Raw genomic sequence first — 57,671 nt, forward strand, 5'->3', positions numbered from 1 at the left:
ACTCCTGTAACTCTTGAGTTGGGTGGTAAGAGCCCTGCTATTGTACATAGTGATGCAGATCTGAAGCTGGTGGCCCAACGTATTGTTCGCGGTAAATTCCTGAATGCAGGGCAAACATGCGTTGCTCCGGATTATTTGCTTGTGCATGAACAAGTTCATGATGAACTGATCGATATGATTGGCGCAGAGATCAAAGATAAATTTGGGGATGATGTGTTAAAGAACGCTGATTTCCCGCATATTGTTAACGCGCGTAACTTTGATCGGTTGTCGAAATTCCTCACAGATGGCAAAACGCTGATTGGTGGACGTTCTGTACGTGAGCAGTTGCTCATTGAGCCGACTGTACTTGGAGATGTGAACTGGGAATCAGCTGTCATGCAAGAAGAGATCTTCGGTCCGATTCTTCCTGTATTTACGTACAGTGACCTGAATCCTATGCTGGATGAGATTGTTCGCCGGCCAAAACCATTGGCGCTATATCTCTTCACACAGGATGAGCAACTGCAGAATCAGGTTCTGAATCAAGTATCTTTCGGTGGGGGATGTATTAATGACACACTTTCTCATATGACTTCACACTATCTTCCGTTTGGTGGTGTAGGAGAGAGCGGCATGGGCTCATATCACGGACAACAGAGCTTTGATGTGTTCTCGCATCACAAGAGTGTTCTGAAACGCAGTAAATAATTAGCCCCTAAAATAACATAAACATGAAAAAAGAGGTTGTCCTGTTCATCAGGACAACCTCTTTCGTATTTCATTACATCTAGTTTTGTTACTCAAGTTAAATATTAATGAATATCTCGGAAAAGGCCAATGACTTTACCCAGAATACTAACATGTTTCAAACGTAAAGGTTCGAAGGTCGCATTCTCCGGTTGAAGGCGAATATGATCTTTCTCTTTATAGAACGTTTTCACTGTAGCTTCATCGTCTTCAGTCATTGCAACGACGATATCACCGTTATCAGCAGTTTGCTGTTGACGGACAATAACATAATCTCCATTAACGATTCCAGCTTCCACCATACTATCTCCCACTACTGAAAGCATAAACACTTTCTGTTCGCCTACATAATGTGTAGGAAGAGGGAAGTAGTCTTCAATATTCTCGGTTGCAGTGATTGGAACCCCGGCTGTAACCTTACCAACGACAGGAATACGTGCAACGCTATGAGCAAATTGATGAGAATGCTCAGATTCTTCCTGGCTCAAAAGCTCAATGGCTCTTGGCTTGGTAGGGTCGCGTCGGATCAAACCTTTTTTCTCCAAACGATCCAAATGTCCATGTACTGTTGAGCTGGAAGCCAGTCCAACCGCTTCACCAATTTCCCGTACGGAAGGAGGATACCCCTTCAACCGGACTTCATTTCGTATAAACTCCAGAATAGCCTGTTGCCTGCTGGATATCTTCGACATACCGTATCAACCCCATTTTAGTAACGTTTGGGAAAATTATAACATAGAACCTCCGTTCGTACAAACATAAGTTCTAAATAAAATAGCATTAAATCAGTGTTTTTTAACTTATAGAACAGAAATTGTCCAAAAGTCAGAGCATAATACTGCAAATGTTTTGCAAAAGTACTTGAAATAAGATATTGCTCCTTCTAAAAAAGAAGCGAACAATTGTTCTAAAAATCTATTGAACAAAACAAGTGTTCGTGTTATATTGATTTCAACAGATAGGAACAAACGTTTGGAGGCGGGTATTTAATGAGATATTCTACTTATCAAAGCATTTATGAACCAATGAATTCGGAACTGGTGAAGTCTAACATAGGGAACTACAAGAAGGTTTTAGCGCGTTTCAAGATTTCTTCATGGATGTTAAAGGTAGCCATTACCTCTATGATTATATTTATTGGATGCAGCACCGTTTTAACTGTATTTGCCGGCAATGAGAATGATGTTCTGCCTGGAGGAAAGATAGCTGTTTCACAAGGGGAAACATTATGGAGTATTTCTTTGGAACATAAACCTACGAATATGGATACACGTATTTATATAGAAGCAATTAAGAAAGTGAATCAACTTCATACAACTTCCATCCAAGTGGGACAAGTACTAGCTCTACCGCAATTTGCAGAATAAAATGCACATCAATGAGTGTTAGCGCGTGTCAGCTTGACAAGCAGCCTTTATAATGGCAAAGTTAATATGACTTTGTATTTTTGGAGGGGACAAGCTTGGATATAGATAGTCTGGTAGCACGCATTAACGAATTGGCTCGTAAGCAAAAGTCCACTGGATTGTCGGAGGAAGAACTTGCTGAACGTGCCGAGCTAAGAGAGATTTATTTGAGCAATATCCGCAGTAATTTCAGACAACAACTGGATACCATTGAGATTGTTGATGATGAGAATGACAAAGGCCACCAAGGCAAACTCAAACACTAACGAAACCTAATGATATCATTATGATATTTAGGTTTCTTCCTGTTATTTTGAGTGTGCAATTTATAGGGGGAAATGTTGGTTTACAGTTATGTAAGCCGATACAAAGACACATAAGGGGGATTCTCATGTCGCGTTCGTTCGAGAGAACGGTTAAGAAAAATTCCAAGCAGTTAAATCAGCAACGCAAAAAAAGTGGTCAACCAATCACAGGTACACCAGGTGAAGAAGTCTTTAAGGGACGCAGCTTGTTGTTTCCAATATTTTTGATCGGTCTCGCCTTTTTGTATCTGTTTATGAGCACATTCCTTGTGCAAGCTCCAATGACAACTTGGGACTGGGTGACCATGCTGCTTTACGTATTTTTGGCAGTCATCTTCATGCTTCGCCGTCCATACATCAAGATTAGCAGTAATCGGATTATAACGACGAAGGGTAATCGTGAACGTTCAATCGGGGTTGACGATATCGTCAAATTCAGAATTGAACCAGGTACAGTTGTTATCGAACATAACAGTCGCGGGAAAAGATGGGTGTTTACCAAGTTATTGAACCGTTACGATACAGATGCGATTGCAGAACGTTTGCTGAAATTTGCAAAAGCACACCAGATCACCGTGGAAACCGTCGAAAAGTAATTATTGCATAAAGGGGTAGATGATCGGAATGGCGTTAAAAGCGATTTTGTTCGACCTAGATGATACTTTATTATGGGATGAGCGTAGTGTTCGAGAAGCTTTTCATGAGACTTGTCTAATCGCAGCGCAAGAGACTGGGGTCAAACCAGAAGAACTTGAAGAAGCTGTTCGTAATGAGGCACGTGGACTGTATGAATCATATGAGACCTTTCCTTTTACCAGAATGATTGGAATCAATCCGTTTGAAGGCCTTTGGGCTAACTTTACTGGTGGGGATCAACCTGAGTTCCGTCAGTTGGAACAGCTTGCTCCAGTTTACCGTAAAGAATCCTGGCGTCGTGGCTTGTTGAAGTTGGGTATAGATCGGGAAGATCTTGCTGAACAACTGGCCGCACAGTTTGGAGTAGAACGGAGATCCAGACCTCATGTATACGAAGAAACGATGGATACCTTGCGTCAGTTACAAGGCAAGTACAAACTGTTGTTGTTAACCAACGGTTGTCCTGCTTTGCAACAAGAGAAGTTGGATGGTGTACCTGAATTGACTCCTTTCTTTGATGAGATTATTATCTCGGGTAACTTCGGAAAAGGAAAACCAGATCCGTCGATATTTGAACATGCTTTGAGCAAACTGGGTGTTAAACCCGAAGAGAGCATGATGGTTGGAGACAAGTTAACGACTGATATTCGTGGTGCTTTATCATCTGGCATCCAATCCGTATGGATTAACCGTGAGCATAAGACCAACAATGAAACGTATGCGCCAGACCATGAAATAACACATTTATCGGAATTAAATCAGCTTATTGCTAATTTCTAAGCAGATCAGCTATAACATCTTTCCTCAGCACCCTGAAACATTGGAATCTTCAATGAACGATGATGTCGTTCTTGAAGTTACCAATGTTTTTTTATTTGAGCTTGTTTGACTAAATTACCTTGTTAAATGAGATCTCCATTTTTTTTGCTAAAAGTTATTGAAATTAGGGGGAAGCTGGATTAGAATATAACTAACATACTAGTATGACTAGTATTTAGATTGTCCTAAAGCAATTTCTTTTTGACTTACTTCATTAAATGGAAGCAGGGAGTTATTGCTTATTATTTTCGATTGATTGTAAGCGCTTAATATTTTAGAGTATCTTCTTCCGATTTGGAAATCACACCACTTAGTAAGTGCTAATTAATGATGTGAAGCACCTTGGATTGTGTGATCCTACATAATACACCAAATTGATATCGCTTACATTTAGCAATTATCTATTTGGTAGTGGGGGTGAAGTTAAAGGAGTTGTTGTCTTTTACCAGAGGAGAAACGATGGGAATTGTACATGAATTACTCTTACTTATCAAGTCCTGGATCGGAGTGAAAACACATGGAGTCGGAAACCGCTAAAACAACGTTAACCATGACATCTTTACGTAAAGAGAGCAGATTACGAACGGCAGCAACTTTGTTCCGCAAAGACTGGCAGCTGTATTCACTATTAATCCTTCCCATCATCTATCTCCTTATTTTTAAATATGGGCCGATGATTGGTAATGTGATTGCGTTCAGACGTTTTGTTCCCGGGGGAAGTATATTTGGAGAAACGTGGGTTGGATTAAGGTACTTCAAAATGTTCATTGAGGACCCTACCTTCTGGAGAGTATTCGGTAATACGCTGATGTTGGGCGGACTTGCATTGCTCTTTACATTCCCGGTTCCAATCATTTTTGCCTTGATGCTTAACGAAGTGAAGAGTAAACGATTCAAAAAGTTTGTACAGACCGCGTCTTATCTGCCTCATTTTCTGTCCATCGTTATCGTTGCGGGTATGATCCTGCAGCTGACAGCAGTGAATGGTTCCATTAATGGACTGGTGGCTTTCTTCACCGGAGACAATATTCCTTTTATGCAGCGGGCTGAGTGGTTCAGAACAATCTATATCACTTCTGAGGTATGGCAGGGTATGGGTTGGGGAGCGATTCTGTATCTGGCTGCACTGACAACCATTGATGATTCTTTGTATGAAGCTGCGCGTATCGATGGTGCCAATCGGTGGAAGCAAACGATTCATGTAACGTTACCAGGGATCTTGCCAACGATTGTGACGTTATTGATTTTGAACATGGGTAATTTCCTGGCTGTTGGATTTGAAAAAATCTTACTCTTGTACAATCCGCTTATCTACGAGACATCTGATGTGATCTCCACTTACCTGTATCGGGTTGGACTGGAATCCAGTAACTTCAGTTATGCTACCGCAATTGGCTTGTTCGAATCGCTGATCGGTCTGATTCTGGTGTTCTCCGTAAATGCCATTTCACGCAGACTGACACAAAGAAGCTTATGGTAAAGGAGGAGCACCATGCAGGAATCCAGATCTTACAAGGTATTTAAAGTATTCAATGTCATCTTTCTGCTGTTCGTGGTATTTATAACGCTCTATCCATTCTTAAATGTCGTGGCTCAATCCTTCAGTAGTGAGTCCTATATTAATTCGGGTAAGGTTAGTTTGTTCCCAAGAGGATTCAATGTGGAGACATACAAGACCATCTCACGTGACAGCATGTTCTGGACCAATTATAAAAATACGATTATCTACACTGTAGTAGGCACGTTAATCTCCATGTTTATGACGACTATTTTCGCATATGCCCTGTCCAAAAAGAGGTTGATGGGTCGCAAGTTTCTGACGATGTTCGCCGTATTCACCATGTTCTTCAGTGGTGGATTGATTCCAAACTATGTCTTGATTAATTCCCTTGGGTTCAACAACACCATGTGGGCACTTGTTGTTCCTGGCGCAATTAGCATATACAACATGCTGATCATGAAGTCATTTTTTGAAAATATGCCTGAAGAACTGGAGGAAGCTGCCTCCATTGACGGTTTGAACACCTACGGGATCTTGTTACGCATTATATTACCGCTTAGTAAAGCCGTTATGGCAACCATGGTGCTGTTCTACGCAGTAGGTCATTGGAATTCGTGGTTCCCAGCATTTCTGTATTTGGACAAAAAAGAACTGTTCCCGGTCACCATTTATTTGCGCAATATGATTGCAGGAGCGACAAGCGGGGCGTCTGCCGGTGCAACCTCAGCTGATAACCTGACACAGATTGCTGCCAATATTAAGTCAGTAACGATGGTATTAACCATCTTGCCGATACTCACCATCTATCCATTTGTCCAAAGATACTTTGTAACCGGTATCATGTTAGGGTCTGTTAAACAGTAATGCGCAGCAGCTATATAAATTGAACTTAAGATGATTTACACGGAACACTCCGGTGATAAAGGCGAGCGCTTCGCTTTTTATTGATTAAAAAGTTTTAAGGCAAGGTCAACCTAAACCAAATTCAGGGGGATAACCTAAATGAATCAAAAGCCACGTAAGTTTGTTGGTAAAATGTTGTTGGCATCAATGATGACCGTTGTTCTGGCAGCATGTAGTAGCGGTACCGGAGCTGGAGGTGACGTCACAGAAGTTCAAACCAAGGCAGCGATGGAGACGTACAATGTAGGGGATACATTCAAGGCAACCGAGCCATTTAATCTCTCCATACTATATAGTGATCAACCTAGTTATCCATATAAAAAAGACTGGTTACTTTTTGATAAAATTACCGAACTGACGGGTGTTACGCTTGAGCCAACGATTGTACCCATGAGTGATTACCCTCAGAAGAGATCACTGTTGATTAGCTCGGGTGATGCACCACTGGTTATTCCGAAAACATACCCTGGTGAAGAGTCTGCATTTGTCTCCTCCGGTGCGATCTTACCGATTAGCGATTATATTGATTTGATGCCAAACTTCAAGGATAAAGTGGAAAAATGGGGATTGGAAGATGAACTTGAAGGACTTCGACAGGAAGATGGGAAGTACTATGTACTCCCGGGTCTGCATGAAGAAGTATGGCCAGATTACACACTACTCGTAAGAACGGATGTTTTTGAAGAAAATAACATCGCGATTCCGACCACATGGGACGAATTGTATGATGCAGCGAAGAAACTGAAAGAGATTTACCCGGATTCCATTCCGTTTTCGGACCGATTCCAATTCAATAGTACGTTGAACATCGCTGCTACTGGCTTTGGTACCAAGGCTGGATGGGGTTTTGGTAACGGTTTGACGTATAAGGAAGATCAGGATGAATTTGTGTACACGGCTACTACGCCGGAGTATAAGGAAATGCTAACGTACTTTAACAAGTTGGTATCCGAAGGATTGCTGGACAAAGAAAGTTTCACACAGGATGATGATCAGGCTGTACAGAAATTTGTATCCGGCAAATCATTCATGATTAATGGTAATTCCCAAACGGTGGTGCTGCACCGAAATGATATGAACAAAACGCTGGGAGAAGGTAAATACTCTGTTGCGAAGATTACAGTTCCTGGTGGGCCAAAAGGGCAATTAATGTCTGGCTCCAGACTTGAAAACGGTGTCATGATATCCGGAAAAATTCAAAAAAGCGAAAACTTCAAAGCCATTATGCAATTTGTGGATTGGTTATACTACAGTGATGAGGGTCAAGAGTTTGCCAAATGGGGCGTTGAAGGCGAAACATTTACCAAAGAGGGCGGAAAACGTAAATTGGTAGAAGATGTGAACTACAATGGCTTGAATCCTAAAGGCACGAAGGATCTGCGTATTGATTTTGGTTTCTCTGGTGGAGTATTTGCCTACGGGGGTACCACAGATCTGCTGCAATCGATGTTTAGTGAAGAAGAGTTGAAATTCCAACAAGACATGAAGGATACCAAGGAAGTGATCCCGGCAGAACCACCAATTCCTTACTCTTCAGAGGACCGTGAACGGGTGACACTTCTGAGTACACCACTGAAAGACTATTCGGATCAAAATACACTTAAATTTATCTTGGGTGAGCGGGACTTGTCTGAATTCGATACATTTGCCAAAGAGCTGGAGAGTCAAGGATTATCTAATTATCTGAAGCTGGCAAATGATACGTACAAAGCCTACAAAGAAAACAAGCAATAATATAGTTGATGTTGGCCAGATTACCGTTTCACACCGATATATAAGTGGAACGGTAATTTGTGCTAAGATGAATGAATACGGCTGATAGAAAGAGGTCTAGGCACATGTCACTTAATCAAAAAATTAGAGGCTCGACCCGGGCATATTCATATAACCTGTTAAAAGAACGAATTCTTCATCTGGAACTTAAGCCGGGTACCAAGATTTCAGAGAAAGAGATTGCAGATGAACTGCAGGTGAGCAGAACACCCGTGAGAGAAGCATTCATGAAGCTTGCTGAAGAAGAACTGCTGGACATTATTCCCCAGAGTGGGACGATCGTCTCTCATATTAATCTGGAGCATGTGGAAGAAGGCAGGTTTATGCGGGAGAAGATGGAGAAGGAAATTGTGACTTTGGCTTGTGTTTCTTTTCCTGAAGAGTACAGATTTCGACTGGAAACCAACATTGCAATGCAGGAAGTATGTATAGGAAAAAACAATTTCTATCGACTTTTTGAACTGGATGAAGAGTTTCATCAGATTTTGTTCCAGGGCACGGGTAAGCTGAGAACATGGAAAATGTTGCAACAACTGAATATTCCGTTTAATCGGTTGCGTTTATTACGTCTAGCGGAGGACTCCAACCTGGAGGTCATTATTTCCCAGCACAAAGAGATTTATCGTCTTATCACAGAGCGTCAGACCGAGCAAGCTGTTCAGGTGATGGAAGCTCATCTTAGACTAGTTGTTATTGAACAGGAATCAATAAAGGCGAAATACCCGCATTATTTTATATAATGCACCGATGTTGTATACTACTCTCCATATGCATATGCTTAAACCCCTGTTCAATTGAACAGGGGTTTTGGTTAAGCAAGTTGTAACACGAGAGTGTTAGGCTTGTTTGATAAAAGTAGGATCAGGGTATGGATCTGCAATCCAGCCATCTTTTTCGATGAACAGACGTACAGCAATAATTTGTTTGTTCTCCATTAAAGTGAAGAAGTGCGGTGTATTCTCAGGTACAGAGATAACGTCTCCAGGAGACAGTTCTACATTAAAGTAGCCCACATCATCTGTAGCTTTGATAACAAAAATTCCTTTACCAGCGACAATTGCACGAATCTCATCTTCAGCGTGGGTGTGGATCTCTTCGAACTTGGCCAGCTTTTCTTCGATATCTGGTGTTTGTTCGGACAGCGTGATGACATCCCAGATCTGGTACCCGCGACGTGCAGCCAAATCTCTGATTTCATAATCGTAAGTTTCCAAAACCTCGGTTTTCTGTTCATCAGTTAATCCAAAGTTATTTTGCAGATCAGTGTTCAGTTTGGATGCGTCCCACTTCTCATATAATACTTCGTATTTGTTCAAGAAATTTCGAACATTTTCGTCACCAGTGATGCGTTCGTTCGTATTTCGGATAACAATTTCAGCCATGTTCTTTCCCTCTTTTCCACTTGGTTTAATTGAATTATATCGGATTGCTCTGTTTTTGTCGATTCTCAAATTCCGTTCATATTCGTGCAAACCCGCCATCTTTCGGGACCAAACCCGATCTTTCACATTAAGTTAGTTTCTGTTAAACTAAGATTTAACGTTTTGCGGGGGTGAAGATATTGGATAAGATTAGTCTACACGATGCATTAAAACAACGAATATTAATCCTCGACGGAGCAATGGGGACCATGATTCAACAAGTTGATCTGACTGGCGAAGATTTTGGCGGCGAAGATTTGGATGGATGTAATGAAATGTTAGTGCTCACTCGTCCAGAGCTGATCCAGCGCATTCATGAAGAATATCTGGAGGCGGGCGCCGATTTAATTGAAACCAATACATTTGGTGCGACATCCGTTGTGCTTGCTGAGTACGATATTCAGGATCGGGCACGCGAGATCAATCTGGAAGCAGCCAGAATTGCGAAAGCTGCGGTTGATCGTTTCTCTACACCTGAATCTCCACGTTATGTGGTAGGAGCGATGGGACCAACAACCAAAACACTGTCTGTAACTGGGGGAGTAACGTTCCAGGAACTTATCGACAGTTATTTGGAGCAAGCGCTTGCTTTAATAGAGGGAGGCGTTGATGCGCTACTACTCGAAACCTCACAGGATACCCTCAATGTAAAAGCAGGCAGCATTGGAATTCAACAGGCCTTCGAACAGAGTGGCGTTACACTGCCCCTGATGATATCAGGAACGATAGAACCGATGGGAACGACCCTTGCAGGTCAGAACATCGAATCCTTTTATATATCCTTAGAACACCTTAACCCAATTTCGGTAGGACTAAACTGTGCTACGGGTCCGGAGTTCATGCGTGATCACATTCGCTCACTTTCCGCTATGGCATCGGTTGCCGTTAGTTGTTACCCGAACGCGGGTCTTCCAGATGAGAATGGTAATTACCATGAGTCACCAGACTCGCTTGCTCAGAAGATTGGTGCTTTTGCCGAACAGGGCTGGTTGAATATTGCTGGTGGATGTTGTGGGACAACCCCTGCACATATTCGGGCGATGCGCGATACACTTGCCCAGTACCCCCCAAGAGAAATGAACGGAACACATCCACCGGCATTGTCTGGTATAGAACCAATCTATATTGAACAGGACAATCGTCCATACATGGTTGGTGAGCGTACGAATGTGCTGGGATCACGGAGATTCAAACGACTCATTGTAGAAGGCAAATATGAAGAAGCTTCGGAAATTGCACGTGCTCAAGTGAAAAATGGAGCGCACATTGTTGACGTGTGTGTACAAGATCCGGACCGTGAAGAGTCTGAAGACATGGTGAAGTTCCTTGAACTGGTTGTGAAAAAAGTTAAGGTTCCTCTCATGATTGATACGACAGATGCTTCAGTAATTGACCTGGCTCTCCAGTACTCGCAAGGTAAAGCGATAATTAACTCCATTAACCTTGAGGATGGCGAAGAGAAATTTGAGCTGATTACGCCGTTACTTCATAAATATGGTGGTGCGGTTGTTGTCGGAACGATTGACGAACGGGGTCAGGCGATTAGTCGGGAAGACAAGCTTGACGTAGCCAAGCGCTCTTACGATTTGCTAGTGAACAAATATGGACTCAAACCAGAAGACCTGATTTTTGATACGTTGGTGTTCCCGGTAGGTACGGGAGATGAACAGTACATCGGTTCAGCCAAAGAAACTATTGAAGGTATAAGAGTGATTAAGGAAGCGATGCCAGAATGTCATACGATCCTCGGGATCAGTAACATTTCATTTGGGCTGCCTGAAGCAGGTCGTGAAGTGCTTAACTCTGTATTTTTGTATGAATGTACCAAAGCAGGTCTCGACTATGCGATCGTGAATACAGAGAAACTGGAGCGTTATGCGTCCATTCCGGAAGAAGAACGCAGACTCTCGGAAGAGCTTTTATATAACACGAATGATGACACATTGGCGGCGTTTGTAGCGGCGTTCCGTAACAAAAAGGTTGAGAAGAAGGAAAAAATCTCGAACCTCTCATTAGAAGAGCGTCTCGCTTCATATGTTGTGGAAGGAAGCAAAGAAGGATTGCTGCCAGATCTCGAACAGTCACTTGCCAAATATACAGCACTTCAAGTGATTAATGGTCCACTGATGCGGGGGATGGAGGAAGTAGGTCGTCTCTTTAACAACAATGAGTTGATTGTAGCTGAGGTGTTGCAGAGTGCGGAGGTTATGAAGGCTTCTGTAGCATATCTGGAGCAATTCATGGAGAAGAACGAAACTTCGGTTAAAGGCAAGATTATTCTGGCCACGGTTAAGGGCGATGTGCATGACATCGGGAAGAACCTGGTTGAAATCATCCTGTCCAATAACGGTTACCGGATCATTAATTTGGGTATAAAAGTACCACCAGAACGTATCATTGAGGCATACCGAGAAGAAAAAGTCGATGCAATCGGCCTCTCGGGTCTATTGGTAAAATCAGCGCAACAGATGATTCTTACCGCTCAGGATTTGCGAACAGCAGGTATTGATGTGCCTATTATGGTTGGCGGAGCGGCGCTAACACGTAAATTCACCAAAAATCGTATCCGTCCTGAATATAACGGAATGGTTGTATATGCTAAAGATGCGATGAACGGTCTGGATTTGGCGAACAAATTGATGAATCCCGTTTCACGTGAAGCGATGCAACTGGAGATGGAAGCTGAGAAAGAAGCTGATGCTTCAGGTGATGTAGCTGTTCAGGCGCTTCCAGAGCTTACTCGGGTAGAACGTTCGGATATTGCTGTAGATAATCCGGTTCTTGTCCCGCCTGATCTGGAGCGGCATACGATGCGTAACTATCCTTTGTCACATATCCTGCCCTACGTGAACATGCAGATGTTGCTTGGACATCATCTGGGGTTGCGCGGTTCAGTAGAACAACTGCTTGCTTCAGGTGATAAGAAGGCTACCGACCTGAAAGCAGTCGTGGATGATATCATGCAAGAGGCTGTTCGTGACGGGATTATTCAGGCGCATGCCATGTATCGTTTCTTCCCGGCTCAGTCCAGTGGTAACAGCGTCATTATCTATGATCCAAAGGACACCAGTAATATTTTGCATACATTTACGTTCCCACGTCAAAAAGTCGAGCCGTTCCTATGCCTGTCCGACTTCCTGAAGCCTGTTGATTCCGGTCAAATGGATTACGTTGGTTTCATGGTTGTTACTGCGGGACACGGCGTGCGTGAACTATCCACTGCGTGGAAAGATCAAGGGGATTATCTTCGCTCGCATGCTTTGCAATCCGTAGCGCTCGAAGTAGCAGAGGGATTAGCGGAGCGTGTGCATCATATGATGAGAGATATCTGGGGATTCCCTGATTCTGCCCAGATGACCATGAAACAACGTCACGGTGCACGCTATCAGGGGATCAGGGTATCCTTTGGATATCCGGCTTGTCCGGATCTGGAAGACCAAGGGCCGTTGTTCAAGTTGCTGCAGCCTGAGGATATCGGTGTGGAATTGACGGAAGGTTTCATGATGGAACCTGAAGCTTCCGTATCAGCGATGGTATTCAGCCATCCGCAAGCTAAGTATTTTAATGTAGAGAAGGCATAAATTCAGTAGAGTGTCAGGCAAAGCCCTCCGCATTGTCGGAGGTTTTTTGCTGGCAACAGAAAGAGGTGCGATCCAGAATGGAACTATATTTCCTGGGAACTAATGCTGGTGTACCTACGCTTCAACGGAATGTAACTTCCATTGGGCTACGCATGTTGGATGAGCGCAGAGCTTTGTGGTTGTTTGACTGCGGGGAAGGAACGCAGCACCAGATTTTAAGTTCTCCGCTTAAACTAAGCAAATTGGAGAAAATATTCATTACTCACCTGCATGGTGATCATGTATTTGGACTTCCAGGACTGCTTTCGAGCAGAGCCTATCAAGGTGGCACCACACCATTAACCGTATATGGTCCGCCAGGTACGGAACGAATGATCAGTACAACAATGGAGCTGAGCCAATCCCGGGTTAACTATGATCTGAATATCGTGGAACATACGGGCGGCGTCCTGTTCGAGGATGACAGTTTTATTGTGGAAGCTGCTTTGCTTGAGCATCGGATTGACAGTTATGGATACCGGATCACGGAAAAAGATCGTCCAGGAAGCCTGGACCCAGCCAAACTGGCGGAATATGGTCTGAAACCAGGCCCATTGTTCGGCCGGCTGAAACGTGGAGAAACCATTACACTGGATAACGGTGATTCGCTTCGTCCAGAAGATGTATTAGGAGCGCCAAAACGTGGTATGGTAATCACCATATTGGGTGATACACGTCCATGTGACAACGTACAGCCACTTTCCGTCAATGCAGATGTACTTGTGCATGAAGCTACATTCATGCATGATTTGGCCGATACAGCGCATGAGTACTATCATAGTACTTCTAAACAAGCGGCAGAAGCGGCTAGAGCAGCCAATGTAGGGCAACTAATCATGACTCACTTCAGTTCACGCTATAAGGATGAGGATCAACTTCAGCCACTTTTGGAAGAGGCGCAGTCCGTATTCCCGAATACCAGACTTGCAAACGAACACCAGCTCATTCCTGTCGTGCATCGCAAGCAAGAATCTTAACCTTGATTCCGAACCAGTGCACGGCTAAACACGTCATATAAAGATCCGGGTAATTGCACGGGACTGAGGGAGAGGAACTCCCGCGGTCCCTTTTGCAATCTGGTCAGAAAGCGTGTAGGATGGGCAATATGAAGAGGGAAATGATTCAAATTATTTTCCGGGAAAGCGCAGGAAATGACAAGCTTGTACAGAAGACGCGCGAGTTAAACCGTCGATGTTCGATTCGGTTCGACTTGTTGCGTGCATATGTTAGCAAGCCATTATTTTTTGCCTGAATACATAGGTTCGCGGTCAAGTTCGAGGTAAATGATTAAGGACATGAAACGTTAATGGAATGAAGAAAGGAAGTGCTATGTGTGATTAAGGCCTATCTGATTGACTTGGATGGTACGCTCTATCATGGCAGACATCGTATCGAAGGAGCAGATCAGCTTATTCGAACACTGCAAGAGCTAGGAAAGCCGTATTTATTCGTAACAAATAATTCTTCCCGTACACCACAAGATGTGGCAGATCATCTGAACGGGATGGGCATACCTGCCGACGCGTCTCAAGTATGTACTTCTGCTGTGGCGGCTGCTGAATATGTTGCTGAAGAGTCCCCGGGTGCAAAAGTGGCATGTATTGGAGAAGCAGGACTGCAGGAAGCCATAGAAAAAGCAGGACTACAGCTGACGGAAGATGCACCAGATTACGTGATACAGGGGATTGATCGTGAATTTTCCTATCATAAACTGACCAAGGCGCTAAGGTGGATTAATGCGGGATCAAAATTCATCATGACCAACCCGGATCTGCAGCTTCCTTCCGATGATGGACTGACACCTGGGGCGGGGACTATTGGAGCAGCAATTGAAGCCGCGACCGGAGTTCATCCTACCGTTATAGGCAAACCATCGAGTGTTATAATGAAGTCAGCCATTAGCCGGCTAAACCTGGCGTCTCATGAAGTGGCAGTGATCGGAGATAATATGCGAACCGATATTGCAGCTGGAGTGGCAGCAGGGTGTGAGACGCTGTTGGTACTTACCGGTGTGACAACACGGGATAATATGGATGGACACATTCAAGCAGCGAAGGCTCGACCTGATCATGTGTTTGAAGATTTGCATAAATTGATGGAGTGGCTGTCGCAAGAGGCAGACCAAGCTTCCAAAAAGGGGTAATGTACGATGCCGGAACTACCGGAAATGGAAAATTACCGGACCTTGCTGTCCGAGAAAATACTTGATCTACCGATTACAGGTGTTGTAATTAACCGCGATAAAACGATAAATACGGAGCCTGATCTGTTTATCAATGAACTTACAGGTAATCGCATCATATTTGTTGAGCGCCGAGCGAAGCATCTGATTTTCCACTTGGCTAATGGCAAACGTCTGGTGCTGCACCTCATGTTGGGCGGTATGATTTTCTGGGGCACGGAAGAGGAACGCCCTGATCGTTCCACACAAGTGGAAATCCAGTTTGGCGATCACATTTTGTTCTTCATTGGACTGCGCTTGGGTTATATACATCTGCTTACTTCGAAAGAAACCGAAGAGGCGATGTCTGATCTTGGACCTGAACCTTTGGATCGACGGATGAATGTGGAACGTTTTGCTTCCTTGTTGAAAGGTCGCCGGGGTACGCTCAAGACAACATTGGTAAACCAGCATATTATTGCGGGGATCGGCAATTGTTATTCGGATGAGATTGCTTTTGCTGCTGGTCTGAGACCAAGCTCCAAAACGCAGAACATCGCGACCTCACCTGAGCTGACGGAGCGCTTGTTCCATTCGATGCAGTCCGTGTTGCGCGAAGCAGCTTCTGAGGGCGGTTATATGGAAATGCCGCTGATGCAAGGGGATACGAAGACAGGAAGCTTTGACGAGCAATGTCGCGTATACGATCGGGAAGGCGAGACTTGTCCGCGCTGCGGGGGAACGATTGAACGAGTGGAAATTACGGGCAAGAAGGCGTTCTTCTGTCCGAAATGCCAGCATGAGGCCTAACACCGGTATCGGGGCACATGTCAGCACTAGAGGTGGATTTCTTCAGGCAGCCAAGAGAGCACATGCGATGGGGGCAACGGCGTTTCAGTATTTTCCGAAGAACCCGCGTAGTCTTGGTCTGAAAAGTCTGGATCTCAAGGATACTGAGCAGTGCAGGGATTGGTGTGAACAGCAGGGACTGGCTTCGATTGCACATTCACCCTATCCCACGAATCCGGCGTTGGGCATGACCCGTGGAGAGGCGGGGTTTCATGCTACAATAGCTTCTATTCGCAATGATCTTGAAATTTCGAATGCTTGCGGTTCTGTTGGGACGGTGGTCCATTTTGGACATATCAAAACAAACGATCCGCTGGAGGGTTATCAGAACCTCATTCATTGTCTGGATACCGCCTTGGAGAATTGGAATGGACATTCGAAGGTGCTGATTGAAAATCAGGCAGGTGATCATGGCCCGATGGGCACGACAATGGAAGAAATGATACAGATTCGCAAATTGAGTCGATATCCGGAGCATATTGCTTTTTGTTTTGACACATGCCATGCTTTTGCTTCAGGTTTGTGGTCGTCAGGCAACGAAGCGGCGATGCTTGATAAGGGCAGGATGCTCGGGTATTGGGATAATGTTGCTGCTGTCCATTTTAATGATTCCAAATATGCGTCTGGTTTGTGTAAGGATAGACATGCGAGGATCGGACAGGGATATATCGGAAATGAATCAATGAAAGCCTTGTTAAAGGCGCCTGAGTTCCGAAAAGCGGTTGTTGTGCTCGAGACAGAAACGGGCGAAGATGGAACGCACCGTGAAGATATAGCGCTCATGCGTTCCTGGTTATAATGGGGAGAGGAGCGATTGTATGCATGTTTTTTTGGATGACTATCGGGCATGTCCGAAAGGATTTGTTCTGGCAACGAATGCAGAAGAGTGCCTGATGCTGCTAAGAGAAGGTGACGTGGACATTTTGTCTCTGGATTATGAGCTTGGTCCAGATTCGCCCAATGGCGGTGAGGTCGCGGCATCTATTGTACGAGAAGGTTTATTTCCGCGCGAGATCTATTTGCATACGTCCAGTATGTTTGGGAAACGCCAGATGTACGAGATGTTATATAGCAATAAACCGGATTCGGTAACCATTCATAATGGACCAATGACGGGTGAGGTCATGCTGCGTGTTGCCGCGGGAGAAGAAAGTTAATGAAGCCAATTACATCCAAAATGTTAATGCGCAGTGTATGGGAGGGCATGCCACAGGCTGTATTTATATATACCCCTTTATGTGGGACATGTACGGCAGCACGGCGTATGTTAGAGGTTGTTGAGCACATGCTGCCAGAAGGTATTTTATCCGAAATGAACATTCATGACATTCCTGAACTTGTACAACAATTTAAAATTTCAAGCGTTCCAGCAGTGATGCTTTTTGATGGCCAGTTAGATGTTCCAAAAATGGTTTATCGGATGAGCTCTGTGGAGCATTTGCTCTCGGAGATCCGGAAGGCGGTGCTGAAATGAGTATAATCTCGATGGAACATGTCTCACTTAGACGAGAAGAGAATCAAATCTTGGATAACGTGCATTTGCGCATTGAACAAGGCGAACATTGGGTTATTCTGGGCCGGAATGGTTCTGGCAAAACAACGTTACTGGAAATGATGAATGGATATATGTTTCCAAGCCAGGGACGCATTGAAGTACTCGGTAATCTGTATGGACAATGTGACGTCAGGGAAGTTCGTAAGGAAATCGGTTATATCAGCCAAACGTTGATTGAGAAACTCACACCCAGAGATCCGGTATGGGAGGTCGTCGCTACAGGAGCTTATGCTTTTTTGCGTTTTTATCAGACAATTCCTGATGAAGTAAAAGCAAAGGCAATGAGTTTGCTGGATGACATGGGTTTTGCCAATCTGGCTAACAACCCGCTTGGAACATTATCCCAAGGGGAGCGCAAAAAAGTCATGCTTGCTCGTTCATTAATGGCTGAGCCTAAATTGCTGATTATGGACGAGCCTTGTGCCGGGCTAGACTTATATGAACGTGAGAAAATGCTGGCTGAGATTGATCGTCTGCGCCAGCGTAACATTACAGTTGTATATGTAACACATCATGTTGAAGAGATCGTACCTTTATTTACACATGTGGCTTTGATCCGCGATGGACGTATTGCGGCGGCTGGCCCCAAACATGAAGTTTTGACACAAGATACAATTAAGCATACGTACGATGTTCCGGTCGATATCCAGTGGGATAATGGTCGTCCGTGGATACGCGTACGTTCTGGAGGGTAACACAATTTGAGTACACAATCGTCTTGGGAAGAAGGCAACTTCTCCCGTTTTATCTGCACAGCCAATCATGGCTTTGCCCCTTATGCTCAGGAAGAGTTGCGCCGTACGTTTGGTGCGGTGAAGAGCACGGTACTCGTACCAGGAGAAATACTGCTTGCGGGTCTGCCTGTAGCGGAGGAAGAAGTTGCAGATAAGCTGTGGGCAGAGTATCCAACGTTTTTACGTCATATTCAACCTGTTCAGTTTCAGGAGAATACAGAAGATTCGGAGCAGTCTATTGAGAAATTGGTTGCATTTGTGTTGAATCATAAGGAATTGAACGGTGCCTCTGTCGTGCTACAGGTACGGAAGACAGAAGGGGCCTTTTGGCAAGAAAATGCAGCCTCATTGAAGCAACTGCTGACTGAAAAGCTGGATGAGCTAGGCTGTGAATGGGTTGTACGTGATGCTGAATATGTCATTTCTGTATTTGCAACGAATGATATGTTGTATGCTGGCATATCCAGACCTGAACAGAACCTGTCAGACTGGAGCGGGGGGGCCGTACGTTTTCAAAAAGAAGATGGGCAGATCTCGCGTGCTAAGTTCAAATTGCTTGAAGCCGAGCAAACGTTTGGCATTGACTTTACTTCATTTCATAAAGCACTTGATATCGGGGCTGCACCAGGTGGATGGACCTCGTTCCTGCTTGAACGCGGGCTTGAAGTAACGGCGGTAGATCCGGCGAAGATGGATGCAACGCTGCTGGCATCACCCAAACTGACTTTCTTGAAAAAGAATGCAGGGGATGTGCGCTTCCGTGAAGGAGAATTCGACCTGCTCGTATGTGATATGAGTTGGAGTCCGAAGCTGATGAGCCGACTTGTATCGGATCTTCTATATAGCCTGCAACCCGGAGGAACAGCGATTGTTACCGTGAAGTTATTGCATAAAAAACCGTTGGCAATGATTAAAGATGTCATCGATACGTTTGAGCGTTCGCGTATGCAAATTCAACGTTCCAAGCAGCTGTTTCACAACCGGGAAGAGATTACACTTTATATGGTCAAATATTAAGAGATCTAGCCTTGATTAAAGCAGCTGAAGGTATTATGGAATTGATTCGATTAAGCTCATTAAATTTTGTGCTTTACAATCTATTCCTGCCTGTACTATAATGATACCAATATTAACCATAACAAACCTGAGGGAAAGCATCCCGAAGTGAACGAAACCGGATATCCGGTCTGTTCTTCTTCGGTGAAGCTTTCCCTTTTTTGTTGTGTATTGAAGGAGGAATTGATATGAGACATCCGGCCAGGCTGGAACGCGGAAGCCTGCTGGGAGGTAGATATCGTATCGTATCCATTCTGGGAACAGGCGGAATGAGCCATGTATACGAGGCGGAGGATCTGAAGTTGCCGGGCAAGATATGGGCAATTAAAGAAAGCGTAACGATTATGCCATATGAAGGCAGTATGGAGACGGAGGCCGCTCTCCTGACATCACTTCGCCATCCAAGATTACCGCAAATTGTTGATTTTTTTGTCCCAGATGAAGATGGGTACACATACTTGGTGATGGAATACATCGAAGGGTTAACGCTCAGTGAGTATTTCAAGCAGTGCCGCGGGAAGATCCCGATGGAGCAGTTAACGGAGCTGATGCTTCAATTGCTCGATGTGTTGAGTTATCTGCATAATCTGAATCCACCTGTCATCTATAGGGATCTGAAACCATCAAACATCATGATCACGCCGGAACATGAAGTAAGATTAATTGATTTTGGCATCGCCAGAAGTTACAAACGGCAAAGTGCTGAAGATACCGTTAAGTTGGGAACCGCTGGTTTTGCCGCTCCAGAACAATATGGCTCGGGTCAGACCGATGCGCGTTCAGATCTATATGGACTCGGAGCATTGCTACTGTATCTTATGACAAGTGGTGCGTATACGGAATGGATTCAGGGTGTGGAAAGCTCTATCCGGAGTGATGTTCCGCGGACATACATCCCTGTGGCGAGAAGACTGTTAAGATATAATGCCGAAGAGCGATTCCAATCTGCCGATGAGGTGCGGAAGGAACTGCTCCGAATACCCGGCGGAACAACGCCTGGTGGAGATACAACGATGACCTTGAATGGGGGAACAAGAGTTATTGCCCTGACTGGTGCTTCATCTGGTGTAGGGGTTACCCACACGGCTATAGCTATCAGTCATTATCTCGAAAGGCAAAACTTCAAAGTAGCTGTGATTGAAATGTCACCTCGCTCTCAATCCTTTGCAAGAATCCAACAAATCGCTCATGCGGGTAAACCGGTGCCAGCAGGCAGACAGTTTGCAGTGGATGGTGTGCATTATTGGAAACAATCCGGGCGAGCGGATATTTTGTCTTTGCTTGGGGGGAGTTATCAGTTCATCGTGATGGATCTCGGTAGTGGCCAGGACCAGAACCGGCTGGAAGAATTCCTGCGTGCAGATCTGCCTATTGTTATAGGCTCCGGTGCCGAATGGAGACAGGCGGAGATTGGTGCTTTTGTTCGATCACATCATCGGTATCCACGAGAGAAATGGATATATTGTTTGCCCCTTGCAGCAAGTGAAGCAGTTCAGCGCATTCGTAAAGCTCTGGATACATCGAGTGTATATGGGCTACCGTTACATATTGATCCTTTTGACAAGGACGCACAGATGGATAAAGTGTTTTCTCATATTTTAACGCATATGATGGCACAGCAGCCCAAGAAACGTTCATTCTTTTCAAGAAGGAAAGTACATGATTAGAAGATTACGAAAGGAGAGCCTCTTTTGTCTAAATTAAGGAAACAAAGCCGTCAACTGATCTATGCGGGACTTATCGGAGCAGGAGCTGTAGGGTTGGTGTTCGGAGGATATGTTATTTACAATGTCAAAACGATGGGGGATGTCAGGTCAGCTGTAGAAGCCCGTTATTTATCGGCATATGAGGAAAAGGAAGCTGAATTAAAGCAACAATGGGATTCGGGAGCACAAGGGTGGGTTACGATTCGGGATATTGAAGCAGGTGAACCGATATTACCGGAGGATCTGAAGCTCATTGCTGTTCCGGATGCACAAGCACCGCGAAATCTCTGGTCCAGTACCAAGCAGATGGAAGGCCAAGTGGCCAAAATAGAGTTGAAAAAAGGAACAGCCATTACCACCGAGATGGTCTATGAGGATACACCGGCACCGCCCGATTTAAGAAATCGTGAGCTGCAAGTTGTATTACTGCCGTCGTCACTTGTTAAGGGAGATATTATTGATGTTCGTATCCAATTCCCTACCGGACAAGACTATGTCCTCTTATCGAAGAAAAAAGTGGAACGACTCAATGCAGCTACCTTATGGATTACGATGACGGAGGAAGAGATTCTGTCACTCTCAAGTGCAATTGTAGATGCCTATTTACATAAAGCTTCAATCTATGCCTTAACCTATGTAGAACCACAGTTTCAGACACCTGCAATCGCGACGTATCCTGCCAATTCAGAAGTGTTAAAACTGCTGGAGAGTGATCCGAATATTGTTCGACGAGCCGAACAGGAACTATCCAGACAGGTGCGAAGTTCGCTTGAAAGTTCACTGGCCGCCTCCATGACAGCACCGTCAAAAGGGGTTGAACAGGATGTGGCACAATCCTCAGTTACCTATAACAGTCGTCCATCATCAAATAATCCGGCAACGTCGGATGGAGTGATGTGGAATGATGGTTCAGGAAACGGAGCAGGAGCTAATTCTGGAAGCGTAAATGATCCTGCTGATGCCTCACAAACAGAACAACAGAGCTTGCTAACGGGTGGAGAATAGAGCGAAATCCGAGGTTTACTTTAGAATAATTCAGATAACAGGGAGTTTAAGAAAAAGAAAGGAGTTGTAACATCTATGCATACATGGATCTTTGCGGGTTTGTGTGAGAAGAATGATCTGATGTTATATCTTTGCAAGATATTGGCTTCGACAGGCAACAAGGTCCTACTCGTAGATGGAACCTTACAACAGAAGTATGGGTACGGTGTAGGTGACAGTCAGCAGTCTTTGCGAATTACGGAATTTGAAGGATTTGATATCGCTTGTCATTTTGTTACTTCAGCAGCAGTAGAGAATCATCTTGAAGTAAATGGCGAGCGATTGGATAGTTATGACTATGTGTTATATGACATGGAGACCTCACATTTTGCTTCACGTAATCTCTGGCTAACCGCTGATGTAAGAGTCTGGGTGAGTGATTATGAGCGTTACAATCTGGAACGTGGCAAGGGCTGGTTGAAGCGGTTGCTTGAAGAACAGTCATTGCCTGGTGAGCTGTCATTTCAGCGGCTCTTAATTAACGGGGTTGACTGCAAGCTTGAAGCTCGTTATCTATGGGCGTACCTGGAGGGCAGTCCGTTTGTGTGGACAGGAGAATCCTTAGTGCTTCCTTGGGATGAGTTAACAGCTGCGGTTAAGCTTGAGAATGAGCATCATCGCCGAGTTCATCTTGGACCTTTGTCACGAAATTACAAAAAATCATTGTGTCGCGTGGTCGAGCAGTTAACAGGTTGGGAAAGTGTTCGCAGTCGCCGTGCGATGAAAGAAGCAGAGAGGATGAGAGCATGAGCACCATTACCTTTTGGAGCCCTTTTGCAGGAACAGGTTGCACTTCGAGCACATTAATTAGTGCTTATGCGATGGCACTTCACTATAGGACAAGAGTGTTACTTGTTAATGCAGGCCTTGCCGGAACTGGCACAGAAGCTGCTCTACCATCCAAAGATACGGATTCAGCGGATTTTATGTTCTCCTTCGAAGAGGGTGGCTGGGATGCGATTGAACGGCTGCATTCGAGTGGCAGTCTGAATAAGCACAATCTCAGGGATTATACCAAGCCACTTCTGAAGGAAAGACTTGATTTCCTAACCGGAAGAATTGATGAGATGGAACGTTCCCCGCAGGAACATGGTGAGACAGTGAAAAGGCTGCTAAATGTAGCTAACGAGTATTATGATCTGGTTCTTCTGGATGCGGATCATGCTGGTGTTGATTCACAGCTCAAGCTGCAACAGGCGGACTATGTTGTAATTAATCTCGATCAAAATATGCGAAATCTGGAGTTGTTCTTTGAAGAGATCCTGCCAGAACGAATGAACAATAAGAATATACATGTTGTCATTAACAAATACGATTTGCATTCCCGTGCAACGCTTTCCAATATTCGGCGCCAGTTCAGATATAAAGGCACGATATCTGCGATACCGTACACAACCGGATACCTGGATGCAATGAATCGGCGAGATGTCGCTAGATACTTGCAGTTGGAAAGTTTGACTGAGGATAAGGATATTCGTAAAGGGAGTTTTGCTGCAAGCATGAGCGAACTCGCTCGCCTGATTATGGACGGTGCAGGTATGCGCACAGTTCTGAAGAGGCTGGAAAGGGGAGCCTGAACCTCCAATGCTCTGGAATACCATATGGATAAGTTTGATTTTGATTCTGTGCATGACTTATATCTGGTTCAAGTATAGAACGTTTCTTCGTGAAAAGAATGCTCGTGTTCCTGAACAGGAATCATTCACGATTGACATGTTGATTGAGAAGGTGAAGAACTCACTTCATGAGCTTAGTCATAGTCAGCTCGCGGATGCAGGTCTGCATGAAGAAGAATATCGTCGAAGAATCAATCAGCGTGCCGAAATGAGAAAAGCACTAAAGGGCTGTGTCTCAGGCAGTATCAGCGACAAAACGTATGTCAAAAATCTGATAGGGGATCTGCTGACCCGAAGCATAGGACTGAACAAATCAAATGTAGATGAAGTTATTTTGTTTGCAGAACAAGATTTGTTGACGATCCAGGACCGATTCGAAATTGTCTTTTATCTGTACCGACAACAATTCGGTGTGGATGCACTCTCCCGAATGATTGATACCTACGATCTTGGCAGACTGAGAATGGAGGAAGGTACGGAGGACGGAGGGAGTTATTATATCTCTGAGGAGGATATTCAGTATGTTTTCGAGTGCGAATATCGAGAGCTTGGATTCAGAGAAAAGACGGATATCATCGTGCAACGTATCTACCAGCATTATAAAGGATTCTCGGTTGTTGATGAGATAAGGGACCAACGTATTGACGGCGTTAGTGGTGGTGTTAGCGGTATGCTTGATGCTGTTCATAATATGGGACTTCGAAAACCGACATCATGGAATGATTTGCTGGATCAGGGACTGGAGGATGATACACACGTAGAACCGCTTAGCGGCATGGAAAGTGTCTGGATTTTCTATAAAGGTAAGTCCATTCATCTATCCTTTCTGTCATTCGGCAGTATTCGTGAACTGAAAAGGGTATGCCAGAATATATACAAATACAATTATCCCGGACAGTTGTCGGAAGCAAGTGGATACAAGGTGAACGAGATGAAAGACGGCTCCCGTGTCGTTGTTGTTAGACCTCCTTTTGCAGAATCGTGGGCGTTCTTCGTCCGGAAGTTCGATATTCCGAATGCTTCACTTGAACAGTTGATTACGGGTAACAACGCAGATCTGCCAATTATATTGCTTCAATACCTGATGAAAGGAAGCCGGATCACAGCTGTAACCGGGGCCCAAGGTTCTGGTAAAACAACGTTGCTTATGGCTATGGTCAAACACATCTATGCATCGTACACCCTTCGGGTGCAGGAGATGGCGTTTGAACTTCAATTAAGACGGATCTATAGCCGACGTAATATTTTGAGTTTCCGAGAGACTGAACACATTTCAGGTCAACAAGGGCTTGATTTGCAGAAAAAAACGGATGGTACCGTCAATATACTCGGTGAGGTTGCGAGTGATGAGGTGGCCGCATGGATGATTCAAATGTCTCAGGTTGCCAGTCTGTTCACCCTGTTTACCCACCATGCCAAAACGTTTCGTGATCTGGTCTTCTCCCTCCGAAATTCCTTGCTCAAGACAGGTATGTTCCAGCATGAGCATATTGCTGAGGAGCAGGTTGTGAGTGTAATCAACTTCGATGTTCATATGAAGAAAGATGCTGAGGGACGAAGATATATCGAACGAATTACGGAGTGTCTTCCTCGTGCGAATCAAGGTGATAGCGTGGAAGAGAGGGCAGGGTTTACATTTCATAATGTTGTGGAGTACAGAGATGGAGCGTATGTTGCTACAGCTCCAATCTCCTCTGGAAGCATGGTGGATATGCGAGACCAGATGACATTACAGGATGCCGAGAAATTTGAACAGTTTATGAAGCAACACTGGGGTGATCAGCATGACAATTAAATGGATTCTGCTCCTCGTATTAAGTATTTGTGCAGGGGGTTTGCTGATTACACTTCTGGTTTTAAGTATGTTACGTCACAGAGGAGGTGGTTCAACAAGTCAATCCGGCGTAATTTTTGCTCCTGGCGGGAAGGGATTCAAAGGACTGGGATCAATCTTGTTGCAGTCTTACCGCCTTGGAATGAAAGTACCACTGCTATCAGCTTATATTCTGCAGGTGCAGAAACGTATTTCATTCCGCCATGTTGGGGATGAGCCTTCACTTCGCAGGCTGACGATGACAGTAGTTCTCATTATCCTGGGAGGCTATGGAGGCATAAGTGTCATTCTGTTTCTTCTGCAGCCGGGTATCGCTTTTGTAATACTTTCCGTACTCTGTGCTGTGGTGCTAAATAGCTTGGTATTGGATATGTGCCTCAGTCGTATGGAAAAAAGGTTGCTGGTGCAGATGTTGGATCTCTTTGCAGATGTAAGGCATCGGTATCATCAGCATGGCATGGTTGAGGAAGCGCTCTATGAAGCCGCTGAAGCAGGTACAGGAGAAGCAGCAGAACAGGTAAGACTGATCTACGAAGCTCTAACTTCTCCAGATCCGAATGAAGCACTTGAGCGTTATTATGAAGTGGCTCCCAACCGTTTTCTCAAAGGATTCGCCGGCGTTTCCTACATGGTTATGGAGTTTGGGGATAAGGACAGAGCACAAGGCTCTATTTATCTTAAAGGACTGGGTAACCTAACTCAGGAGATTCATCTGGAGATTTTGCGGCGTGATAAATTGGATTACCTGCTCAAGGGACTTAATATCATCGCGCTCGCTCCGGTATTGTTCACCGCTCCGATCGAACGCTGGGCCAGAGTCAGTTTCCCAACGATGGATGAATTTTATCGCAGCAAAATTGGTTTTGTTACCAAAATATCAATCTATGTCATCATTATCCTTGCTTATTTGCTTCTGCAAAGGCTCCAGCAATACGATGAGACCCGTTACCGATCAGGGCATAAACATTCATGGTTGGATCAGTTTCTGTACAGGCAGACCTTCATACGGAAATTGGCGATGTTGTTTGCGTCGAAACCTGGCAGTGCACAGTACAGTCAAACGATACGGCTCATGAGGGAGAGCAGCTCAGAGTTGAAATACGAATGGCTTGCCATTCGTCGAGTGATGTTATTCGCAGGTTGTTTGGTCCTTACAATGGTGTGCATCTTGCTGTTGCACCAGGTTGAACGTAGCCACATCTTGTATGATCCAATCCGCGATGATCGAATGTTTGGTGCAATGGCTGAAGCGGATCTCAGGAAAGCTGAGGAAAAAACAGCGTTGGATCAATCCGTGCTGGAAAGTGTAGAAATGAACCGAGGAGCTACATACGAAGAAGTCTCCAAAGCGTTACAGCAGTTATCTCCAGTTCAGTTAGACCATGATACCCAGAATGAGACCATCACGCGCATTATGCAGAAACTTGAGGTATATAACAAACAATATGTACGCTGGTGGGAAATGATTATAGCCATTCTCATGGGTGCAGCGGGGTACTACATGCCCGTATGGCTCATGTTATTTCAGCGGAAAATGCGAAGGTTGGATATGCGACATGAAATCTATCAATTCCAGACAGTGATTTCCATTTTACGTGAGATGGACCGGATGTCAGTCGAGGAGATATTGGAGTGGCTTAATCGATTTGCCGTCATTTTCAAGCGCCCGCTGCAAAAATGTTTGTTGCATTTTGAACATGGACCAGAGCTTGCACTTGAACAATTAAAGGAAGAGGCGGGCTTGCCCGAGTTCCAGCGACTGGTTGATAAATTACAGCTTGCCCTTGGCAAAATCTCAATACGTGAAGCCTTCGATGATCTCGAGAGCATGATGGCATTTTATTTTGAACAACGCAAGCAGGAGTACAGCAAAATGATTGATGTCAAAGCATCATGGGGGAGAACCATCGGATTTACACCTATGTACGCCCTTATCTTTTTGTATCTGGTTATTCCATTGGTCGGTATGAGCTTCTTACAGATGAACATTTATTATGAGCAAATTCAGAAACTGTAGCACAATTCATCTGTGTGACAGTCTGAAATAGTTTAATAACTTATAACTTGGGAGGATTTATCATGAACAATGCATCAAGTGCTTTAAAGGTGGCAGCAGGGATATTCTTAACAATCGCTTTGATCACAATTGTAGTTCTGTTGTTTATTTCGGCTCAGGAGGCAACCAAGACGGCCCAGAACAATTTTGCTGATATCCAAACCGAGTTGTCTCAGGCCGCATTTACGGTGTATGACGGAACAACCATCAGTGGATCTCAGGTAACCAACGCACTACGTAAATATGCGGACAAGGACCAGTTCGGTATTCAAGTTATTACAGGTAAAAATAAAGCGGGTCAATGGTACGGCAATCAATTAAACATTTCACAGGATCTCAATAATGCGGACTACGGCTCGGTTATTGCACCCGACGATAAAGTGGGGATTATTAACCAGACCATGAGTGAAAAAGAAAATCAATATGTCAATCCAAGTGGTAAATTCAAAGCCATTATCGTAAAAGACCGTTCGAACGTGGTAAGAGGGCTGATCTTCCAGCAATCCTGACAGGAGTTGGTTTAACATGTCAAGGAATACACAGCATCTCATGTTGTTTTGTACGGCGGTTGTCCTGTTTGTGACAGCCTGCCTGTACGGGCAACAGAATGTTAAGATTTTATCAGCGGCCTTGAACGACAGAGTACAGACAACAGCAGGCATGGAAGGTCGGCTGACAACAACACTGCATACCACCAATCTGTATCAGTATAGTGGAGCGGGAGTGTTGCATACCGTTAGACAGATGACAGGCACAGGCATTCCTGTGGAGGTAGATGGAACTTCGTATGTGATCGATCCACTTGTCAGCAAAACAGCGACGATTCCTGTCCAGCTCGATGCCACCTACAGACCAGAGTTTATACGAAATGAAACTGGAGAACTGCTCAAGATTGTTTTTTGGAAGGAGGCGAGTGTGAATTGATTAATGCCGCATCCAAGCTGCTTGCCGTATTGCTCGCAGTCCTTCTGCTCTATGTGTACCCAGCTGCTGAAACAGCCGATCGGCAGGATGATATAGCACGTATGACGGCTGTTCAGAATGTAACACGTTTTGTTGATGCTGTCCGAACGAAAGGGTATATTTCACCTCGAATGTTGGCTGATTTTGAGGAGCAACTGGCCCAGACGGGCAATGTGTATGATGTGTCGATGGAACATTTACATAAGAAATATGTACCTCACTATATAGACCCGATGGACAATAACAGTTTTAATGGGACCTATGAAGTGGTGCAGGATGGATATTATGCAGCTCAGATTCGAGAAAGACTATTCCCATCCTCAGGTGTGATACCGGTTGATGATCCTGGCCGAAGATATACGTTGACGACAGGGGATTTTTTCACCGTGACGCTCCAAAATACAAATCGTACACCTTCCATGCTCATTCGTGAATGGTTGAGTGGCACGGTTCAGGCTTCAGCAGTATTTGTAACATACGGAGGTATGGTCCTCAATGAAGATTACTGAGCTTTCCATTGTATTCGTGCTGATCTTTTTCCCGCTCTTCTGGATCATCTCACTCCATACGCAAGATGCCGAGGAGGCTCAATATCTTGGCCAACGATACAGATCTGCACTTCAAACTGCAGTCATGGATGCAGGTGCAGTGATGCATCAAAATGAGAAGCAAAATGATGAAGCAGGTTATGATTCAACCAAGTTTGTTAAAGCGGACAAAGAGCTTGCCTTGTTGACATTTACGCAGACGATGGCTTTGAATATGGGGATTCAGAATGATCCTGCAGCTATTCGAAACATGTTTAATTACATTCCTGCCGTGGTTATTCTGGATTATGATGGCTATTATATGTTGTCCACAGAAACAGAGTTGACAGGTAACCGTGAAGATTCTTTAAGGCAAGTGTGGGGTCCCAAGAAACCTTATACATATTCAGATTCTAATGGTAACAGTATTAACTTTACACTGGACGACTACGTATATGCCTTTGACGCAAGCGCAGGGAAATGGATTGAGGGATTCCAAAAAGAACTGGCCTCAAGCACACAGATTCCTTTACTTCAGAATACCAGCGTATTTGAGCAAGTTAGACAAAGCCGGATTGTGACTGCTGTACAGGATGATCTGGCTGATGTGATTAACCGCCATAATGAGTTTGCCAGAAAGAACGGTATTTCCTATACGTTTACGATGCCCCTGATTGCGCAGGAAGATTGGTACAACTCCATTAACGATACAGGGATTATGGCCTTTATCCAAGGTATAGGTGTGGGTGACCAAAAGATCAACAATTATGCGATCGGTGGAGGCAGACTTGTGAAGAAAACGGCCATCGTAGGTGGGGTAGATCCTTTAACGGGTATCAAGTACTATTACCCCTCCACATGTGGTAATGGTTACCGTGCTGAAGAGGTGTTTACAGACGCAAGACAAGCAGCTGCACAAGGCTATTTTGAATATAAATGCTCTAATCGTTAGGGTAGCCTGTATGATAAAATCATGTAAGAGGTTCCTGAACTGTTTACATTACTTTCAGAAAAGACGGGACCTGTGCTAGAATAGGGTTTCGGAACAATAACAAAAGTAATGTCTAATAGATAGGAGCAACCTCATCTTATGAGTTTATTGTCAGTAGAGAACGTAAGTCACAATTTTGGAGATCGCACGTTATTTAAAAATGTATCGTTTCGTTTACTTGCCGGAGAGCGCGTAGGACTTGTTGGTGCCAATGGTGTGGGTAAATCCACATTAATGAACATCCTTACCGGTAAATTGCTTAAAGATAGTGGAAAAGTGGAATGGACACCTAAGGTCCGTTATGGATATCTGGATCAGCACACAAAGCTTACCCCAGGCAAAACCATTCGTGACGTTCTTAAAGATGCATTCCTTCCGTTGCTTGAATTAGAAAAAGAAATGATGAATATAACGGACCAGATGGCAGATGCAGATCCAGATAAGCTGGAGCAGTTGCTGGAAGAGATGGGCGATATTCAGGAACAACTGGAACAGGGCGACTTTTATCTGATTGACGTAAAAGTGGAAGAGATGGCCAATGGACTTGGTTTGTCCGCAATTGGTCTGGATCGGGATGTCGCAGCTCTAAGTGGTGGACAACGTACCAAGGTGCTTCTGGCCAAGCTTCTGCTTGAGAAACCTACAGCCCTTTTGCTGGATGAGCCGACCAACTATCTGGATGTAGAACACATTGAATGGTTGTCACGTTACCTGAAGGACTACCCTCATGCGTTTCTTTTAATCTCCCATGACACGGAATTCATGAATGAAGTCGTAAATGTCATTTATCATTTGGAATTTGCCAAATTAACGCGATATGCAGCGAACTATAACAAGTTCCTCGAGATGGCTGATATGAATAAAGCCCAGCATATTGATGCATACGAGAAACAGCAAGAGTACATCAAGAAACAGGAAGATTTCATTCAGCGTAACAAGGCACGTGCTTCAACTTCTGGTCGAGCGAAGAGCCGGGAGAAGCAACTGGACAGAATTGAACGAATTGATCGTCCAGATGAAGCGGCCAAACCAACGTTCAAATTCAAGGATGCCCGCGCGAGCAGCAAAACGGTCTTTGAGGGCATTGATTTTGAAATTGGATATACGTATCCTTTGCTGCCTAAAATGACAATGACAATTGAACGTGGTGAAAAAATTGCCATCGTAGGTTGTAATGGTGTGGGTAAATCAACACTGCTGAAGACGATCTTGGGAAGAATATCTCCACTCAGTGGAAAAACCTTTTTGGGAGATTATCTCGAAACGGCATATTTTGAGCAGGAAGTTCGTGCTGGGAATATCACGCCGATTGAGGATGTCTGGAATGAGTTTTCACATTTGACCCAAAATGAAGTCCGGGGTCATCTCGCTCGCTGCGGTTTGAAAAATGAGCATATTACCCGTCCGCTTAACATGCTGAGTGGTGGAGAGCAAGCCAAGGTTCGTTTATGCAAACTCTTGATGCGTGAAAGCAACTGGATTTTATTCGATGAGCCGACAAACCATCTGGATGTCACAGCGAAAGCGGAGTTGCAGCGTGCTTTGCAAGAATTCAAGGGAACGGTGTTGCTGGTATCTCATGAACCTGATTTCTACGAGGGTTGGGTTACGAAAACATGGAATGTTGAAGAATGGTCTGAGAAAAACTAGACAATTCAAGCAACGTTTAACAGAAATGACGGTGACAAAAAAATCCGTCTATGGTAACATAGGCTACAACTTCATATGAACACTAGGGGGGCCGCACGATGCGGCTGAGATGGAAGAATGCGATTCCGGACCCTTTGCACCTGATCTGGATCATACCAGCGTAGGGAAGTGGCGAGCGCGTTTCAGTGAATGACGTGAGCAAACGGCAATTCGAAAGAATTCAACCGTCTTGCTTAGTAAATTGAAACATGCAGTTGCGTGTATAACGTTATGGCTATAAGGTCTATAGCTTTATTGCACGAAATGAACTGTATGTATCAGTCAGTCATCTGGTCCTATAATTAATACGCAGCCACTCCCCTACGGGAGTGGCTTTTTTGTGTTTTCATAGCATTCACGCATGGAAGGAGATGAAAAGTACGGTAATTTCTCATGAACGTGTACACGGATCATTTGAACTGCATGTTGTATCTACGGGTGTCGGGAATCAAGCATCTTTTGTAAAAGCTGCAAAGGACGTTTGGCCATGGGTGGACTACATCCATATACGAGAGAAACAACTCTCGTGGCAACAAAAGATCGGTTGGGCTGAAAGTCTGCGTGGTGTTGGCGTTCCGTCTTGTCGCATCGTTATCAATGGTTCAGAACTGCCACCACAGAATGACATCTATGGCGGTGTACATTGGGGGCAAGAGGCTATACGTAACTACAACCCTGCTGTTATAAGCAATGTCCAGCGACTTCGTCTGGGTGTATCTGTTCATTCAATCGATGAGGCAAAAATCGCTGAAGAACGGGGAGCCGATTACCTTTTCTTCGGGCATGTCTACTCAACCAACAGTAAGCCTGATCTTGAACCAAGAGGATTATATGCTCTGGCTGAAGTGTGCTCTGGTGTCTCCATTCCTGTCATGGCGATTGGGGGCATCGAACCGGGAAACATTCACGCTATTCGCTCTGCAGGCTCACAGGGAGTCGCTGTGATTTCGAATGTATGGGCGAGCGATTCCCCGGATCGGGCCGCTGAATCATTAAGGCAGGCTATCGTTGCTACAGAAAGTTTGAGCCGCTGAATCAAGGAGATGAGAGGATGAAAAAGATCATTACTGATAGACCGGATAAGATTTATGCAGAAACGATTATTGTAGGCGGAGGCGTTGTTGGATGTGCCATTGCGTATGAGCTTGCTTCCCGTGGACAGGATGTGCTGTTACTGGAGCGTTCGGCGATTGCAGGAGGGACTTCTTGCGCAGCGGCTGGGATGCTGGCAGCAGACAGTGAGGATTTTGCTCATCCTTTGATGGCTAAGCTCGCCAGGCAGAGTAGACAGTTACTTATCGAGCAACAGGTGCTAATGGCTACACTCAGTGAGGTAGAGACTGGTCTGCAACGCCAGGGATTCCTAACTCCTTTTTGTTCATACAGTGAATTAAGTAGTTATAAGGACAATCGGAAGTCTGCGTTGTCTGCTTCTGCTGATGAGGTGTGGTGGGACCGTTCCGTTGTGCAACAGGAGGCATCATGGCTTAACAGAGATACGTACGGAGCCTACTACAGACCTTACGAGAGTGAGATTCTTCCAGTCCATCTAACGAAGGCATATGCTGAATCCGCTCAAGCATTGGGAGCACGGGTTATGGAGGACATACAGAATATACGTGTGCAAGCAAACGAACACGGCGTGCAGGGGATCACCACATCGATCGGTGAGATGAGATGCAAACATGTCATTATAGCGGCTGGATTACAGAGTGAAGAGTTGATGAGACATGTGAATCTGAGCTTGCCTGTGTGGTCGGTAAAAGGTGAAATAGCCGCTGTTCAGTTCTCGGATGAACATGCAGGGTACAGACCTGACAGAACGGTGTATGCAGAGGATATCTATATTGTTCCCAAAGCCAATGGAGAGGTTTGGCTTGGGGCAACCAGTCTGCCAGGCAGAACGGATTTGACCGTTTCTGTACAGGGTGTTCAGAAGCTGCTAACAGCGGCTACCCACTGGGTGCCTGGGATGAAGGAAGCACAATTTATACGAGCGTGGGCAGGCGTAAGACCGGCAACTCCCGATGGACTGCCTTATATAGGTGCTTGCAAGAGTATACCCGGGTTGTTCGCCGCCTTTGGACATTACCGCAACGGTATCTTGCTTAGTGCGATAACAGGCAGGCTTATCGCTGAGTTGCTCGCTGGCAAAAGCTCAGAAGAACTCGGAATTGAGGCGCTGAGCCCTGAGCGATTGAACAGAAAGGGAGTGGTGCAGTGAATATCATCGTTAATGGTCAACGGATGGAGATTGAAGACAGATTGAATCGTGTGGATAAATTACTCCAATCTTTTGATTTGCAAGTCAAGACTGTAGTTGTAGAGCTGAACAAGCATATTTTAACCCGTGAGTATCATGAAACGACGGCATTAAGAGAAGGCGATCGAATCGAGATTGTACATTTTGTAGGAGGCGGTTGATGATGTTGAACATTGGTAAATATACGTTTGAGTCCAGATTGTTGCTCGGAACAGGCAAGTTTTCGGATCTGGAAGTGCAAAGTCAGGCTGTGGAAGCATCTGAAACGGAAGTTTTGACCTTTGCTGTTCGTCGTCTGAATCTGGAGGAGCGTAATCAGAAGCATTTCCTGGATACGTTGGATCTGGACAAATACACTCTTCTTCCGAATACGGCTGGAGCTTCCAATGCGGAAGAGGCGGTGCGAATTGCCGAGCTTGCGCGGGCTTCAGGACTTTGTGATATGATAAAAGTCGAAGTCATCGGAGATGGAATGACGTTACTCCCAGATCCGATTGAAACGTACAAGGCTTGCGAAATTTTGCTTGAAAAGGGCTTCACGGTATTGCCTTATATTTCGGATGATGTCATTCTGGCCAAAAGGCTACAATTGCTTGGCGTACATGCTGTAATGCCTGGCGCTTCTCCCATCGGAGCTGGCAGAGGCATCATCAATCCCTACAACCTTGAGATCATCATTGAGCAGGCCGTTGTACCTGTGATTGTGGATGCAGGGTTGCGCTCCCCAAAAGATGCTGCTTATGCGATGGAACTTGGTGCAGATGGCGTATTGTTAAATACAGCCGTATCGGGATCAGGGGATCCAGTGAGCATGGCTAAAGCGATGCGATTGGGGGTAGAAGCAGGTAGATTGGCATATGAGGCAGGCATGATTCCCGTAAAGCGTTATGCAGCAGCCAGTAGTCCGGTGGAAGGAATGGTTCATACATGACAGATCAATTAACATCCTCAGAACAGGCCGATCGTTATTCCAGACAGGAACGGTACGCGCCACTTGGCAAGGAAGGCCAGGCCAGATTAAAGGGCAGCAGAGTTTTAATTGTAGGCGCTGGCGCACTCGGAACAGGAATTGCAGAAACGTTAGTTCGTTCAGGAGTCGGACACTTAACGATTGTAGATCGTGATTATGTGGAGTGGAGTAACCTGCAGCGGCAGCAATTATATGTAGAACAGGACGCGCTTGAGCGGATACCGAAGGCAATGGCGGCGGAAAAACGTTTATCTGCCATTAATTCCACGGTTCATGTGGAAGGGAAAGTGTTGGACGTCAGAGTAGATGAGTTGGAAGAACTCGTTCAGCATACAGACTTGATCATGGATGCAACGGATAACTTTGATACCCGACTACTTATTAATGATATGGCACAGAAACACCGTATTCCCTGGATTTATGGTGGATGCGTAGGTAGTTACGGTATTACCTATACATTTATGCCTGGAGATACGCCATGTTTAAATTGTTTGCTGGGTGAAGTCCCTCTGGGTGGAGATACTTGTGATACGTCTGGCATCATACCTCAAGCCGTACAGATGGTAACGGCGAATCAGACCGCAGAAGCGATGAAGTTGCTTAGCGGCAATGCAAATGCATTGAGACGTAAGTTATTGTCATTTGACGTGTGGAGGAACGAATACATATCCATCAATGTGGATGGTGCGAAAAAGCAAGACTGCCCTTCCTGCAGCGATACGGCAACGTATCCATATCTTTCTGCGTCCAATCTGGAAAAAACCGATGTGTTATGTGGCAGGGATACCGTTCAGATCCGGCCTGCACGGCGTATGAATCTGGATCTTCAACATACGGCGGATCGTCTGGATAGACTTCAAGAAGGAAAAGTGGAATCCAATCCGTTTCTGGTTTCTTTTACAACAGGAGTCTATAGAATGGTCATTTTCCAAGATGGACGTGTCCTCGTACACGGAACAAAAGACACAGCTGAAGCACGTACGCTCGTCCATCGCTACTTTGGTTAAAGCAAGAAAGAAGCAAAGTCTGTTCCCTTGAGGGAATGGACTTTTTCATTTTACGGCATGCTATCTGTACCAACCATTGCTGCGAGCAGTGGGGATAGAGACAGGCCGGGTGAAAAAGAGTGAAAACAGCCATTTTGCTGATTGGAGCAAGAGAGCAGGTCAGCCTTATTCAGGATGTTTTATGTAGCGAAGGGTATGAGGTGCACCGAATGGAGTGGTCCGAACTAAACCAATCCGTCGAGCCTTCGTTGTTGCATATTAACCTGATCATCCTGGTAGACCGGGAAGAGGGGACGAAACATTGTGGCCAGGATCAGAAATTAGAATTAAAACGATGGTTAGATAAAGGTCAGGTTATACCTCTACTGGTTATTACTTCAAATGCATCTCCTCAGTTCATCGTGGAATGGCTGGATTACGGAGCTAATGACGTGATGGAGGAACCGATCCACATGACCGTGATGCTTGCCAGAATACGAAACTTGTTGCGTGTTTTTGCGAATGCAACACCAGAGGGCGAAGAAGTAATTGTAGTTCATGATCTTAAAGTGAATTTGCGTTCAAGACGGGTAAATCGTGCGGGTGAATACCTGACATTAACGCCAAAAGAGTACGAATTGCTGGAATTCCTGGCCCTGCATGTGAATGAAGCATGTACCCGGAGTGATATTTTACGGGAAGTATGGGGATATGAATATGCGATGGATACCAACGTTGTGGATGTGTATATCAAACATCTGAGGGTTAAGGTGGATAAGGGAAGAAGTGTGAAACTGATTCATACTGTGCGTGGGATCGGTTATATGTTGCATGATAGAAATTAGATTATGAAGTTAGTTCCATGAATCACCAGTTTAAAGTGTGGCAAAAAGAGGGTAAAAAAAAGACCGGATAGTAACCTCCGGTCCTTACTGATTAGCTATGATGTGATTCTAGAGTACACGACGAGCTTTAACATACGTTCTCTTCCAAGTACCAGAGTCCAGATCAGAGAGGGTTACGCCTGGAGATCCGTACGTATGCAGAATCTTACCATTTCCCGCATAAACGCCTACGTGAGTGACATTGGAACCGGTAGAACGGCTACCGCTGGAGAAGAATACCAGGTCGCCGACACGCAGATTAGCTTTGGACACAGCTGTGCCTTCTTTGGATTGTTTCACGGAAGTGCGCGGCAAGTCTACACCATACTTTTTGAAAATATATTTCATAAAAGAAGAGCAGTCAAAAACTTTGGTTGTTGAGGTTGAAGCACCAAATTTATATGGAGTTCCAGTAAATTGTTTACCATAGTTAACAATCTGTTGACCTGTGGATACAGAAGCAGTTGCTGCCTGTGCAACAGGTGCGTTAGTCATTAATACAGCTCCAAAACCTAGTGTAGCGCACAACCCGACGGTTACGGCCTTTTGGACAAAGATGTTTGTTTTCATATTAGTTAGTACCTCCAAAATTCGTTTTCGTTAAGTTGCTAGAGCGAGTATAACAGCTTTGTAACAGCCTAGAAATTGGATAGGGAAGTGTAATCTCTTGCGCCGCAATGGTTTGGGTATGTTTATTAAAATATGATTAAAAATGTCAAAAAATTAATCGTTGACGGATGAAGAATAATGATGAAACAACAAAGACCCTTGAATATCAAGGGTCTTTGTTATGTGTGAACCTATTTTCTTCATTGAATCACTGGTTACAAAAACGTAATAAATAACTACAAAGCATACGAGTAGATTCAATCTTTGCTCTGAATAATCAGTAATAAGCCGCTATCGATAGTGACTGTACCGGAGGAGCCTAAGAGCTGGTTGCTTACACCCAAGGATTGTCCCATGCGTATGGTGGCTTGATCTAGCGGATACATAAAACCATCTAGAGTTATTCCTGTAACTTCATGAGTCAAGGGGAGCAGAGAAACATATTTATAGTCACGGTGCTCAACCACAGCTTTAGATGTGGTCAGTGTCATGTAGTTGTGCTTGTCCTGAATGGCACAGGAGATATGATGCTGCATCGCGCGAACCATGATATGTACATTGGCGAGTGTGTGATCCATACGTGTACCTGTAGCACCTAACATTAAGATGTGAGAAGGTTCGTAATCTAGCGCTGTCTCAAAAGCCATTTCTGTATCAGTAAGATCCTTATGAACAGGGTCACATGTAATGAAACGAATGCTATTGTTGCTTACAATGATACGTTCCTCTTCATTAATGGAGTCGAAGTCTCCTACTGCAATGTGTGGCTGAATGCCGTGTTCAATTAAAAATAATGCACCGCGATCGGCCGCGATGATCATATCATCTTCTCGTATTTCCTGAAGTAATTCTACAGATAGGTTTCCGCCTGTAAAAATAACAATCCGTTTCACCGTCATTTTATTTCATCCTTCCTAATTCAGAGAAAAATAGTTCATGGTTCAAATCTAATGTTGGAACCTGTACAAATATATTCACCAAACCAGTATAATCCACAAAATGTGGTTGCACAATTTAAGTGCTCGCGGATACAATGGGTAGAGCGACATGGAGATGACTTGAAAAGTGAGGTTTGAACAGGTTGGACTTACACATTTTTGAAGTATTCAGCATTATAGGCACTATCGCATTTGCAATGTCCGGTGCCTTCGTGGCAATGGAAGAGGAGTATGACATTCTGGGTGTACTAGTGCTTGGACTTGTCACGGCATTCGGAGGCGGGATTATCCGGAATGTACTTATAGGTATACCTGTAACGACACTGTGGAGTCAGGGATCACTTATTATGTTAGCCTTAGTATCTGTAGCGATTGCGTTTATATTACCTCTCAAGTGGATTAGTCACTGGAAGCGAACAGAGGCGTTGTTTGATGCAATCGGACTCGCAGCATTTGCAATTCAAGGGGCGCTATACGCGGCGAACATGGGACATCCCATTAGCGCAGTTATCGTTGCAGCAGTAATGACCGGTATTGGTGGAGGCGTTATTCGTGATGTGCTTGCTGGACGTAAACCGCTTGTATTACGTGACGAAATCTATGCTGTATGGGCAATGACAGCCGGTTTTGTTATAGGTATGGGTTGGTTAACAACGAATGCTGGATTATTATTTTGTTTCGCGGCGGTTGTGTTCTTCCGGATGTGTTCTGTACATTATAAATGGAAACTGCCACGTCGTTCGTTGGTGCCATCTGAGACCGGAAACGTCAGTCCTCAGCCGGAGAGTATTGTGCCACAGCCAACATCGTCGGTACTTCAAGGTACGTTAAGCAAGGGGGATTAATATGATTAATGTGTTGTTTGTATGTCTGGGTAATATATGTAGATCACCAATGGCTGAAGCTGTTTTGCGTCACAAAGTCCTGGAGAAGGGGCTTGAACATCAGATTCGTGTGGACTCAGCAGGTACAGGGGACTGGCATGTTGGTAAACCTCCGCATGAAGGGACGCGAAAATTGCTTGATTCGTACCAGATTTCTTATGCCAACATGGCAGCAAGACAGTTCGCCAGCGAAGACTTTACTCAATTTGATTACATTGTGTGTATGGATAATTCCAATGCAGATAATGTGCGCAACGTTCCAGGCGGAGCTGAGGCGGACATCATCAAGTTCATGGACATGCTTCCCGAGGAAAAACTCAGAGAAGTACCTGACCCATATTACACAGGCAATTTTGAAGAGGTGTACGAGCTGGTTAACGTAGGCTGCGATGTTCTGTTGAGTAAGATTGAAGCGGAACATTCCTTGCCTAAAAAGTAAACGAAATTCATGCTTAATTTGTAATTCGACAAAGAAGCAGGATCAGAGCACATAAAGCAAGCAGGATATCCTGCTTCTTTTTCAGGTTACAATTGTAAGCGGTGTCATTAAAATGAAAAACAACAGCGGCATTTCAGCCGCCTGTTAAAGTGGTCCTTTTATCTTTCCTGGAGAAAATAAAGTAATGCTTCGGGCAACTCCTTCTGCCAAAAACCCCATTGGTGTTTTCCGTCTTTCTCCTGGTAGGAGACGAGGGCACCACGTTTTTCCAGCAATTCTCGAGTATCCCGGTTTAATTGAACAAAATCATACGTACCCGTGTCTGCCTCAAAATCAGTCTCCTGCAAACCAACGATCATCCAGATCGAGAGCCAAGACAGATCTTCAGCTGCGGCATAGATTTCCTGTGAAGCAGAGTAGAAGGCGCCAGACATGCTGATCACACGTGTGAACAGATCCGGATATAACAGAGCGAGATGAAGCGAAACACTGCCACCGAGCGAGTCTCCGGCAAGAATGCGTTCCTGCGGAGATGGACGCACAGGATATTTCTCTTCTATATAGGGAATAATCTCTTCAGCGAAGCAAGCGGTATATGTCTTGAACCGATCTCCAAATGGAGCATATTCCTTCGTTCTCACAGACACATCGACCTGAACCCCTACAATAATGAAAGGTTCGGCTCCTTCGTCCAGAATAATTTGGTTAGCTGTTGTAGCAATTCGTCCGAAATTAAAAAATTCTTCGCCATCCTGACAATAAACGACAGGGTAGCTAAGCAATTCGTTATAGCCCGGAGGAAGGTAAATACGGAGCGTTCGCTTCTCTCCGAGATAGCGACTTTCAATCTCTTCCTTCACAATCGTGCGTTTCAAATAGCGGGAATCCGTCATAAAACGTCACCTTTCTCGGTTAATTTTTTGCATTCGACCGCGCAATACGGTAAGATTACCCTTGTGCGGGGTTAGGTCAAACACGCAATCATGTATTATGCTGTTATACCAATATTAAGCCCCTGTTATACATACAATCCGGCAGGAAACATAAAAAAATTACGGATTTCTTTGACGTATGGAGTGAAACAGGTGTATAATAATATTATAACAGCGGAACTTGATATTCAAATTTTTTGTTGAGGTGAAGAAAAAAATGAGCAAGGTTCCTTATGAAGTGTATACAGAGGATGTAGAAGCTCTGTCCGTGCTGTCTCCTGACGGCGAAATTGTTAACAAAGACATGATGCCTACACTTTCCGATGATCAATTAAAAGAAATTATGTACCGCATGGTATTTACTCGTACTTGGGATGACCGTGCAGTAAACCTGGGCCGTCAAGGTCGTCTTGGTTTCTATGCTCCAGTATCTGGTCAAGAAGCGACAATGGTTGGTAGTGAATTTGCAATTGAAAAAGAAGACTTTGTATGTCCTGGCTATCGTGACATTCCGCAACTCGTATGGCATGGACTTCCTCTTTATCAAGCATTCTTGTACTCCCGTGGACACCAACATGGTGGACAAATTCCAGATGGCGTTAATGTCTTGATGCCACAAATCATCATTGGTGCACAAATTCTGCATGCAATGGGTATCGCTATGGGTTACAAATTGAAGAAACAAAAACAAGTTGTTATCACGTACACAGGTGATGGCGGTTCTTCTGAAGGTGACTTCTATGAAGGTCTGAACTACGCTGGTGTATACAAACTGCCTGTTATCTTCTTTGTACAAAACAATGGTTATGCCATCACTACTCCTTTTGCTAAGCAAACAGCAGCTCTGTCCATCGCTCACAAAGCGGTAGCAGCAGGTATCAAAGGTGTTAAAGTTGACGGTATGGACATCTTCGCTGTTATCAAAGCTGTTCAGGAAGCTGCTGAGCGCGGACGTAATGGAGAAGGCGCAACATTGATCGAAGCAGTAACATACCGTTTCCGTCCTCACTCCCTTTCGGATGATGCTTCCAAGTATCGTACAAAAGAAGAAGAGGCAGAATGGTCTGCTAAAGATCCTATCGCACGTTTCGCTAAATATCTGGAGAAAAAAGGTCTTTGGACTGAAGAAGATACAGCACGTGTGAAAGAAGAAGCAAAAGCTAAAGTAAATGAAGAGATCAAAAAAGCGGAAAAAACCGAGAAAATGACGATTTCAGGCTTGATCGACAGCATGTTCGAACAAACGCCTAAGCACTTGGAAGAGCAAAAAGCTGATTTCCAATAAGTTTTTTCCGATAAAGCATAAACATCCGCGACTTTAATGTCCCGGTATACATGTACGAATTCAAATGTGAACTGTCAATGTTTAAGGAGGAAATGAAGCAAATGGCACAAATGAACATGAAAGAAGCAATCCGTGATGCGCTTCGCGTGGAGTTGAAACGTGATCCTAACGTTCTGCTTTTCGGTGAAGACGTAGGTAATGTAGGCGGCGTTTTCCGTGTAACGGAAGGTCTGCAAAAAGAGTTTGGCGAAGAGCGTGTATTTGATACACCATTGGCTGAGTCCGCTATTGGTGGTCTAGCTGTAGGTCTGGGTGTACAAGGCTTCCGTCCGGTTGCTGAGATCCAATTCGTTGGTTTTATCTTCGAAGCCCTTGACCAAATGGTAGTGCAAGCTGCTCGTATGCGTTTCCGCTCCGGTGGAAAATACAATTCTCCAATCGTATTCCGTACACCATTCGGTGGCGGCGTAAAAGCGGCAGAATTGCATACAGATTCCCTGGAAGGTCTGCTCACGCAAACACCAGGTATCAAAGTCGTTGTTCCTTCTAACCCTTACGATGCAAAAGGTCTGATGATCGCTTCTATTCGCGATAACGACCCTGTATTCTTCATGGAGCACTTGAACTTGTACCATGCTTTCCGTGCAGAAGTGCCTGAAGAAGATTACGTTGTTGAGTTGGGCAAAGCGAACGTTGTTCGTGAAGGTTCCGATGTAACGATCATTACTTACGGTATGATGGTTCACACTTCTGTGAAAGCAGCAGAAGAACTCGAAAAACAAGGAATCAAAGTTGAAGTTATCGACCTTCGTACGGTTAGCCCGATCGACATCGATACCATCGTTGCTTCCATTAAGAAAACAAACCGTGCAATTGTTGTACAGGAAGCTCAAAAGAGCGCAGGTGTTGCAGCTGAAGTCATTGCCCAAATCAATGAAAAAGCAATCCTGCACTTGGAAGCACCGGTTCTGCGTGTAGCTGGTCCGGATACTGTATATCCTTTTGCACAAATCGAAGATTCTTGGCTGCCTAACCCAGCACGTATCGTTGCTGCGGTTAATAAAGTCGTAAATTTCTAATTTAATCATCTGACATGCCGCAAGGCGCAGTATGGTGATTCACACCGCAGCGCAAGCTGCACTGTAAACAGCCATTAGCCCCTTGAGTAACAGTTATTTGCATTAGCAGTAACAGTTGTTTCTTGGAGTTAAGGGTTGTTTTCAGGATTGAGCACATAATCAAGGAGGTTTTTCAGTTGGCTAAATTTGAATATAAATTCCCTGAATTGGGCGAAGGCCTACACGAAGGCGAAATCATCAAGATGCACATCAAAGTCGGTGACAAAGTAACTGACGATGACATCATCATGGAAGTACAGAATGACAAAGCGGTTGTAGAAGTACCTTGTCCGGTTAACGGAACAGTTACAGAAGTATTCGCTAAAGACGGTCAAGTCTGCCACGTTGGTGAAGTTGTAGCGATCATCGATGCAGAAGGCGAACTTCCTGAGCAAGACGACGCTCCTGCTGGCGATCAAGGCGAGCAAGAGAAAGATGCAGCTCAAGGCGGAGCTGACACAAGCGGTTCTTCTGCAGCAGCTTCCAGCACGGATGCAGCTAAAGAAGGCGGCAATAACAGCGTTCCGGCAGTACCTGCCAAAGACGTTCTGGCAACACCAAGCGTGCGCAAATTTGCTCGCGAACAAGGTGTAGACATCGCTCAAGTTAACGGCACTGGCAACAACGGTAAAGTAACCAAAGAAGACGTAGAATCCTTCAAAAACGGTGGCGGTTCTTCCGCAGCGGCATCTTCCGAAGCTCCGGCTCAAGAAGAGAAAAAATCTGCAGCACCAGCAGCAGCTGATCAATACCTTGAAGAAGAGCGCGTACCATTCAAAGGTATCCGTAAAGCGATCTCTAATGCAATGGTTAAATCGGCTTACACAGCACCTCACGTTACAATCATGGACGAAGTGGACGTAACTGAATTGGTTGCTTTCCGTACTCGCATGAAACCAATTGCAGAGAAAAAAGGAACAAAAGTTACTTATCTGCCATTCATCGTTAAAGCACTGGTTGCGGCTTCCCGCCAATTCCCGGCTCTGAACGCTATGATTGATGAAGAAGCTAACGAAATTGTTTACAAAAAATACTACAACATCGGTATCGCTACAGATACAGACAACGGCTTGATCGTTCCTGTTATCAAAGATGCTGATCGTAAATCCATCTGGATGATTGCTGATTCTATCCGTGATCTGGCTGCTCGTGGTCGTGAGGGCAAATTGAGCGCGAATGAAATGAGAGGAAGCACAATCTCCATCAGTAACATCGGGTCTGCTGGCGGTATGTTCTTCACTCCAATCATCAACTTCCCTGAAGTTGCTATTCTTGGAACAGGACGCATCAGCGAAAAAGCAGTGATTAAAAATGGCGAAGTAGTTGCAGCACCTGTAATGGCTCTTTCCCTGAGCTTTGACCACCGTATCATCGATGGCGCAACAGCACAAAACTTTATGAATTACATTAAACAGCTGCTCGCTAACCCTGAGCTGCTTGTTATGGAGGTGTAAGATATGGTAGTAGGCGATGCTTCTCTCAATATCGACACATTAGTAATTGGTGCGGGTCCTGGCGGCTATGTAGCTGCCATCCGCGCTGCTCAACTGGGCCAAAGCGTATTGATCGTAGACAAATCCGAACTGGGCGGTGTTTGTTTGAACCGTGGATGTATTCCATCCAAAGCCCTGATTTCTGCTGCGCATCAATATGAGTCTGCACTTCACGGTGAAGCTTTTGGTATCTCTGCTGAGAACGTAAAAGTGGACTTCAGCAAAACTCAAGAGTTCAAAAACGGCGTTGTTAAGAAAATGACTGGCGGCGTAGCTGGTTTGCTCAAAGGCAACAAAGTTGAAGTTTTCAACGGTGAGTGCATGTTCATCAACGAAAACGAAGCTCGTGTATTCAATGACCACGAGTCTCCACGTTATAAATTTAAAAATGCAATTATTGCAACAGGTTCCCGTCCAATCGAACTGAAACCTTTCCCGTTTGGCGGACGCATTCTGTCTTCGACAGAAGCTCTGAACTTGCCTGAAGTACCAAAAAGCATGATCGTTATCGGTGGCGGATATATCGGTGCTGAGCTTGGTCAAATGTACTCCAAATTCGGTGCGAAAGTAACAATCATCGAAGGTTTGGATACAGTACTGCCAGGTTTCGATAAAGACATGACTAGCCTCGTGGCTAAAAACATGAAGAAAACAGGCATCGAAATCGTAACGGGTGCAAAAGCTGAAAGTGCTGAGCAAACGGATAAAGATGTAACTGTTAAGTACTCTGTAAATGGTGAGTCCAAAGAAGTAACTGCAGATTACCTGCTGGTAACTGTTGGACGTCGTCCAAACACAGATGGAGAACTGGGTCTCGATATGATTGGTGTTGACGTTGACGAGCGTGGATTTGTCAAAGTTGACCACCAAGGTCGTACCAGCATTCCTCACATCTTTGCTATCGGTGACATCGTATCTGGCTTGGCTCTGGCACACAAAGCTTCTTATGAAGGTAAAGTGGCTGCTGAAGCAATCGCAGGACAACCATCTGTAGTTGACTACAAATGTATGCCAGCTGTTGTGTTCACAGATCCAGAATGTTCCAGCGTAGGTTACACTGAAAAAGAAGCTAAAGAAAAAGGTTACAAAGTAAAAGCTGGTAAATTCCCTTATGCGGGTAATGGCCGTGCTGTATCTTTGAACCACGCTGAAGGCTTCGTGAAAATCGTAGCTGACGAAGAAAGCGGCCTTGTATTGGGTTGCCAAATCGTAGGTCTTGAAGCTTCCAACTTGATTGCTGAGCTTGGTTTGGCAATTGAAATGGGCGCTACTTTGGAAGATCTGGCTCTCACTATTCACGCTCACCCAACTTTGGGCGAAATCGTGATGGAAGCTGCGGAATTGGTTATGGGTCACCCGATCCACATCATCTCCCGTTAAGATCATCTAAGCTTCGGATCCGTCCGGCATTATACGTATATCGGAAGAGACGAATGACGCTAACGCGTTATTCGTCTCTTTTTTCTGAGCAAGAGCCGAGAAATTTAAGATACTCGTGTATGTGATATGATGAAAATTTACATGCTCATAAGTTTCAGTGAATTGATTTTATCCAACAACTCAATTGTGGTACACTGTAGTAATGATCAGTTATGATGTGGCTCCTAGCCAATCACGGTCTATATATTTAGTTAAACTAACCTTTTACACGAGAACGTAGAGGACAGAAAAAACCTGAAGAAGCGGAGCTAAAAGCTTTCTGAAGGAAAGCTGCATCGGAAGCATACGCTTCGCCTTTATCCCCGGATTTTACCTTTGGAAAAGGAAATCAAAAAAATCTGGGGATAACAGCGATCGGAAGGTTGTTCTGTCATCGGAGTGGTAAGTGTAAATATTCTTTAGTGAGGGGATATCAACATGAAAAACTATCTCGATTTATTGCAGGATATTCTGAACAACGGCGTGCATAAAGGAGACCGTACAGGAACAGGAACACAATCTGTATTTGGCAGACAACTCCGTTATGATCTCTCCGAAGGATTTCCGCTGGTAACAACCAAGCGAATTCATCTCAAATCGGTTATTCATGAACTGTTGTGGTTTTTGAGTGGCGATACCAATATATCTTATTTGAAAGAAAACGGTGTGAAGATCTGGGACGATTGGGCGGACGAAAATGGGGATCTCGGTCCGGTATACGGCTCGCAGTGGCGCACATGGGAAGCACCAAACGGAGACAAAATTGATCAGATCGCCGCAGTCATTGATTCGATCAAAAATAATCCGGATTCACGTCGTCACCTTGTCAGCGCATGGAATGTGGCTGAGATCAATAATATGAAGCTTCCACCTTGTCATTTTGCGTTTCAGTTTTACGTTGCAGAGGGTAAATTATCATGTATGCTTACGATGCGTTCCGTGGATACGTTCCTCGGATTGCCGTTTAACATCGCGAGTTATGCGCTCTTGACTCATATGATCGCCCAGCAATGTGATCTTGAGGTAGGTGATTTCATCTGGTCTGGAGGGGATGTTCACATCTACTCTAACCATGTTGATCAGGTTAAAACTCAGCTGGAGCGTGAACCTTATGCTTTACCTAAGCTGGTAATCAAACGTAAGCCGGATTCTATTTTTGATTATAAGTTTGAAGATTTTGAGTTTGAGAACTATCAGCATCATCCGGGCATTAAAGCTCCAATTGCAGTTTAATTACGTGTTCAATCTCGATAAGAGACTTGGATTGAAGGAGTGTATTACCCTTGAGTATTGAATTGGTATGGGCAATGGGGGAGAACGGTGTGATCGGATTAAATAATTCGATTCCATGGCGTTTACCCAAGGATATGGCCTTTTTCAAACAACGTACGCTGAACAAAACAATTATCATGGGACGTAATACGTGGGAATCTTTTGGCGGTAGTCCGCTTCCTCAGCGTCGTAATATCGTAGTGACAAGAGATCTGAACTACAAGGTGGAACAGGCTGAAATCGTACATACGATTGAAGAGGGTCTGAGTGTAACCAAAGGTGAGGAACTGTGCGTAATTGGGGGTTCCCAAGTGTATCGTGAGTTCCTGCCACTTGCAGATCGTCTTGTAGTGACCAAAATTCATAAGAATTTTGAGGGAGATACATTTTTCCCTGAAGTGGATTGGTCCGAATGGGAACTGATTGAACAGATTGAAGGCGAACAGGATGAAAAAAATGTTTATGCGTATACATTCGAATTTTACGAACGTAAACGGTAAATGTGGCATAAGAAATTCCTGACTTCGGTCGTATTTGTATGATTAGAGGGCGCTGATTACGAAATATTCGTGAACAGCGTCTTTTCTTTATAAAAAAATGAGTCACTTGTTTAAATTGGAATACATATAACATTAATATAACATGAGTAATTGGTATTTATGTATATTATACATACGGCCAAGCAGCAAACAGTAAAAAAGTGTAAAAGTTTTGGGGTTTTAACGTTGTGAAGCCCTAAAACAGGTCTGATATTCGGAATTGAGAACGATTTATAGCAAAATATGTTGAATTTGATGACAAATTATCTGACATTTACTTAACGTTTCGACCTTTTGTTTCTTTAACACACACCAGATTTCGCAGTTCAAAACCACATTTAACACCAAAATAAGGGTATTGACCATGGGTAGACTTGAAAGATATGATGTATAAAATACAAATAATTATGCGGATAATCCATTTAATATTCAGCACAGTAAATGCTACTATAATTGAAATATCTTCGAGAAGATTTTGTGATACAATATACAAAAACTCAAGTAATGAGTAATCCATTTCATATAGAACCATGCACATGAAGGGATTAAGACAAGAACGGATGGGGGAAAACGTAAGATGTCTACACCTACTGGATTTATGGAATACAAACGTCAACTGCCAACAGATCGTGAGCCAGCGGAGCGGATTAAGGATTGGGAAGAGTTTCATAAACACATGGCTGAAGAAGAGCTCAGAACACAAGGTGCACGATGCATGGATTGTGGTACCCCGTATTGCCATACAGGTATAGATATGATTGGCGGCACGTCAGGTTGCCCCGTGCATAACCTGATTCCAGAATGGAATAATCTTGTATATCGCGGACTGTGGAGAGAAGCACTTGAGCGCCTTCACAAAACGAATAATTTCCCAGAGTTTACAGGTCGCGTCTGTCCAGCTCCTTGCGAAGGATCATGTACAGTTGGCTTAATTGGTCAGCCTGTAACCATCAAAACGATTGAAGAAGCAATTATTGAAAAAGGTTTCGAAGAAGGATGGGTGGTTCCCCAACCTCCTGAAAAACGTACGGGTAAACGTGTAGCTGTGGTAGGCTCAGGTCCAGCGGGATTAGCTACTGCGGCTCAGTTGAATAAAGCAGGACACTCGGTAACCGTATATGAGCGTTCGGACCGTGTCGGCGGATTGCTGATGTACGGTATCCCAACGATGAAATTGGATAAAAACGTAGTTCAACGTCGTGTTGATCTGCTCGAAGCAGAAGGCATTCAATTCATTACGAACACCGAGATTGGTAAAGATATTGCAGCACAACAACTGGTGGATGAATATGACGCTGTTGTATTGTGCGGTGGTGCAACGAAGCCGCGTGAATTCAATATTGAAGGCAGCGACTTGAAAGGCGTTCATTACGCAATGGATTTCCTGAATGGCAGTATTAAGAGTTATCTGGACTCCAACTTGGAAGATGGTCAATATCTGTCCGCTAAAGATAAAGATATTATCGTCATTGGTGGCGGTGATACAGGATCTGACTGTGTGGCTACATCGCTGCGCCATGGTTGTCGTACGATCACTCAATTCGGTACGCATACACAAGCGCCTATGGAACGTGATCGCATTAACAATCCTTGGCCGCAATTCCCGAACGTATACACACTTGATTATGCACAAGAGGAAGCCAAAGCGTTGTTTGGTCAAGATCCGCGTGAGTTCTCCATCATGACAACGAAATTTGTCGGAGACGATGAGGGGAACCTCAAAGAATTGCATACAGTACAGATCGAGCGTATTGTGGATGAGACTGGTCGCAAGATTTATCAGCCGATTCCAGGTACAGAGCGTGTATTCCCGGCTCAGATGGCCATGATTGCCATTGGTTTTGATGGACCGGAACAAACGTTGGTAGAGCAACTGGGACTTGCAACAGATCGTCGCACAAACGTTAAGGCACGTTACGGCAAATACAACACCAATGTGGATAAAGTATTTGCAGCAGGTGACATGCGTCGTGGTCAAAGTTTGGTTGTATGGGCAATTAATGAAGGCCGTGAGGCTGCACGTGAAGTGGACAAATACTTGATGGGTGCTTCGGTTCTGGTGTAAAAGTATAGAACAAGTTATCAATGACAACCTTCGCGATCAGCGAGGGTTGTTTGCTGTTATTTTAACCAATTTGACTACATATTTCATGTAAGTGTGAGCAATATCATTGCTTTTTAAGTGATAAAGATTTATTATTATATTATAATGATTATAAATAAGGATTAACTGAAACCATGAATCCGTACGATAAAAGTAAATTTCAATGAATATAAATCGGAGGTGCGACCTGCTATGGCAAGTAACCGGGACAAGTCCATTTCAGAACAGATCTTTCACATTAAAAATCAATTGGTTGAAAAAGGATATAAGTTAACACAACAACGGGAAGTTACTGTACGTGTATTGCTTGAACATGAAAAGGACCATTTTAGCGCAGAGGAAGTATTTCTCCTGGTTAAGGAGCAGTTCCCTGAGATTGGATTAGCTACCGTATACCGCACTCTCGAACTGCTGAGTGACCTTCAGGTCGTTGAAAAGATTAACTTTGGTGACGGCGCTGCGCGCTTTGATCTGCGAAGTACAGACGGTTCCCATCACCACCATCATTTGATCTGTACAGAATGTGGTAAAGTAGAAGAGATTATGGAAGATGGTCTGCTTCGTTTGGAACAACAAATCGAGCGTCAGTATGGCTTTGCTGTTACGGATCATCGTCTGGATTTCCAAGGTGTATGCAAAGAGTGCAGACAAAAGCATGTATTAAAGGAACAAGCAGCAGGATAATTCATTTCGGGAAGGTGCTCCCGAATCCAAAATCTGATATAATGAGTTTCAGAAGCAAGGGGCTTCCGTCGGCGGAATGCCCCTTTTTGCCGTCATGCGGACGGTGAAGGAGGAGAGATGGACGGATGAAGACACTGGTTATAGCGGAAAAACCCGATATGGGTCGAACCATTGCCGCCGTCATAGAACCAAAGGCCAAGAACAATCGCACGTACCTGGAGGGTGAACATTACATCATCACTTGGGCGATAGGGCATTTGCTTGGACTGGCTGAACCGGATGCCTATGATACAAAGTACAAACGTTGGAATATAGCGGACCTGCCGATCATACCCGATCAGTTCAAGATTGTACCCAATCCGAGGACTAAAGATCAGCTTAAAATGATTGGAGAACTGGCAAAACGGGCTTCAGCGATCGTTAATGCTTGCGATGCAGGGAGAGAAGGTCAGTACATCTTCGCCCTCATACAACAGCAATTGAAGCTGCGTCAGCCTGTAAAGCGTTTATGGATATCGGATTTGACGGCAGAGAGCATTAGACGTGGTTTTGATGGTCTGAAGGATGCCTCTGAATTTGAAAATTTGACCCATGCTGCTCGTGCCAGAAGTGAAGCCGATTGGCTGATAGGCATGAATGCCTCACGGGCGTTTACAACCCGCCATAATGCATTGTTGTCTGTAGGCCGTGTGCAGACGCCGGTACTCGCGCTAATCTACGATCGTGAAATAGAGATTGAAGCGTTCCAGTCACAGACCTTTTATGAAGTAGCCGCCTGGTTTCGGCAGGAAGGTGTCGAGTACCGGGGGCTGCGTCAGGGAGATAAGTTGACCGATGCGGAGGCAGCAGAGGCCATTGCAGCCAGTGTGAAGGGCAAGACAGGGCAGATTACCAAATACGAAGCAAAGCAGACGAAGGAGTATCCGTATCGTTTGTATGACCTGACCCTTTTACAGCGTGAAGCCAATGCCAAGTTTGGATATGGAGCCAAAAAAACACTGGATATTGCACAGGCCTTGTATGAAAAACACAAGGTAATTTCGTATCCGCGGACAAACTCCAACTATGTTACAGAACAGAATATTGAAGGTATGCACAAAACACTAAACCTGCTTAAAAATGGTACCTATAGTGAGCTTGCGCAAGGGGCCAAGCCAGAGCTTGTTCATAAGAATAATAAAGGGGTATGTAATCCGAGCAGGGTTGAGGATCACCATGCGATCCTACCTACTTTGAAACGACCAGGTACCTTATCCAAAGATGAGCAGAACATCTATGATTTGATTGTCAGACGTTTCTTGTCTCACTTTTATCCTCCGGCGGAGTATAAGCAACATACCGTGCTCACCGAAGTGGAGAAACATCAGTTTAAGACATCTGTCAAAGAGCTGTTGTCCCTCGGATGGAAAGTGGTTCTCGGTTCTGGAGATCAGGAACAGGGCGGTGCAGGCAAGAAGAAGACCAAGAAAAACGGCAATGAGGAAGAGGAAGCTGAAGAGTGGACGGACAAGGCTTTTAGTGTGCAACCTGAATTGCCTGTTCAATGCACGAAGAGTGAGTTCAAGGAGAAGGCGACTCAACCTCCCAAAAGTTATACCGAGGGAACATTGCTGAAAGCGATGGAGAGTGCAGGCAAGCAGATCGAGAATGAAGAGCTGCGAGACGCGATGAAAGATAGTGGCCTGGGTACCCCGGCTACACGTGCGGCTACAATTGAGCGTCTCAAAAACGTAGGTTACATTACGCTGCAAGGGAAGAAAATGCAGTTAACGCTCAAAGGCAGAACGGCTATTGAGTTGATTCGTCGCGCGGGTGTAGATCTGTTAACTTCACCTGAGATGACCGGGCAATGGGAAAGAAGGTTATATCAGATTTCCAAAGGTGAGGCGGGTCAGGACAAGTTCATGGAGAACGTCAAGAAATTCACCTTGTCCATCATTGAGAAAGTGCGTGTACAAGCCCCAGCACCAGCAGATGCATTTGGGGAAGATTCAAGGGCAGGCAGGGGGAAAGGTAAAGGAGCCAGAACCCAGGCAGGCAATACAAGGACATCTGCCAAGACGGCTAGTGGCGGTTCAACTGTAAAAACGTCCCGTCAGGCTACGGCATCTTCATCGAGAGTTGGCAGTGGGAAAAGCACGGCCACCAAGGCACCATCTTCAACTGCGAGCCCAACCGGAGTGAGAGAGTTACTAGCACCTTGCCCTTCTCCCGGTTGCACGGGTCAGATTATAGAGGGCAAGAAGGGTTATGGATGCTCACGTTTCAAGGAAGGCTGTTCATTTGTGGTCTGGAAAGAGTATGCGGGCAAAAAAATCACCAGTACGATGTTAAAATCGCTGATTGAGAAGGGCAGTACACAAGTATTGTCGTTCAAACGAAAAGACGGGAGTACGGTGAAAGCACGTATTATTTTGCAAGATGTGGTAACAGGCAAATTATCTGGCGAGAAGCAGGATGCTTGATCTTAGTTAACAGTTAACATACAGCAAAAGGACCCTTATCCAAGGGTCCTTTTCTGTTGCTGCTGTTGTATATTTTCGTGTATGACTTTAGGGACCTCTTCCAGTGCAGTGATGGTATACATCGACGTTTCCGGATTGGGCTGAAGTTCTACGATGTTGTATTGCCATTCATTCGGTTGCTTGATATAAATGCTGTGAATTCCGGCTTTTACCGCAGGCATAATATCTGTGCGTAGTGAGTTGCCAATCATCCAAGTTGCACGACGATCAAACGGACCATTAGACAGAATGCCTTCCAGTGCCTCGACGTTTTTGTGTTGTCGGATATAGATCCGATCATCAAAATAAGCCGAGAGTTTCATCTGATCAATCTTGCGCTGCTGAATCACGGTTTCGCCGCCGGTATATAAGTAGAGGGAATGTCCAGCACTTTTGAGGTTCTCAAGCGTTTCAACCATATGAGGGTAAGGTTCAACCTCCTGATCGTACACACTCATACCCAACTTGCTCAGATAAGACTCTTCTCTGGGAGAGGTTAATCTGGCGAACTTGCCGGAGAAATAACGATAGGTATCAATCAAGGATTGCGGGAAATGATGACTCGCAAAACCAAGCTTGTTCACTCCGGTTACATCGATCTCCAGCTGTTTTTCCCGAATCTCTTGTGTTGTCAGAGAATGTCCATCAAACCACTCTTGCATATTCTCAAAGAATTCTCCCAAAATCAGGTTGAAGTATTTGTTGCAATATACGAGTGTATCATCAAGGTCAAACAAAATATGTTGTTTCATTATTTTCATGATCTAACTCACTCCTTGTAGCCAGTAAATCCACAATGGTTCAACTAAATTAAATGCGAATATAGGATTCCAGGAACATATTCAATTCAGATACGCCATCCGGCCGAATACTGTATTTCTCTTTACGGTTACTTCCGAGCAGATGGGTCCGTAGCAGACCTGCGATGCGTAGCGCCATCACCTGGTCTTTGACCGTGTCTTCGTCTTTACCCAGTTCTTCACACATCTCAGCGAGGGACTTGGGTTCATCCGATACGTAACGAAGCAGGCGAAGTCTTTCGGGATCAGCTAGCGCATGGGTGAAACGTAAAAGGCATGTTGGCGGCTGGTCTTCGTTCTCTTCTGGTGCATCTACGGGATACTGCATGATCATCATACCCTCATAGAAGCAGTACATATTAATAGGACGATTGTGCACCGTTGGGAAGAGGATGACTTCGTTCAGTCCCGGCATCGGTTCAACAAGAACGCCCGCTGTAGCATATTCAATAAGCAGTTCAGAGCCCATTTTATCAAGCAAAATGCGTTTTTCTTCGGCATCTTCTTCCAGCCACACACGCTGATCTTCGCTCATATTCTGACAGTAGTGTTCATCCCATAGTCGCAATAATGGGACATAACTGTTCCGAATGCGCGTAGATTCTTCTATTGTAAGAGCCGGCAGAAGAGGAGACACACGTGCAAACAGGTCTTCCGCTGTCATTCCGGCAAGCATGTCCAGGAAATCACGATTCTCCGATGTATCATTTTGATAGGCTGCCCATGCAAACAAAACATCAAAATCATCAAAAGGCCAAGTGGCAGCAGGTGCGAGCGCAGCTCGTACATTGGAACTTAGTTTGCCTTCCACTTCCAGAATCCATTCAGGACCAATATCCAGATGCTGAATCCATTTTTTCGTGACATAAACCAGAAAGCTGTTGAGCATTTCATATATCGGTGAAACATCAATTTTCACATGATAAGCCATATTGTTGCAGAATCCTCCCGTCACATCTAAATGTACGCAGCGACTTAAGTACGATTAGTGCGTGTTCAAAAAGTCTGGTTTCATCTTCGAAGCTGATGATGCCACTAGGCATGATTCGTAATCAAAAGTGAACTTTTTGAACAACCTCTATTATGGCTTGTTTTGCAGGGCGTTGTCCACTATAATGTTCAAGTCCGGGGCAAAGCCCCGATCCATGAACAGCAGTTTAAAACCATATGTATACCATACAAAAGTCGTCAGCGATGGCGATTTTTCTTTGTGTGCTCGCAGGAGGAATGAATTCGTGTCATCGATTACTCGCCCCAAACTATCACACTCGACAGCCAACTATCTCATTTTGATTACGGTTATTGTGGTAGCTGGAATAAGTCAGGGGCTTTTGCTGCCTGTGCTTTCGATTTTTTTGGAGCAAAAAGGGGTTTCACCAGGTTTAAACGGATTAAACGCCGCCGCGTTGTACATTGGCTCTTTTGCCATGACTCTCGTTGCGGAACGGTTATTGGGAGCATTAGGGTTCAAGAAGCTGATTGTAGGTGGCCTGATATTAGTCATGGCCCCTTTAATACTATTTCCGTATTTACCAGATATTAAAATATGGTTCATATTGCGTCTGATCGTTGGAATAGGAGACAGCGCACTTCATTATGCGGCTCAACTATGGGTACTGCTTGTTACTGCTCCTGAAAAGCGTGGACGCTACATATCACTATATGGCATGTCCTACGGGCTGGGATTTAGCATTGGTCCACTGGGCATCAAGTTGCTTGGATTCGGTGATGCTGTCCCATTCTGGGTGTTGTTCGTATGTATTGCCGCAGTGCTTATACTGGTATTAATGAAGCTTCCGGATACAAAACCGGAAAAAGCAGAGCATGGACAACTGCCGGAACGTCGCTTCCGTCGTAGTCTGGCATGGGCTTGGTATGCACTGTTACCAGCACTCTTATACGGCTATATGGAGGCGGGTATGAATAGTAACTTCCCCGTGTATGGGCTGCGTATTGGATTCGATACCAGTCAGATTTCGTCGTTGCTTCCTTTTATCGGGATTGGAGGTTTGTTCCTTCAATTGCCTCTCGGAATGTTGAGTGACCGATATGGGCGGAAGAAGATATTGATGTTTGCGGGTATCAGCGGGGGAATCATCTTCATGCTGGTTCCAGTCGTAGGTACGCATTTCTGGTGGACGCTTGTATTGTTAACAATCGCAGGTGGCCTGGTCGGCTCCTTTTTCTCACTGGGCCTGGCCTATGCCGCAGATATTTTACCTAAAGTATTGCTGCCTGCAGCCAACGTTGTAGCTTCCTTTCATTTCACAATTGGAAGTATTATTGGGCCGAATCTGGGTGGTCAGATGATCAACTGGATTACACCCGGAAGCATGTTCACCTTGCTCGGAATCCTGTACCTTCTTTTCGGCGTGGCAGGTATATTATTTCGTCGTAAACCTGAGTTCGAATCTGTGTTAAAATAGAAGCTGGTGTTCGCATGGAAATTGATGTCCATTTCCGAGTACACTAGTGGTAGGGAAAAACATGGACAAGAGGAGACATCGCGATGATCAGAGTAGAGAACTTGAGTAAATCCGTTGGCGTGGACCGCGTTCCCGTACTACGGGATATTCGATTTGATATGCAACAAGGTGAGATGATAGCTGTAGTTGGTTCAAGCGGTAGCGGAAAAAGCATGCTGCTCAAATGTCTGGCTATGATGGAGAAATGGGATTCAGGCCGATTTACGGTGGATGGCGCCGAGATTTTGAAAGAAGGCTGGTCCGGAAAACGGAAAATCAAACGGGAATGGGCTTACTTGGAACAAAATCCAGAACTATTTCCCAGACGTACGGCTCTTAAAAATGTATTAATCGGACGATCGGGTCAGACACCTGTATGGAGAATGGTAACCGGTATGGTGCGTTCCGATGATTATATGGGTGCTATGGATTATCTCGAAGGATTGGGATTACTTGATAAAGCACATCAAATAGCAGAGAAGCTCAGTGGTGGCGAGAAGCAGCGTGTTGCTATTGCAAGAGCACTTGCTCATGGTGCCAAAGTCGTTTTGGCCGATGAACCAGTGATTGGTCTTGACCCTCACACAGCAGATTCGGTGCTGGAAACGCTGCGCAAATTATGTGAAGAAGAACGTGCAACAGTCATTGCAGTGCTGCCTATTGAGCTTGCTGAGAAACATGCCACACGGATCTGGGGATTGGCAGAAGGCAAGATTGCTTTTGATATTCGTGGACGAAGACTGACACAGCAAGAAAAAAACCAGATTTAAACTATTGAAAAGAGTGATGAGATTGTTTAATTCACGGTGGGGACGCTTTGTAGCAGCAGGAACTATGGCGATTATGCTTGGTTCTGTTCTAAGCGGATGCACAGTCATAAGTGACCCCAAGGGTTTGATGAGAAAACCAATGATGTCCACCGATAAGGAGAAATTGTACAACGTGGTTCAGGTTAAACTGCCGCCAGAGAGTACATTGATTCGTCCCAAGGATATGAATAATACCAGCATGATTCGGGTGGAAGACCTGAACGGGGATGGAACTCGGGAAGCGATTGTTTTTTATGAGACACCAAATGAGAATGTGCGAATCCATGGCATGATTTTGGAAGAGCAGGGAGGCACATGGGTTAAAAAACTTACATTTGATGTGCCGGGAAATGAGTTGCAATCCTTTAAAGTATTGGATA

The 57,671-nt window shown here is 44.7% G+C and carries 56 protein-coding genes and 1 riboswitch (2 of these 57 running past the window's edge); of the genes, 49 read left to right on the plus strand and 7 right to left on the minus strand.

The window, feature by feature from the left end:
• Positions 1-690, plus strand: the 3' portion of a protein-coding gene (locus tag ACDJ59_RS07885) for an aldehyde dehydrogenase (protein ID WP_413408252.1). 612 nt of this gene lie to the left of the window's left edge; only the last 690 of its 1,302 coding nucleotides appear in the window; the start codon falls outside the window, past its left edge; it ends in the stop codon at positions 688-690.
• A 104-nt stretch (positions 691-794) separates the two neighbouring features.
• On the opposite strand, the gene lexA is transcribed toward ACDJ59_RS07885, so the two are convergent.
• The gene (lexA, locus tag ACDJ59_RS07890) at positions 795-1,421 is read right to left on the minus strand and encodes a transcriptional repressor LexA (RefSeq protein WP_017688034.1); all 627 of its coding nucleotides are present in this window, start codon (positions 1,419-1,421) and stop codon (positions 795-797) included.
• Between the two features lie 297 nt (positions 1,422-1,718).
• Between lexA and ACDJ59_RS07895 the strand changes: the two genes are divergently transcribed.
• From ACDJ59_RS07895 to ACDJ59_RS07930, 8 genes are all read left to right on the plus strand, one after another.
• Positions 1,719-2,096 carry a LysM peptidoglycan-binding domain-containing protein gene (locus ACDJ59_RS07895; RefSeq protein WP_076210088.1) on the plus strand — a complete coding sequence of 126 codons (378 nt, stop codon included), beginning with the start codon at positions 1,719-1,721 and terminating at the stop codon, positions 2,094-2,096.
• Between the two features lie 95 nt (positions 2,097-2,191).
• Positions 2,192-2,401 (plus strand): DUF896 domain-containing protein, encoded by a 210-nt coding sequence (locus ACDJ59_RS07900; RefSeq protein ID WP_017688036.1) that lies wholly within the window; start codon positions 2,192-2,194, stop codon positions 2,399-2,401.
• Positions 2,402-2,526: 125 nt separating this feature from the next.
• Positions 2,527-3,036 (plus strand): hypothetical protein, encoded by a 510-nt coding sequence (locus tag ACDJ59_RS07905; RefSeq protein WP_017688037.1) that lies wholly within the window; start codon positions 2,527-2,529, stop codon positions 3,034-3,036.
• Between the two features lie 28 nt (positions 3,037-3,064).
• Complete coding sequence (locus ACDJ59_RS07910) at positions 3,065-3,856, plus strand: HAD family hydrolase (RefSeq protein ID WP_413408254.1); 792 nt, start codon at positions 3,065-3,067, stop codon at positions 3,854-3,856.
• 589 nt (positions 3,857-4,445) lie between these two features.
• A complete protein-coding gene (locus tag ACDJ59_RS07915; RefSeq protein ID WP_339177159.1) occupies positions 4,446-5,375 on the plus strand; it encodes an ABC transporter permease in 930 nt (309 codons plus the stop codon).
• A gap of 12 nt (positions 5,376-5,387) precedes the next feature.
• Positions 5,388-6,260 carry a carbohydrate ABC transporter permease gene (locus ACDJ59_RS07920; protein ID WP_036613592.1) on the plus strand — a complete coding sequence of 291 codons (873 nt, stop codon included), beginning with the start codon at positions 5,388-5,390 and terminating at the stop codon, positions 6,258-6,260.
• 138 nt (positions 6,261-6,398) lie between these two features.
• Positions 6,399-8,033, plus strand: coding sequence for an extracellular solute-binding protein (locus ACDJ59_RS07925; RefSeq protein ID WP_413408256.1), 1,635 nt, complete (start codon positions 6,399-6,401; stop codon positions 8,031-8,033).
• Between the two features lie 104 nt (positions 8,034-8,137).
• The gene (locus ACDJ59_RS07930; protein WP_036673866.1) at positions 8,138-8,812 is read left to right on the plus strand and encodes a GntR family transcriptional regulator; all 675 of its coding nucleotides are present in this window, start codon (positions 8,138-8,140) and stop codon (positions 8,810-8,812) included.
• Between the two features lie 96 nt (positions 8,813-8,908).
• Here the strand turns inward: ACDJ59_RS07930 and ACDJ59_RS07935 are convergent, their stop codons facing one another.
• Positions 8,909-9,454, minus strand: a complete 546-nt coding sequence (locus ACDJ59_RS07935) for a cupin domain-containing protein (protein WP_047843398.1) — start codon at positions 9,452-9,454, stop codon at positions 8,909-8,911.
• Between the two features lie 179 nt (positions 9,455-9,633).
• Here ACDJ59_RS07935 and metH point away from each other — a divergent pair, with 179 nt between their 5' ends.
• From metH to ACDJ59_RS08065, 26 genes are all read left to right on the plus strand, one after another.
• On the plus strand, positions 9,634-13,074 hold the full coding sequence (gene metH / locus ACDJ59_RS07940) for a methionine synthase (protein ID WP_413408258.1): 3,441 nt from the start codon (positions 9,634-9,636) through the stop codon (positions 13,072-13,074).
• A 77-nt stretch (positions 13,075-13,151) separates the two neighbouring features.
• On the plus strand, positions 13,152-14,090 hold the full coding sequence (gene rnz / locus ACDJ59_RS07945) for a ribonuclease Z (RefSeq protein WP_413408260.1): 939 nt from the start codon (positions 13,152-13,154) through the stop codon (positions 14,088-14,090).
• Positions 14,091-14,446: 356 nt separating this feature from the next.
• Complete coding sequence (locus ACDJ59_RS07950) at positions 14,447-15,256, plus strand: TIGR01457 family HAD-type hydrolase (RefSeq protein WP_413408262.1); 810 nt, start codon at positions 14,447-14,449, stop codon at positions 15,254-15,256.
• 6 nt (positions 15,257-15,262) lie between these two features.
• On the plus strand, positions 15,263-16,084 hold the full coding sequence (locus ACDJ59_RS07955; RefSeq protein ID WP_413408264.1) for an Fpg/Nei family DNA glycosylase: 822 nt from the start codon (positions 15,263-15,265) through the stop codon (positions 16,082-16,084).
• Positions 16,074-16,922, plus strand: a complete 849-nt coding sequence (locus tag ACDJ59_RS07960; RefSeq protein WP_413408265.1) for a deoxyribonuclease IV — start codon at positions 16,074-16,076, stop codon at positions 16,920-16,922. Before ACDJ59_RS07955 ends, ACDJ59_RS07960 begins: the two co-directional genes overlap by 11 nt.
• 19 nt (positions 16,923-16,941) lie before the next feature.
• Entirely contained in the window at positions 16,942-17,280 is a 339-nt protein-coding gene (locus ACDJ59_RS07965; RefSeq protein WP_017688046.1) for a cyclic-phosphate processing receiver domain-containing protein, read from the plus strand.
• The gene (locus ACDJ59_RS07970; protein ID WP_413408266.1) at positions 17,280-17,597 is read left to right on the plus strand and encodes a thioredoxin family protein; all 318 of its coding nucleotides are present in this window, start codon (positions 17,280-17,282) and stop codon (positions 17,595-17,597) included. The genes ACDJ59_RS07965 and ACDJ59_RS07970 overlap by 1 nt, the downstream gene beginning before the upstream one ends.
• A gap of 2 nt (positions 17,598-17,599) precedes the next feature.
• Positions 17,600-18,373, plus strand: a complete 774-nt coding sequence (locus ACDJ59_RS07975) for an ABC transporter ATP-binding protein (protein ID WP_074096944.1) — start codon at positions 17,600-17,602, stop codon at positions 18,371-18,373.
• A 6-nt stretch (positions 18,374-18,379) separates the two neighbouring features.
• A complete protein-coding gene (locus ACDJ59_RS07980) occupies positions 18,380-19,429 on the plus strand; it encodes an SAM-dependent methyltransferase (RefSeq protein ID WP_413408267.1) in 1,050 nt (349 codons plus the stop codon).
• 227 nt (positions 19,430-19,656) lie between these two features.
• Positions 19,657-21,135, plus strand: a complete 1,479-nt coding sequence (locus ACDJ59_RS07985; protein WP_413408268.1) for a serine/threonine protein kinase — start codon at positions 19,657-19,659, stop codon at positions 21,133-21,135.
• A 24-nt stretch (positions 21,136-21,159) separates the two neighbouring features.
• Positions 21,160-22,179, plus strand: a complete 1,020-nt coding sequence (locus ACDJ59_RS07990) for an SAF domain-containing protein (protein WP_413408269.1) — start codon at positions 21,160-21,162, stop codon at positions 22,177-22,179.
• Positions 22,180-22,254: 75 nt separating this feature from the next.
• Positions 22,255-22,968: a hypothetical protein gene (locus ACDJ59_RS07995; protein ID WP_017688052.1), complete on the plus strand. Its 714-nt coding sequence runs from the start codon at positions 22,255-22,257 to the stop codon at positions 22,966-22,968.
• Complete coding sequence (locus ACDJ59_RS08000; protein WP_413408271.1) at positions 22,965-23,795, plus strand: hypothetical protein; 831 nt, start codon at positions 22,965-22,967, stop codon at positions 23,793-23,795. The genes ACDJ59_RS07995 and ACDJ59_RS08000 overlap by 4 nt, the downstream gene beginning before the upstream one ends.
• A 7-nt stretch (positions 23,796-23,802) precedes the next feature.
• A complete protein-coding gene (locus ACDJ59_RS08005) occupies positions 23,803-25,629 on the plus strand; it encodes an ATPase, T2SS/T4P/T4SS family (protein WP_413408273.1) in 1,827 nt (608 codons plus the stop codon).
• Positions 25,619-27,685, plus strand: a complete 2,067-nt coding sequence (locus tag ACDJ59_RS08010) for a hypothetical protein (protein ID WP_413408275.1) — start codon at positions 25,619-25,621, stop codon at positions 27,683-27,685. The genes ACDJ59_RS08005 and ACDJ59_RS08010 overlap by 11 nt, the downstream gene beginning before the upstream one ends.
• A 62-nt stretch (positions 27,686-27,747) precedes the next feature.
• Positions 27,748-28,233, plus strand: a complete 486-nt coding sequence (locus ACDJ59_RS08015) for a hypothetical protein (RefSeq protein WP_036673846.1) — start codon at positions 27,748-27,750, stop codon at positions 28,231-28,233.
• Between the two features lie 16 nt (positions 28,234-28,249).
• Positions 28,250-28,648, plus strand: coding sequence for a hypothetical protein (locus tag ACDJ59_RS08020; RefSeq protein ID WP_339282956.1), 399 nt, complete (start codon positions 28,250-28,252; stop codon positions 28,646-28,648).
• A complete protein-coding gene (locus ACDJ59_RS08025; RefSeq protein ID WP_338706303.1) occupies positions 28,645-29,196 on the plus strand; it encodes a hypothetical protein in 552 nt (183 codons plus the stop codon). Before ACDJ59_RS08020 ends, ACDJ59_RS08025 begins: the two co-directional genes overlap by 4 nt.
• The gene (locus tag ACDJ59_RS08030) at positions 29,183-30,166 is read left to right on the plus strand and encodes a hypothetical protein (protein ID WP_413408277.1); all 984 of its coding nucleotides are present in this window, start codon (positions 29,183-29,185) and stop codon (positions 30,164-30,166) included. Before ACDJ59_RS08025 ends, ACDJ59_RS08030 begins: the two co-directional genes overlap by 14 nt.
• A 138-nt stretch (positions 30,167-30,304) precedes the next feature.
• Complete coding sequence (locus tag ACDJ59_RS08035) at positions 30,305-31,855, plus strand: ABC-F family ATP-binding cassette domain-containing protein (RefSeq protein WP_036673842.1); 1,551 nt, start codon at positions 30,305-30,307, stop codon at positions 31,853-31,855.
• Positions 31,856-31,929: 74 nt separating this feature from the next.
• Positions 31,930-32,039: riboswitch (TPP riboswitch) on the plus strand.
• A gap of 226 nt (positions 32,040-32,265) precedes the next feature.
• Entirely contained in the window at positions 32,266-32,928 is a 663-nt protein-coding gene (locus ACDJ59_RS08040) for a thiamine phosphate synthase (RefSeq protein ID WP_413408279.1), read from the plus strand.
• 17 nt (positions 32,929-32,945) lie between these two features.
• Entirely contained in the window at positions 32,946-34,118 is a 1,173-nt protein-coding gene (gene thiO / locus ACDJ59_RS08045) for a glycine oxidase ThiO (protein ID WP_413408280.1), read from the plus strand.
• The gene (gene thiS, locus ACDJ59_RS08050; protein ID WP_036613636.1) at positions 34,115-34,318 is read left to right on the plus strand and encodes a sulfur carrier protein ThiS; all 204 of its coding nucleotides are present in this window, start codon (positions 34,115-34,117) and stop codon (positions 34,316-34,318) included. Before thiO ends, thiS begins: the two co-directional genes overlap by 4 nt.
• 2 nt (positions 34,319-34,320) lie before the next feature.
• Positions 34,321-35,088: a thiazole synthase gene (locus ACDJ59_RS08055; protein WP_289392812.1), complete on the plus strand. Its 768-nt coding sequence runs from the start codon at positions 34,321-34,323 to the stop codon at positions 35,086-35,088.
• Entirely contained in the window at positions 35,085-36,134 is a 1,050-nt protein-coding gene (locus ACDJ59_RS08060; protein ID WP_413408282.1) for a ThiF family adenylyltransferase, read from the plus strand. The genes ACDJ59_RS08055 and ACDJ59_RS08060 overlap by 4 nt, the downstream gene beginning before the upstream one ends.
• 119 nt (positions 36,135-36,253) lie before the next feature.
• Complete coding sequence (locus tag ACDJ59_RS08065) at positions 36,254-36,958, plus strand: winged helix-turn-helix domain-containing protein (RefSeq protein WP_413408283.1); 705 nt, start codon at positions 36,254-36,256, stop codon at positions 36,956-36,958.
• Between the two features lie 108 nt (positions 36,959-37,066).
• Here ACDJ59_RS08065 and ACDJ59_RS08070 read toward each other — a convergent pair whose 3' ends face one another.
• The gene (locus tag ACDJ59_RS08070) at positions 37,067-37,567 is read right to left on the minus strand and encodes a C40 family peptidase (protein ID WP_341007868.1); all 501 of its coding nucleotides are present in this window, start codon (positions 37,565-37,567) and stop codon (positions 37,067-37,069) included.
• Between the two features lie 296 nt (positions 37,568-37,863).
• A complete protein-coding gene (locus ACDJ59_RS08075; RefSeq protein ID WP_413408285.1) occupies positions 37,864-38,505 on the minus strand; it encodes a thiamine diphosphokinase in 642 nt (213 codons plus the stop codon).
• Positions 38,506-38,687: 182 nt separating this feature from the next.
• Between ACDJ59_RS08075 and ACDJ59_RS08080 the strand changes: the two genes are divergently transcribed.
• Both ACDJ59_RS08080 and ACDJ59_RS08085 read left to right on the plus strand, forming a co-directional pair.
• Entirely contained in the window at positions 38,688-39,389 is a 702-nt protein-coding gene (locus ACDJ59_RS08080) for a trimeric intracellular cation channel family protein (RefSeq protein ID WP_413408286.1), read from the plus strand.
• Between the two features lies 1 nt (position 39,390).
• Positions 39,391-39,867, plus strand: a complete 477-nt coding sequence (locus ACDJ59_RS08085; protein WP_413408287.1) for a low molecular weight protein-tyrosine-phosphatase — start codon at positions 39,391-39,393, stop codon at positions 39,865-39,867.
• Between the two features lie 158 nt (positions 39,868-40,025).
• Here the strand turns inward: ACDJ59_RS08085 and ACDJ59_RS08090 are convergent, their stop codons facing one another.
• Positions 40,026-40,760: an alpha/beta hydrolase gene (locus ACDJ59_RS08090; protein WP_413408288.1), complete on the minus strand. Its 735-nt coding sequence runs from the start codon at positions 40,758-40,760 to the stop codon at positions 40,026-40,028.
• Between the two features lie 256 nt (positions 40,761-41,016).
• Between ACDJ59_RS08090 and pdhA the strand changes: the two genes are divergently transcribed.
• The 9 genes from pdhA (at position 41,017) to ACDJ59_RS08135 (ending at position 53,178) form a co-directional block, all read left to right on the plus strand.
• Positions 41,017-42,084, plus strand: coding sequence for a pyruvate dehydrogenase (acetyl-transferring) E1 component subunit alpha (gene pdhA / locus ACDJ59_RS08095; RefSeq protein WP_017688072.1), 1,068 nt, complete (start codon positions 41,017-41,019; stop codon positions 42,082-42,084).
• Positions 42,085-42,185: 101 nt separating this feature from the next.
• Positions 42,186-43,163 (plus strand): alpha-ketoacid dehydrogenase subunit beta, encoded by a 978-nt coding sequence (locus ACDJ59_RS08100; RefSeq protein ID WP_074095465.1) that lies wholly within the window; start codon positions 42,186-42,188, stop codon positions 43,161-43,163.
• A gap of 176 nt (positions 43,164-43,339) precedes the next feature.
• On the plus strand, positions 43,340-44,656 hold the full coding sequence (locus ACDJ59_RS08105; protein ID WP_413408289.1) for a dihydrolipoamide acetyltransferase family protein: 1,317 nt from the start codon (positions 43,340-43,342) through the stop codon (positions 44,654-44,656).
• A 3-nt stretch (positions 44,657-44,659) separates the two neighbouring features.
• On the plus strand, positions 44,660-46,075 hold the full coding sequence (gene lpdA, locus ACDJ59_RS08110) for a dihydrolipoyl dehydrogenase (RefSeq protein WP_036613658.1): 1,416 nt from the start codon (positions 44,660-44,662) through the stop codon (positions 46,073-46,075).
• A 477-nt stretch (positions 46,076-46,552) separates the two neighbouring features.
• Positions 46,553-47,347 carry a thymidylate synthase gene (gene thyA, locus ACDJ59_RS08115; RefSeq protein WP_339297114.1) on the plus strand — a complete coding sequence of 265 codons (795 nt, stop codon included), beginning with the start codon at positions 46,553-46,555 and terminating at the stop codon, positions 47,345-47,347.
• Between the two features lie 50 nt (positions 47,348-47,397).
• Positions 47,398-47,886, plus strand: a complete 489-nt coding sequence (locus ACDJ59_RS08120; protein WP_413408291.1) for a dihydrofolate reductase — start codon at positions 47,398-47,400, stop codon at positions 47,884-47,886.
• A gap of 616 nt (positions 47,887-48,502) precedes the next feature.
• Positions 48,503-49,990, plus strand: coding sequence for a glutamate synthase subunit beta (locus tag ACDJ59_RS08125; protein ID WP_036673826.1), 1,488 nt, complete (start codon positions 48,503-48,505; stop codon positions 49,988-49,990).
• A 231-nt stretch (positions 49,991-50,221) separates the two neighbouring features.
• The gene (locus ACDJ59_RS08130; RefSeq protein WP_036613667.1) at positions 50,222-50,713 is read left to right on the plus strand and encodes a Fur family transcriptional regulator; all 492 of its coding nucleotides are present in this window, start codon (positions 50,222-50,224) and stop codon (positions 50,711-50,713) included.
• Positions 50,714-50,838: 125 nt separating this feature from the next.
• Positions 50,839-53,178 carry a DNA topoisomerase 3 gene (locus ACDJ59_RS08135; RefSeq protein WP_413408294.1) on the plus strand — a complete coding sequence of 780 codons (2,340 nt, stop codon included), beginning with the start codon at positions 50,839-50,841 and terminating at the stop codon, positions 53,176-53,178.
• 35 nt (positions 53,179-53,213) lie between these two features.
• On the opposite strand, the gene ACDJ59_RS08140 is transcribed toward ACDJ59_RS08135, so the two are convergent.
• Together ACDJ59_RS08140 and ACDJ59_RS08145 are read right to left on the minus strand one after the other, a co-directional pair.
• Positions 53,214-53,978, minus strand: coding sequence for an HAD family hydrolase (locus ACDJ59_RS08140; protein WP_405169906.1), 765 nt, complete (start codon positions 53,976-53,978; stop codon positions 53,214-53,216).
• Positions 53,979-54,027: 49 nt separating this feature from the next.
• Positions 54,028-54,948, minus strand: coding sequence for an ArsR/SmtB family transcription factor (locus ACDJ59_RS08145; RefSeq protein WP_036613670.1), 921 nt, complete (start codon positions 54,946-54,948; stop codon positions 54,028-54,030).
• Between the two features lie 304 nt (positions 54,949-55,252).
• On the opposite strand from ACDJ59_RS08145, the gene ACDJ59_RS08150 reads away from it, so the two are divergent.
• The 3 genes from ACDJ59_RS08150 to ACDJ59_RS08160 all read left to right on the plus strand — a co-directional run.
• Positions 55,253-56,443 (plus strand): MFS transporter, encoded by a 1,191-nt coding sequence (locus ACDJ59_RS08150; protein ID WP_413408296.1) that lies wholly within the window; start codon positions 55,253-55,255, stop codon positions 56,441-56,443.
• Between the two features lie 83 nt (positions 56,444-56,526).
• Positions 56,527-57,252 (plus strand): phosphonate ABC transporter ATP-binding protein, encoded by a 726-nt coding sequence (locus tag ACDJ59_RS08155; RefSeq protein ID WP_036613671.1) that lies wholly within the window; start codon positions 56,527-56,529, stop codon positions 57,250-57,252.
• Between the two features lie 22 nt (positions 57,253-57,274).
• Positions 57,275-57,671, plus strand: partial view of a hypothetical protein gene (locus ACDJ59_RS08160; RefSeq protein ID WP_143781232.1) — the 5' portion only. 923 nt of this gene lie beyond the right edge of the window; only the first 397 of its 1,320 coding nucleotides appear in the window; the start codon lies at positions 57,275-57,277; its stop codon lies beyond the right edge, outside the window.

The sequence above is a fragment of the Paenibacillus amylolyticus genome, assembly GCF_047302515.1.
GTDB classification, from domain to species: domain Bacteria; phylum Bacillota; class Bacilli; order Paenibacillales; family Paenibacillaceae; genus Paenibacillus; species Paenibacillus amylolyticus_G.

What these genes read in the sequence shown, in the direction of transcription:
- ACDJ59_RS07960 (WP_413408265.1), top strand. Translation starts at nt 16,074, where the DNA reads ATGAGGCCTAACACCGGTATCGGGGCACATGTCAGCACTAGAGGTGGA.
- ACDJ59_RS07920 (WP_036613592.1), top strand. Translation starts at nt 5,388, where the DNA reads ATGCAGGAATCCAGATCTTACAAGGTATTTAAAGTATTCAATGTCATC.
- ACDJ59_RS07955 (WP_413408264.1), top strand. Translation starts at nt 15,263, where the DNA reads ATGCCGGAACTACCGGAAATGGAAAATTACCGGACCTTGCTGTCCGAG.
- ACDJ59_RS08015 (WP_036673846.1), top strand. Translation starts at nt 27,748, where the DNA reads ATGAACAATGCATCAAGTGCTTTAAAGGTGGCAGCAGGGATATTCTTA.
- ACDJ59_RS08125 (WP_036673826.1), top strand. Translation starts at nt 48,503, where the DNA reads ATGTCTACACCTACTGGATTTATGGAATACAAACGTCAACTGCCAACA.
- ACDJ59_RS08130 (WP_036613667.1), top strand. Translation starts at nt 50,222, where the DNA reads ATGGCAAGTAACCGGGACAAGTCCATTTCAGAACAGATCTTTCACATT.
- rnz (WP_413408260.1), top strand. Translation starts at nt 13,152, where the DNA reads ATGGAACTATATTTCCTGGGAACTAATGCTGGTGTACCTACGCTTCAA.
- ACDJ59_RS08040 (WP_413408279.1), top strand. Translation starts at nt 32,266, where the DNA reads ATGAAAAGTACGGTAATTTCTCATGAACGTGTACACGGATCATTTGAA.
- ACDJ59_RS07925 (WP_413408256.1), top strand. Translation starts at nt 6,399, where the DNA reads ATGAATCAAAAGCCACGTAAGTTTGTTGGTAAAATGTTGTTGGCATCA.
- ACDJ59_RS07935 (WP_047843398.1), bottom strand. Translation starts at nt 9,454, where the DNA reads ATGGCTGAAATTGTTATCCGAAATACGAACGAACGCATCACTGGTGAC.
- ACDJ59_RS07910 (WP_413408254.1), top strand. Translation starts at nt 3,065, where the DNA reads ATGGCGTTAAAAGCGATTTTGTTCGACCTAGATGATACTTTATTATGG.
- ACDJ59_RS07965 (WP_017688046.1), top strand. Translation starts at nt 16,942, where the DNA reads ATGCATGTTTTTTTGGATGACTATCGGGCATGTCCGAAAGGATTTGTT.
- ACDJ59_RS08100 (WP_074095465.1), top strand. Translation starts at nt 42,186, where the DNA reads ATGGCACAAATGAACATGAAAGAAGCAATCCGTGATGCGCTTCGCGTG.
- ACDJ59_RS07915 (WP_339177159.1), top strand. Translation starts at nt 4,446, where the DNA reads ATGACATCTTTACGTAAAGAGAGCAGATTACGAACGGCAGCAACTTTG.
- ACDJ59_RS08060 (WP_413408282.1), top strand. Translation starts at nt 35,085, where the DNA reads ATGACAGATCAATTAACATCCTCAGAACAGGCCGATCGTTATTCCAGA.
- ACDJ59_RS08145 (WP_036613670.1), bottom strand. Translation starts at nt 54,948, where the DNA reads ATGGCTTATCATGTGAAAATTGATGTTTCACCGATATATGAAATGCTC.
- ACDJ59_RS08000 (WP_413408271.1), top strand. Translation starts at nt 22,965, where the DNA reads ATGAGCACCATTACCTTTTGGAGCCCTTTTGCAGGAACAGGTTGCACT.
- ACDJ59_RS07985 (WP_413408268.1), top strand. Translation starts at nt 19,657, where the DNA reads ATGAGACATCCGGCCAGGCTGGAACGCGGAAGCCTGCTGGGAGGTAGA.
- ACDJ59_RS08055 (WP_289392812.1), top strand. Translation starts at nt 34,321, where the DNA reads ATGTTGAACATTGGTAAATATACGTTTGAGTCCAGATTGTTGCTCGGA.
- ACDJ59_RS07895 (WP_076210088.1), top strand. Translation starts at nt 1,719, where the DNA reads ATGAGATATTCTACTTATCAAAGCATTTATGAACCAATGAATTCGGAA.
- ACDJ59_RS08140 (WP_405169906.1), bottom strand. Translation starts at nt 53,978, where the DNA reads ATGAAAATAATGAAACAACATATTTTGTTTGACCTTGATGATACACTC.
- ACDJ59_RS08135 (WP_413408294.1), top strand. Translation starts at nt 50,839, where the DNA reads ATGAAGACACTGGTTATAGCGGAAAAACCCGATATGGGTCGAACCATT.
- pdhA (WP_017688072.1), top strand. Translation starts at nt 41,017, where the DNA reads ATGAGCAAGGTTCCTTATGAAGTGTATACAGAGGATGTAGAAGCTCTG.
- ACDJ59_RS08035 (WP_036673842.1), top strand. Translation starts at nt 30,305, where the DNA reads ATGAGTTTATTGTCAGTAGAGAACGTAAGTCACAATTTTGGAGATCGC.
- thyA (WP_339297114.1), top strand. Translation starts at nt 46,553, where the DNA reads ATGAAAAACTATCTCGATTTATTGCAGGATATTCTGAACAACGGCGTG.
- ACDJ59_RS08090 (WP_413408288.1), bottom strand. Translation starts at nt 40,760, where the DNA reads ATGACGGATTCCCGCTATTTGAAACGCACGATTGTGAAGGAAGAGATT.
- ACDJ59_RS08030 (WP_413408277.1), top strand. Translation starts at nt 29,183, where the DNA reads ATGAAGATTACTGAGCTTTCCATTGTATTCGTGCTGATCTTTTTCCCG.
- ACDJ59_RS07905 (WP_017688037.1), top strand. Translation starts at nt 2,527, where the DNA reads ATGTCGCGTTCGTTCGAGAGAACGGTTAAGAAAAATTCCAAGCAGTTA.
- ACDJ59_RS08020 (WP_339282956.1), top strand. Translation starts at nt 28,250, where the DNA reads ATGTCAAGGAATACACAGCATCTCATGTTGTTTTGTACGGCGGTTGTC.
- ACDJ59_RS07930 (WP_036673866.1), top strand. Translation starts at nt 8,138, where the DNA reads ATGTCACTTAATCAAAAAATTAGAGGCTCGACCCGGGCATATTCATAT.
- ACDJ59_RS07995 (WP_017688052.1), top strand. Translation starts at nt 22,255, where the DNA reads ATGCATACATGGATCTTTGCGGGTTTGTGTGAGAAGAATGATCTGATG.
- lpdA (WP_036613658.1), top strand. Translation starts at nt 44,660, where the DNA reads ATGGTAGTAGGCGATGCTTCTCTCAATATCGACACATTAGTAATTGGT.
- ACDJ59_RS08005 (WP_413408273.1), top strand. Translation starts at nt 23,803, where the DNA reads ATGCTCTGGAATACCATATGGATAAGTTTGATTTTGATTCTGTGCATG.
- ACDJ59_RS08075 (WP_413408285.1), bottom strand. Translation starts at nt 38,505, where the DNA reads ATGACGGTGAAACGGATTGTTATTTTTACAGGCGGAAACCTATCTGTA.
- lexA (WP_017688034.1), bottom strand. Translation starts at nt 1,421, where the DNA reads ATGTCGAAGATATCCAGCAGGCAACAGGCTATTCTGGAGTTTATACGA.
- ACDJ59_RS08155 (WP_036613671.1), top strand. Translation starts at nt 56,527, where the DNA reads ATGATCAGAGTAGAGAACTTGAGTAAATCCGTTGGCGTGGACCGCGTT.
- ACDJ59_RS08010 (WP_413408275.1), top strand. Translation starts at nt 25,619, where the DNA reads ATGACAATTAAATGGATTCTGCTCCTCGTATTAAGTATTTGTGCAGGG.
- thiO (WP_413408280.1), top strand. Translation starts at nt 32,946, where the DNA reads ATGAAAAAGATCATTACTGATAGACCGGATAAGATTTATGCAGAAACG.
- ACDJ59_RS08070 (WP_341007868.1), bottom strand. Translation starts at nt 37,567, where the DNA reads ATGAAAACAAACATCTTTGTCCAAAAGGCCGTAACCGTCGGGTTGTGC.
- ACDJ59_RS07970 (WP_413408266.1), top strand. Translation starts at nt 17,280, where the DNA reads ATGAAGCCAATTACATCCAAAATGTTAATGCGCAGTGTATGGGAGGGC.
- ACDJ59_RS08085 (WP_413408287.1), top strand. Translation starts at nt 39,391, where the DNA reads ATGATTAATGTGTTGTTTGTATGTCTGGGTAATATATGTAGATCACCA.